Below are 57,671 nucleotides of genomic sequence, written 5' to 3'. Positions count from 1 at the left end.
TCGGCCCGCAAGCTGCCGTGCCTGCTGGATGTGGACGGCCCCAACGTGGCGAACTGGGCGTGGGGCGGCTACCTCGCCCCGATCGACGTCTCCGGCAGCGAAGTGCCCCTGTCCGACCAGCTGGCCAGCACGGTCGGCCGCTACAAGGACAAGGTCTACGCGTTCGGCTTCTATGACGTCTCCCTGGCCTTCTTCGCCCGCAAGTCGGTGCTGAACGAGTACGGCATCCGTATCCCCGCCATCGACAAGCCATGGACGAAGGACGAGTTCGACGCGGCCCTGGCCAAGCTGAAGAAGAGCGGGAAGTTCGAGTACCCGCTGGAGATGGGCACCGGCGGGAGCGGTGAGTGGTGGTCGTATGCCTACTCCCCGCAGTTGCAGAGCTTCGGCGGCGACCTGATCGACCGCGACGGCTACAGGACCGCCTCGGGCACGCTCGACGGCAAGGACTCCGTGGAGTGGGCCACCTGGTTCCGCTCGCTGGTGTCCAAGGGCTACATGGCCAAGAAGTCCGGGGCCGACCCCAACAAGGACTTCCTGGCCGGCAAGAGCGCCATCCAGTGGGACGGCAGCTGGAACGCGGCCAAGAACGCCGGCAAGCTCGGCGACGACCTGGCGATCATCCCGCCGGTCGACTTCGGCAACGGACCCCGGATCGGTGGCGCCTCCTGGCAGTGGGCGATGAGCTCCAGCTGCTCCAACAAGGACGGCGCCCAGGCGTGGCTGAAGTTCTCCCGCCAGACGAAGTACTTCGTCGACTACGCCAGGGCCACCGGCACTCTCCCGGCCACCGAGGCCGCCGCGAAGCAGGTCGACGGCTACCAGCCGGGCGGGAGGTTCGACGACCTCGTCGAGTTCGCCCGGAAGTTCGCGGTGGTACGCCCGGTCACCCCGGCCTACCCGTACATCTCCACCGAGTTCGAGAAGGCGGCCCAGGACATCCTGGCCGGGGCCGACCCCGAGAACGCGCTCGGCCAAGCCGCGAAGGACATCGACAACAACCTCAAGACGAACAACCACTACGCCGACTGACCCACCCCGGTCCGGTTCGGGCCCCGACCGCGCTCTCCCCGCGCGCCCGAACCGGACCGGTTTCCCTGGAGCTACCGTGACCACCATGATCGCAGCCCTCGGTCGGCTGCGTCCGGTTCGGCGAACCCGAACGACCCACACCCGTCGCCGTGAGAGCCTCACCGCCCTCGGCATGGCCACACCGGCCGTGGTGCTGCTGATCGTCTTCCTCGTCGTACCGGTCGTCCTCGCCTTCGCCCTGGCGTTCACCGACGCCAGGCTCGTCTCGCCCACCCCGGCCCGCTTCGTGGGCCTGCGCAACTTCACCCTGCTCTTCCAGGATCCGGTCTTCTACAAGTCCCTGCGCAACACGGCGTACTTCGCCGCCGTCGTCGTCCCGCTCCAGGCCGGCCTCGCCCTGGCGCTGGCGCTGCTGGTCAACGCGAAGGTACGCGGCGTCAACTTCTTCCGCACCGTCTACTTCCTGCCCGTCGTCACCTCGATGGTCGTCGTGTCCCTGCTGTGGACCTTCCTCTACCGGAAGGACGGCCTCGTCAACCACGTGATCTCGACGCTCACCCTGGGACACGTCCACGGCCCGGACTGGCTGGGCGACCCCGTCACCGCCATGCCCGCGATCATCCTGATGTCGGTGTGGCAGGGCGTGGGTTTCCACATGGTCATCTGGCTGGCCGGCCTGCAGACCATTCCCGCCGAGCTGTACGAGGCCGCCGATCTGGACGGGGCCACCCGCTGGCACCGCTTCCGCCACGTCACCTGGCCCGGACTGCGTGCCACCCGCACGTTCGTGCTCGTCACCATCACCATCGCGGCGTTCAGCCTCTTCACCCAGATCAGGGTGATGACGCAAGGAGGCCCGCTCGACTCCACCACGACCGTCGTCCACCAGGCGGTGCACACCGGCTACGACCAGCAGCAGACCGCGTACGCGGCCGCCATCTCGCTGGTCTTCTTCGTGCTCGTCCTGACCGTGTCCCTCGTCCAGCGTTTCCTGACCCGGGAGAAGGACTGACATGACCTCCTTCCTCAAGCACCTCGCCGGTCACGCCGGCCGGGTCGTCCTGGCCCTGGTCTTCGCGCTCCCGCTCGTCTTCATGCTGGTCTCGTCGTTCAAGCCGGACGACCAGATCTTCGGCGACCTGGGCTCCCTGCGCGCCTTCCTCCCGGTCGGCGCCCTGTCCCTGGACAACTACACGGGAGTGTTCGAGCGTGTCCCGGCGGCACAGTTCCTGCTGAACTCGGTGCTCATCTCGTCGATCACCGTGGTCCTCGGCGTCATCGTCAACAGCATGGCCGCGTTCGCGCTGTCCCGGATGCGCTGGCCGGGCCGCAAGGCCGTTCTGACCGCGGTCATCGCCACCCTCATCGTGCCGTTCGAGACCTTCGCCCTGCCGCTGGTGTGGTGGGTCAACCAACTTCCGCTGCTCCGCGTCAACGGCTTCCACCTGGAGTGGACCACCGGCTGGATGGACACCTACCAGGTGCAGATCGTGCCGTTCGTGGCCAACGCTTTCTCGATCTTCTTCTTCCACCAGTACTTCCAGAGCGTCCCCAAGGAGATCGACGAGGCCGCGATCGTGGACGGCGCCGGCTGGTTCACCATCTACCGGCGGATCATCATGCCGCTGTCCGGACCGGCCGTCGCCACCGTCGCCATCCTCACCTTCCTGCCCGCCTGGAACTCCTACCTGTGGCCGCTCATGGTCGTGCAGAGCGAGGAACTGCGGCCGGTGATGGTGGGCATCTCCTACTTCTTCCAGCTCAATGTGGGCTGGGGCCAGATCATGGCCTACTCCGCCATGATCACTGTGCCGATCCTGGCTCTGTTCGTGGCCTTCCAGCGGTCGTTCGTCAACAGCATCGCCTCCACCGGCGTCAAGGGCTGACTGCGCTCCTTCGACCTCCCCCATGGAAAGGACCCCCGCGTGTCCGTCATGCCCGCAGACCCCCACCTGCCCGTCGCGCACCTGCGCCCGCCCAGCAACTGGATCAACGACCCCAACGGGCTGGCCTTCCACGACGGCCACTACCACGTGTGCTTCCAGTACAACCCGTACGGACCGGAGCACGCGACCATGCACTGGGGCCACTTCCGCAGCTCCGACCTGCTGACCTGGGAGGAACTCCCGGTCGCGCTGACCCCCACACCGGGCAGCGAGGACGCCGACGGCTGTTTCTCCGGCAACGCCGTCTCCGACGGCGACCGCATGGTCGCCTTCTACTCCGCCTTCCGTACCGACCGCTGGGCACAGCCGGTCACCACCGCCGAGTCCTGGGACGACGGCGTCACCTGGACGCCGCGCGGCAGCCTGCTGATACCCGATCTGCCCGAGGGCGCGACCATGTACCGCGATCCCTACGTATGGCGCGAGGGCGGCGGCTGGCGGATGCTGGTCGGCTCCGCCCTGGCGGACGGCCGGGCGGCGGCCCTGCTGTACGAGTCCTCCGACCTTGAACACTGGCACTACCGGGGGCCGTTCCTGGACCAGGCCCCGCAGCCGCTGGCGCCGGGCGCCGACACGGGGCTGGGCTGGGAGTGTCCCCAGTACCTGCACGCGCCGGACGGCCGCGGCGCACTGATCGTCAGCGCCTGGGACCCGGAGCTCGGACCGCGTCGGACCGTGGCCTACCCCGGCCGCGAGCAGGACGGCCGCTTCGTCGCCGGCGCCCCCGTCCTGCTCGACCACGGTCCCGACTTCTACGCCCCGGCACTGCTGCCCGCCCCCGACGGCCGGTGGCTGCTGTGGGGCTGGTCATGGGAGGCCCGGGACCCGCAGTGGGTGCGCGAGGCCGGCTGGGCCGGGCTGCTGACACTGCCGCGCGAGGTGACACTCGGCGAGGACGGCTCCGTACGACAGCGACCGGCCACGGAACTTCTCTCGCTGCGCGACGGACGCGCGGTGACGGCTTCCGGCGAGACCGCCAAAACCGCCGTCCTGGGGACGGTGGGCGCGAGCTTCGATCTGACCGCCCGTCTGGAACTCCGCGCTCCGGGGACGGCAGGGGGACTGCGGGTGGTGACCTCTGCCGACGGCACCGAGTACCTCGACATCAGGATCGACTCCGCCGCCGGCGAGCTCGTCGTCGACCGGGGGCACGCCTCGCTCGACCCGCGCGCACACGGCGGCACGTACCGCGTCCCCTGCCCCGAGGCGAAGACGGCGTTCGGTGCCCCGATCGAACTGCGTCTGGTGGTGGACCGTTCCGTCGCCGAGCTGTACCTGCCGTCGGGCCGGACGCTGACCCTGCGCTTCTACCCCACCGGCGGCGGCCCCTGGCGGATCGAAGCCCGCGCCGCGGGAGACGGCCCCATCGGCTACACGGTCGGGGCCTGGAACCTGCGGCCGTACACCATGCGATGTGCGGCAGACGCGAGCGCCGGGTCCGTGATCACGTAGATCGCCTCGCCCGCCCCTGCACGCTGTCGCCGGTCGCGGGGGGCGCCCGCCACGAAGCTGGGGGCCGTCATGGCGCCGCGTCCCCGCTGCCGCTTTCGGCGGTCGGCCGCCGCGGCAGCTCAGCCGTGTTGACGGCAGGCCGGCCGACTGGGGTGGCTGTCCGGCAGCGGTGCGCGCTTCGACGAGCACCGCCGCGGACGCCGGCGCCGGCATCGCCCAGGCCCTCTGGTCGGAGGCGGCACCCGCCGGTGGTGCCTTGCTGCTGAACTGCGCCGGCATTCCGGCTCACCGCCGGGACCCACCAGCTCCCGGTCGTCGGCCACGGCGTCAGCCGCTGGGGAGGTGTCGTGGGTCGGCGCCGGTTGTTCCCGGGACCGCCGATGACCGTGGCCGCGGCGCGCCGCGGCGGGGCCGACGTGGTCATGTCGGGGTCGGGGCCGTCGTGTTCACGGTCGTGTGGTCGGGCCGTTCGGCGCGCTGCCCCTGCTGTTTCCGCCATCCGTACCGGGTGATGCCGCGCGGCTTGTGGACGGACAGGGCCGTGGTGGTGAGCAGGACGACGACGGCGGCGGCGGCGTCGAGGACGAGCTGGACTCTCATACCGCCGAGGCCGGTGCCGGACAGGTCGGTCCGCAGTGCCGCGTCCGCCAGCCGGTCGGCCACCCGCATGTGCAGGACGAGGAGAAAGGTGGCCACGACGGTCAGCGCGAGCTTGGCCAGCACCCAGTAGTGGCGCAGCAGTCCCCACGTGGTGCCCAGCGACTGCACCAGCCCGGTCAGCAGGGAGGCGAAGGCCAGGGGGACGATCACGTACCAGCCGGTCATCTCCATGGCGAGGTACGCGCCCCGCACCCGCTGGACGTCCTCGCCGGTCAGGCCGGCGACGGCGAGGGCCAGGAAGACGGCGACCGAGCCGAGCCAGCCCACCGAGGTCGCGACGTGCGCGGTGAGCGCGACCTTGCGCAGGCCGGTCGGCATGGCCATCAGTGGCCGCCGTGCATGCCGGGTCCCATGCTGCCGGTGAGGTGCAGAACGAGGAACAGGACGACGACGGCGAGGGCGACGGCGCCGGACACCTTCACCCAGCGCGGGGTGGCGGGGGCCGACCCGTGGCCGGGGGCGGATTCGGACGACGAGTCGGTCATGCGGGTTCCCTCGGTCGGGCGGGTGCGGTCCCCGGGCTCTTCTTCCACGCGGGCAACTGTTATCGAGACACTGTGTCTACGTCAAGCCGGGATGTATCGACGTCGTCGTCGCGTACCCTGGGCGGGTGCCGAAGCTGTGGAACCAGACCATCGAGGAGCACAAGCGCGCCGTCCGCGACGCGGTGCTGGAGACCGCGGCGACGCTCGTGGCCGAGCAGGGGCTGCGGGGCGTGACGATGTCGCGGATCGCCGAGGAGAGCGGCATCGGCCGGGCCACGCTGTACAAGTACTTCCCGGACGTCGAGTCCATCCTCATGGCGTGGCACGGGCGGCAGATCGCCGGCCACCTGGACGAACTGGCCGAGCTGCGCGACCGTGCCGGCACCCCCGGCGAGCGGCTGGAGGCCGTGCTGGAGCGCTACGCGTTCATGCAGCAGCAGCGGCACGGACAGGGAGGGGAGCTGTCCGCCGTTCTGCACCGGGGTGACCATGTGGCGCACGCCGAGCGGCATCTGCGCCACTTCGTCCAGGGGCTGCTGGCCGAAGGTGTCCAGGCGGGCGACGTGCGGGACGACGTCTCGCCGGACGAGCTGACGGGCTACTGCCTGCACGCTCTTGCCGGAGCCGGCGGCCTGTCGTCCAAGGCCGCGGTGCGGCGGCTCGTCGCGGTGACGCTGGCCGGCCTGCGGCCCCAGGACTGACAGCCCGCACCAACGCCCAGCAGAGGTGAGGCCTTCCGTGGTGTGGGACGCCCCCGCCGTTCCCGGCGGCGTCCCGCCCGCGCCCCTGCCGGACGCCGGCCGGTCGACCGGCGCAGTTCGCCTCCCGGACAATACCCGTGGGGGGTATCGCGCGCAACGCGGCGCAACGCGAGAGGGTCCCGCCGTTCGGCAGGACCCTCCTGATCGACGAGGTTGCCCACGCGTCTACTTGAAGGACCTCAGTCGCAGGCTGTTCGTCACGACGAACACCGATGAGAACGCCATCGCCGCGCCCGCGATCATCGGGTTGAGCAGACCGGCCGCGGCCAGCGGCAGGGCGGCGACGTTGTAGCCGAAGGCCCAGAAGAGGTTGCCCTTGATGGTGGCCAGCGTCCTGCGGGAGAGGCGGATCGCGTCGGCCGCCACCCGCAGGTCGCCGCGGACGAGGGTCAGGTCACCGGCCTCGATGGCCGCGTCCGTGCCGGTGCCCATGGCCAGGCCCAGGTCGGCGACGGCCAGGGCGGCCGCGTCGTTGACGCCGTCGCCGACCATCGCGACCGAACGGCCCTCGCCCTGCAACCGCTTGACGACATCCACCTTGTCCTGGGGGAGGACCTCCGCGATGACCTCGTCGATGCCGACCGCCCGGGCCACGGATTCGGCGACGAGCCGGTTGTCGCCGGTCAGCAGGACGGGCGTGAGGCCCAGCCGGCGCAGCTCGGCCACCGCCTCGGCGCTGGTGTCCTTGATCGCGTCGGCCACGGTCAGGACGCCGCGGGCCTCGCCGTCCCAGGCGACGGCCACCGCCGTACGGCCCTCGGCCTCCGCCGCGGCCTTGGCCTCGGCCAGCTCGCGGGGAAGCTCGATGACCCACTCCTCCAGGAGCTTCTCCCTGCCGACGAGGACGGCGTGCCCGTCGACGACACCCTGGACACCGAGGCCGGCGAGGTTCTCGAAGTTCTCCGGCACCGGCAGGCTCCCCGCCTTCCCCCGCTCTCGGCTTCGCTTGATCGCCCCGGCGGCGATCGCCTGGGCGATCGGGTGCTCGGAGGCGTGCTCCAACGAGCCCGCCAGCCGCAGCAGTTCGGTCTCGTCGACGCCCTCGGCGACGTACACGTCCTGGAGGGTCATCCGGCCGGTGGTGACGGTGCCGGTCTTGTCCAGGACGACGGTGTCGACGCGGCGGGTGGACTCCAGCACCTCCGGGCCCTTGATGAGGATGCCGAGCTGGGCGCCGCGGCCGGTGCCGACCATCAGCGCGGTCGGGGTGGCGAGCCCCAGCGCGCACGGGCAGGCGATGATCAGTACGGCGACGGCGGCGGTGAACGCGGCGGTGGCGTCGCCCGTGGCGCCGAGCCAGCCGCCGAGGGTGGCGACCGCGATGAGGAGGACGGCCGGGACGAACACGGCGGAGATCCGGTCGGCGAGGCGCTGCACGGCCGCCTTGCCGTTCTGCGCGTCCTCGACCAGCTTCGCCATCCGGGCGAGCTGGGTGTCGGCGCCGACCCGGGTGGCCTCGACGACCAGCCGGCCGCCGGCGTTCACCGTGGCACCGGTGACGGCGTCACCGGCGCCCACGTCGACCGGCACCGACTCGCCGGTGAGCATGGAGGCGTCGACCGCGCTCGCGCCCTCGACGACGGTGCCGTCGGTGGCGATCTTCTCGCCGGGCCGTACGACGAACCGGTCACCGACCGCCAACTGCCCCACGGGGATGCGTACTTCCTTGCCGCCACGCAGTACGGAGACGTCCTTCGCGCCCAGTTCCAGCAGCGCCCGCAGCGCCGCACCCGCCTTGCGCTTGGACTTCGCCTCCAGGTACCGCCCGGCGAGGATGAACGCGGTCACACCGGCCGCGGCTTCCAGATAGATGGCGGAGGAGCCGTCCGCGCGGGAGATGGTGAAGTCGAAGCCGTGCCGCATGCCCGGCATTCCGGCGTGCCCGAAGAACAGCGCCCACAAGGACCAGCCGAGAGCGGCCAGCGTGCCGATGGACACCAGCGTGTCCATGGTCGCGGCACCGTGCCGGGCGTTGGTGAACGCCGCCTTGTGGAAGGGGAAGGCGCCCCACACGACGACCGGGGCCGCCAGGGTCAGCGACAGCCACTGCCAGTTGTCGAACTGGAAGGCCGGCACCATCGCCATCAGCACGACGGGCACGGACAGCGCCAGCGACACGAACAGCCGCTGCCGCAGCGAGAGCAACTCGCTGTCCGCTGCCGCCGGCGCCTCGGGTGCGGCCCGCTCCTCACTGGCCGGTGGCGGCGGCTCCTCGGCGGTGTAGCCGGTCTTCTCCACGGTGGCGATGAGGTCGGCGACCTCGATGCCGGCCGGGTACGAGACCTTCGCCTTCTCGGTCGCGTAGTTGACGGTCGCCGTGACGCCGTCCATCCGGTTGAGCTTCTTCTCGATGCGGGCGGCGCAGGAGGCGCACGTCATGCCGCCGATGGAGAGCTCGATCTCGGAGGCGGACGTGGGTGTCGTACTGCCTGGTGACTTCTCGGGAGCCGTGCTGGTCATGCGTGTCTCCTGGGAGAGGCCGGGACGCACGGCGTCCGTATCAGCGGAGCGGTGCGTCCCGGCGGGGGAGGGAATGCGCGGTGCCTGAGCCGGGGCGGATGTCCCGGCGGGGCCCTCAGGCCCGGCCGACGAGCTCGTAGCCGGCCTCGTCGACGGCGGACCGGACGGCCTCCTCGTCGAGCGGGGCGGCGGAGGTGACGGTCACCTCACCGGTCTCGGCGACGGCCTTGACCGCGGTGACACCCGCCAGGGCGGATATCTCCTGGGAGACCGCCCCCTCGCAGTGGCCGCAGGTCATGCCCGAAACCTTGTAGACGGTCGTGACGCCGAGGCTCTGGACGTCGGTCGCGGCTCCCGAGCCGCAGGAGCCGTCGGAGGAGCAGCAGGAGCCGGAGTTCGTCTGGGTGGTCATGGGTGCTCCCTCAAGGTGTGGATGCGCGGGTCTGCGTCGGAGGGCGTGCTTCCACGGTCCCTCTCGACGATGGGAACACTATACCCCCCAGGGGTATGCCACGCCTGTGATGCCGCCCACACGCGGGCGAGGATCGCCGGTCCGGTTCCTCCGGCGCGCCTGCGTGGTCGGCCGGGACGGCGGCTCGTGGTCGCCGCGCTCGCGGAGGGCCCGCCCCTGCGCGGTCGCCGCAGTAAACAGGCCATGTGCGTGGCTCGTTGACCCGACCTTGCGGGAGAGTCGGTGGACCGGCACCGGCGAGCCGTTAGTATCACGGCATGATCACGGCTTGGTCGCCCCGGCACATGGCGCGGGCCCGCGTTTCTGCGGGACTGCCACGCGTGCTGGCCCTTGCCGTACTGCTGTTCGGCGTCCTCTTCGCCCACGGGGTGCACGTGGAGGGCATCAAGGGGCACCTGTCGACCAGCGCCGTAGTCGCCCCGGCGGACCCGGCACAGGACGGGCGCCACGTCACGCAGGGGCGAACCGCGCTCCCCGTCGTGACGTCGGACGGCCGGCATGACGGCCACGGTTCGTCGCACCCGGCCCAGCACTGCGCCTCGGGGCAGCCGCAGCAGGGGACGACGGTGATGTCCCCCTGCTTCGCGCCGTCGGTTCGCGAACCGGCCACCCCCGTCGCCTCCGCTCTCACAGCCGGTCGCACGGGCGTCGAACTCCGTACGGCGTCGGCGGTGGCGCTGAGAGCGTCCGTGGTCCAGCAGGTGTAGCAACCGCGGGGTTTCCCATCCGGCCCTTCCGCCACCGCTCCCGTCCCGGCCGGACGGGAGGCGGGAGCCGCTCGGCCGGTGTCCCGCGCGGCGGGACCAGGACCGCGTGTCCGACGTGACGCGCATCCCGGTCCGGCTCGTCGATGCCGCCTTCCCCCACCCATGCCCGCCGCTTCCCTCCGCCACGACCGGAGGAGCGGCGGCCGCACGGAGGTTCTGTGCCGCCCCCTTTCCGTACGACGTCGCACCTTCCGGGCATCCTGTCCGGCTCCCCGTGGCCGCGCCGGCTCGGCACCCTGATCCAGGGTGCCCTGCTGCTGGTGATCATCCTGTGTGCCGTCGCACACGCGGAGACCGAGGAGACCCACCGGCCGACACCCGCTGCCGTCACGGCGACGCCGGGCGGCGTGGAGCCGCACGGGCCGCATGCGCCGCACGGCGGCGACACGTGCGCGTCGGACATGGTCGTCCGTACGGCGGCCCAGGCGCCGGAGCTGCCACGCGCCGATGCGCAGGCCCCTGCGGTCGTCGCCGCCGGAGCCGTGGCCCTGGGACCCCCGCTCGCGCTGCGCCGGCCCCACAGACGGCGACGACCGCGCACCGGCCGGGCAGCGCTCGTCCGCACGTCCCGGTGGCGCATCTAGACCTCTCGCCCGCAGCCGGCATCGCAGGCTGCCGCGCCCCGCCGGTACCGACCCGGATCGACGATCCGTGCCGGTCATACGTGGCGCGCCTGATGAACCCCACCGTGATTCATCGAGCGAGAGCGAAACCATGCACTCACTGACGAAGTCCCTCACCACCGGCCGGTCCGCACTGTCGGGCCTGGTCGGGAACACACCACTGCTGCGGGTGTCCGAGCCGCTGGCCCCGGCCGGGCGCGGCCTCTGGGCCAAGCTCGAGGGCTTCAACCCCGGCGGCATCAAGGACCGTCCGGGGCTCCACATGGTCGAGCGGGCCCGGGCCCGCGGCGATCTGCGGCCCGGCGGACGGATCATCGAGTCCACCAGCGGGACCCTGGGCCTCGGGCTCGCCCTGGCCGGCATGGTCCACGGCCACCCGGTCACCCTGGTCACCGACCCGGGACTGGAGTTGTCCATGACCCGGCTGCTGACCGCGTACGGCGCCCAGGTCAACGTCGTCTCCGAGCCCCACCCCACGGGCGGCTGGCAGCAGGCCCGCCGCGAGCGCGTCCAGCGGCTGATGGAGCAGCACCCCGGCTCCTGGTGCCCCGACCAGTACAACAACCCGGACAACGTCGCCGCCTACACCCCACTGGCCCTCGAACTCGCCGCCGAGATGGGCCACATCGACGTGCTGGTGTGCAGCGTCGGCACCGGCGGCCACTCGGCGGGCGTCTCGCGCGTCCTGCGGCAGCTGTACCCCGGGCTGACGGTCGTGGGCGTGGACACGATCGGCTCGACGATCTTCGGCCAGCCCGCCCGGACCCGGCTGATGCGCGGCCTCGGCTCCAGCATCTACCCCCGCAACGTCGCCTACGAGAACTTCTCCGAGGTGCACTGGGTGGCCCCGGCCGAGGCGGTGTGGACCTGTCGTCAACTCGCCGCGTCCCACTACGCCACCGGCGGGTGGAGCGTGGGGGCGGTCGCCCTGGTGGCCGGCTGGTTCGCCCGCACGATGCCGGCGGACACACGGATCGTGGCGATCTTCCCCGACGGCCCGCAGCGCTACCTGGGCACGGTCTACGACGACGACTACTGCGCCGCGCACGGCCTGCTGGACTCGCCTCCGGCCACCGAACCGGAGGTGATCGGCCGTCTGGACGAGAAGGAGGTCACGCGCTGGACCCGGTGCACCACCGTGGTCGACCCCCTGACCCTCCGGGACGCGCCGTCGGACGCCGCCGAGGACATCGCGAGCGTCGCGTCCGACTCGCCGGAGGAGGAGCGGTGAGGGGGCTGCTCACACAGGTCCGTTCGTACGAGCGCAGCGTCCAGTTGCTGATGGTGAACCAGTTCACCATCAACCTCGGGTTCTACATGCTGATGCCGTACCTGGCGGCCCACCTCTCGGGCACCCTCGGGCTGGCCGGCTGGGTCGTCGGACTCGTCCTCGGCGTACGCAACTTCAGTCAGCAGGGCATGTTCCTGGTGGGCGGGACGCTGGCCGACCGCCTCGGGTACAAGCCGATGATCGTGGCCGGGTGTGTGCTGCGCACGGTCGGCTTCGCGACGCTCGGCCTCGTGGACTCACTGGCCGCGCTGATCGCCGCCTCGGCGGCGACGGGACTGGCCGGGGCGCTGTTCAACCCGGCGGTACGGGCCTACCTCGCGGCGGACGCGGGGGAGCGCAGGGTCGAGGCGTTCGCGCTGTTCAACGTCTTCTACCAGGCCGGCATCCTGCTCGGCCCGCTGGTGGGAATGGTGCTGACCGGGGTGGACTTCCGTATCACCTGCCTGGTGGCGGCCGGGATCTTCGCGCTGCTGTCCGTCGTGCAGGTCCGCGCGCTGCCCGCCCGGCGCAAGGACACCGGGCAGGAGCGGGACGGAGACCGTGAGAGCGTGCTCGCCCAGTGGCGGGGCATCCTCGCCAACCGGCCGTTCCTGCTCTTCTCCGCGGCCATGATCGGCTCGTACGTCCTGACCTTCCAGGTCTACCTGTCCCTGCCGCTGGAAGTGCGACGGCTGGGTGGCGAAGGGGAGTTCGGGACCGCTGCCGTGGCGGTGCTGTTCGCGGTGTCCGGCCTGAGCACCATGGTGGGACAGACCCGGGTGACCGCCTGGTGCCGGGCACGCTACGAGCCCGGTCAGGCACTCGTCCGAGGGCTGGCGGCGATGGGCCTGGCCTTCGTGCCCTTGCTGTCGGCCACGGCGGTGCCCGTACCCCGGGCCGGTGTGGGGCTGTGGCTGCTCGCGGCGGTACCGCCGACGCTCGCCGCACTGCTCCTGGCCGTGGGGACGATGATCGCCTACCCCTTCGAGATGGACACCATCGTCCGCCTGTCCGGTGACCGGCTCGTGGCGACCCACTACGGGCTCTACAACACCATCTGCGGGATCGGCATCACGCTCGGCAACCTCCTCACCGGCGCCGCACTCGACGCGGCCCGCGCCGCGGGGATGCCGGCCCTGCCGTGGATCTCCCTGACCGTGCTCGGCCTCGCCTGCGCGGCCGCGCTGTACGGCCTGCACGTCACCGGCCGTCTGAAGGGGCCCGTCCCCGAGGCGCGGCCCGCCACGGTCTGACGCACCGGCCCACGGGCAGGGGCGGGCACCTGTTGGGTGTCCGCCCCTGCTGGGCCGCGGTCTCTCCGTGGAGTGGGAGGTGCTGCCGGGACCCTCCGTCTCCCAGCCGGAGCGTGCCGTTGCGACTCCTGTGCCGGTGGCGAGGCGGCGACCTGCTGGGCCTGGCGCGAGCCGGTGACCTGTGTGCGTGCGACCGGTCTCCGCCGGGGCGGCAGGCGCTGCGCCTGCCGCCCCGTGGACCGTTTCGCGCGTCGGACGCTAGGCGGGCGGCTCCGGGGCGCCGAGGATCCGCAGGACCGTTGTCCGCAGGGCGGCCTCGGCCTCGGTGCTCGTCATGCGGCCGGAGCCGGCCTCGTCGCCGGCGGCGTGCCCGAGGGCGACGATCACGGCGACCAGCCAGCTCGGAGACAGCCCGGAGGTGAACTCGCCTGCGCTCGCGCCGCGTTCGAGGAGACGGGCCAGCCGGTCGGTGACGGGTTCGTGGCGCGCCCGGTCGCTTCCGGCCGGCGTGACGGCCGGCGCCGCCTGGAGCAGCGGCGCGTTGTCCTCGAAGGACCGCCAGGAGGCGTCGAGAAACCGCAGCAGCGCGGCCGTGGCGGGTCCTTCGTCCAGCGCCGCGGCGTCCATGGCGGCGACGGCGTCCTCGGTGATGCGGTCGACCGTGGCCGCGAGGAGTTCGTCGCGCGAGGAGAAATGGGCGTAGACGGTCTGCCGGGTCACTCCCGCCGCCGTGGCGATGGCCTCCATGCCTGCGTCCGGGCGCCGGCGCAGCAATCGGACCGCCGCGTCGAGGATGGCGGCCCTGCTGCGCTCGGCGTCCGCACGGCGCCGACGACGCGGCTCTCCGGAGAAAGTCATCTCTTACAGCCTTGTCTGGGTTGTCGTCCGACTCATATCTTACAGGTATGTAAGAGATCGTGGCCGGGCCGCGGACGCGCCGCTGTGCCCACGGGCCGGCACCGACCGGATCGGAGCGTCATGACGCCACTGGCCGACACCGCCCCCGAGCGGTTCATCGCGGACTTCTTCACCTCCCTCACCGAATCCACGGTCCGGGGCGACCCGCCGGAATCGGTGATGGCCCGCCACTACACACCGGACGTCGTTCAGGTCAGCGACGGGATCCGCCTCGACCACGACCGACTCCTCGCCCATCTGCGGCCGGTGCGCAAGAACGTGGTCGGCTGGCGGTTCGAGGTGCACGAGGCGGTCGCGGACGGCGGCCGGATCGCCGCCCGGCTCACGATCCACGCGCGGACGCGCAAGGGTGGCGCGACCGCCACAGAGGTGCACCTCTTCGGGGAGTTCACCGAGGACGGACGTATGCGCCGGTCGCGCCAGCTCACCCGGACGCTGCCCGCCGGAGCGGCCGACCTGGGGGAGCGGGCGTGACGCGGACCCGCGCACCCGGACTCCGCTCCCTCGTGAACCCGTCCACCACGACGGCAGGAGCCGGTCGCGTCCGACTGCTCGTCCAGGGCCTTTCCCTGCTGTCCACGGGCCTGCTCGCCCGGCGCCTTCGGCTACGGCGCCGCCAATCTCGTCCCCACGTTCAACGCCCTCCCGATCGGTCGGCGACTCGACTTCCACACCGAACTGATGAAGATGAACGGGATCACCGTGCAGGGCGCGATGGCGGTCTCGGCCCTCAGTTCCCTCGCCCTCGCCGCCCTGACGCGCGGTCGGCCCCGTGTCCTCGCGGGTGCCGCGGGACTCCTGACCTTCATGTCCTTCCTGGTCACCCGGTTCGGGAACGTCCCGATCAACGGACGGATCAAGCGGTGGGTCGTCACCGCGCCCCCGGCCGACCATGCGGAGATCCTGCGCCGCTGGGAGCTGTTCAACCACGCCCGTACCTTCACCGCCCTCGTCGCCTTCGCCCTCCTGGTCCTGCTGGCCCTGCGGCGAGCCGCGCCGCGTCCACGGGATCCGGGCGCGCGCGGATGGGCGTCGAAGCCGGGGTCACGCCGGCTGCGGGCCGTAGTGGCTCAGGAACATGTCGACGCCACTGGTGATGAGCCGGTCGGTGAGGTCGTCGTCGATGTGGGTGCCGTAGGAGCCGAAGACCATGTGGGGGAAGACCAGCAGCGCGTAGAGCTGGATGATCGCCGTCTCCAGGTCGGGGATGACCAGCCGGTCCTGCTCCGCGAGTGTGCGCAGCGCGTCCGCCACGGCGGGGTGGTGGCCCTCGGGCCCGTGGTGCTGCCAGGCCCGGCCCAGCTCGGGGAACCGGTGGACCTCGGCGGCCACGAGGTTGCGCAGGGCGGCGACGTCGTCGTCGGCGCGCACCGAGTGCACCCAGCGCCGGGCCGCGTCGAGGAGGGCCGCTCGCAGGTCCTCGGCCTCCGCCAGCCTCTCGAGGGCCGCGGACGCGTCCCCGGCGAGCGGTGCGTCCAGGGCGCCGGTGATGACCGCGGTGAAGAGGGCTTCCTTGCTGCCGAAGTGGTTGTAGACGGTCACCTTGGAGACGCCGGCCTCGGCGGCGATGGCGTCCATGCCGACGCCGAAACCCTCGCGCAGGAACAGCTCGCGGGCCGCCCGCACGATGGCCTGCCGTTTGAGCTCGGCCCGGGGGCCGCTCGGGGGCTGCTTGACGCTTTCCGTGCTCACGGGCAGAGCGTAGCACTCACCTGAACTGAACAGTTGAGTTCAGGTGAACTGCACAGTACAGTTCAAGGGTGCTGTCCGGGGCGGCCACGTCCGTGCGGGCCGTCGGCACCCCGCTCGGCGTCGTCATCGCCTTCGCGTGGCCCACCGCCCCCGTACTCGCTCTCCGCAAGGACGCGTCATGACCCATTCGACAGCCGGTGCACCGCATGCTCCGGAACACGCGCACGCGACTCCCGACCCACGTCGCTGGGCCGCCCTGGCGCTGATCTGCCTGGCCCAGTTCATGCTGATCCTCGACGTCACCGTGGTGAACGTGGCGCTGCCCGACATGGCCGCCGACCTCGACCTCGGCCGCGCGACGCTGACCTGGGTCGTCACCGCGTACACCCTCTGCTTCGGCGGCCTGATGCTCCTCGGCGGTCGCCTCGCCGACGCCCTCGGCGCCCGGCGCACCCTGCTCGCGGGACTCGCCCTCTTCACCGCCGCCTCGCTGGTCACCGGTCTCGCCGGCGACGCCACGGTCCTCCTCGGCGGCCGGATCGCCCAGGGCGTCGGCGCCGCCCTGCTCTCCCCCTCCGCGCTCTCCATCGTCACCACCACCTTCCACGGGCCGGAGCGCAACAAGGCCCTCGGCGTGTGGGCGGCCGTCGGCGGGTCCGGCGCCGCGGCCGGGGTGCTGCTCGGCGGGGCGCTCACCGACGGGCCGGGCTGGCAGTGGGTCTTCTACGTCAACGTGCCCGTCGGTCTCGCCGTCCTCGCCGCCGTCCCCGCGCTCGTGACAGCCCGTGCCCCGCAGCCCGCCCGGCTCGACGTCCCCGGCGCGCTACTCGTCACCGCGGGCACCGGCGCGCTGATCTACGGACTGGTGGAGGCGGGCGACTCAGGGTGGGCGGATCCCGCCACCCTGCTGCCGCTGGCCGGTGCCGTGATGGCGTACGGACTGTTCGCCCTCGCCGAACGGGCGAGCCGGGCGCCGCTGATGGACCTGCGCATGTTCACCCGGCGTCCGGTCCTCGCGGGGGCGTTCCTGATGCTGATGGCCACGGCCCTGCTGATCGCCTTCTTCTTCCTCGGGTCCGTCTACCTCCAGCACCTGCGAGGCCTCGGCCCGCTGCGGACGGGTCTGGTCTTCCTGCCCGTGGCCGTCGTCACCGGCGTCGGCGCGCATCTGGGTTCCCGCCTCGTCGGCAGGATCGGCAGCCGCGCCACGGCAGTCCTGGGCATGGCGATCGCGGCAGCCGGGACGGTGCCGCTGACCGGGCTGTCGGACACCGGCAGCGTGTACGCCGTTCTGCTGCCGGGCCTCATGGTCGCCTCCCTCGGCCTCGGCGCGGTCTTCGTCACCGCCACCACCACGGCACTGGCCATGGTCGAACACCGGGAGGCGGGGCTGGCGTCCGGCGTCGTCAACACCTTCCACGAGGTGGGCGGTTCGATCGGCGTCGCGGTCGTCTCCACGGTCGCGGCCTCCGGTATCGAGCGCGGCGTGGCCGGCGGCTTCACCGACGCCTTCACGGTGTGCGCGGTGGCCGCCGCCGTCGGCGCCGCGGTGGCCCTCGGGCTCGTGCCGCGCGGCAAGCCGCAGCTGACCGGCGGACCGCACGTCCACTGAGCCGACGCTCACCGCCCCGGCCGTGCCATGGCCCCTCGCGCAGGGGCCGCCGGATCAGCGTCCGGGCGGCCCTTGGTTGTTCGGCGGATGGTCGTTCGGCGGCTGGTCGGCCGAGGGCCTGCGGCCGACCGCGACGACCAGCGGCACCGCGACACCGGCCACGGCTACGACGAGCCCCCACCGGACCGAACCAGCGGCTGCGCGGGCGGCGCCGGGACCGACAGCAGCGACTGACGGCCCCGCGAGCCCGGCGCGCGGACCGGCACCGGGCCGACGCGCTGCTCGCGCTGATCGTCACCTCGGTGGAGGACGGGGGACTGGTGACGGTCGGCCGAGTGGCTGAGCCGCACCTGGCGTCCCCGGGGTGTCCTCGTGGGTTCGAGCAGGAGGGTCGACCGCCCCGCTGCCGAGTCGGAGGCGGCTGTTCGGCCGGCGTCGAGGAGCCACGCCACGCGCCGCGCCGCCACGCCGTGCCACGCGCCGGGCGAGGCCGAGGCCCCGCCGGGTTCACTAGGCTTACATGGGACCAGCAGGTCAGCGTGCATTCGGGAACGCCGAGCCACCGCCGCGGACGCCGGCACGCCGGTCACCGGCCGCGTCGGGACCCGGGGCAGAACATCGCTGACCGAGCAGAAGGTGGTGTCCAACGGTGGAGGAGCGGATGACGGAGCTCAGCGAAGGCCACGACGATCCGTTCGCCCCGCACCTCGCCGCCCTGGCGGTGCTCGACGACCGGGGCACCGTGGTCGGATGGAACCGGCGGGCCCAGGAACTGCTCGGCCATCCGGACACGGCCGTGATCGGTCGTCCGGCATTCGAGGTCCTTGTCGATCCCCGCGATCTGCCGGCTGTCAGGGAGGCCGCGGCGAGCTGCCGGAGAACCGGCGGCTGGTTCGGGGTGCTCAAGGTGCGGCACCGTGACGGGCGGCTCGTGGAGATGGGGCTCAGGGCCCAGGCACTCTCACGCGGCGACCAGGTCCACGAGTGGATTCTCGCCGCGGCATTCGCGGCCGACGTCCTGGAGTGGCAGAGAAACCGCGCGCTTCTCGACGGGTTGTACCGCCGGTGCCCGATCGGCCTGGTCGTCCACGGCCCCGACCTGCGGGTTCTCCGGGTCAACCGGGCCATCGAACGCTTCAGCGGTGTCCCGGCAGCAGACTTCCGGGGGGTGCCCACCGGCCATATGCTCCTCCCCGACGACGCACGCAGAGCCGTGGACCGGGTGCGCCAGGTGATCGAGACCGGAAGACCGTTCATCTACTCCGAGCAGTTCGTCCGCATGGAGCAGGATCCGGCACGAGAGCGGGTCGCGTTGGTCTCCTCCTTCCGGATGGAGGATCCCGCAGGCCGCGTCCTGGGGGTGGCCGAGATGATCGAGGACATCACCGAACGCCATCGGGCGCAGCGTCGGCTCGCGCTTCTCGACCAGGCCGGCAGCCGTATCGGAACCACCCTTGACGTGGCGGAGACCGCCCGGGAACTCGCCGAGGTGACGGTGCCGCACCTCGCCGACCACGCGTCGGTGGACCTGCTGCGGACCGTGACGCGCGGTGAGGAAGTGGCGCGGGCCCTGGCAGGGCCGGTGGTACGCGTGGGGGCGTGCAGCGTCGGCGCCCGGCAAGTCGGTCCGTCCCACCCCCAGGGCGAGCCGGTGGAGTTCGCGCCGGACTCACCCCAGGCCAGATGCCTGGCCGAAGGGCGGCCCGTCCTGGAAGCGGTGCTCCCACCCGACTCGTTCTCCGCGGAAGGCCGCCAGGGGGCCCGCGCTCCGGACCTGGGCGTCCACTCGCTGATCGTGGTCCCGGTCGCCGCACGCGGGCTGGTGCTGGGAGTGATGACCCTGTGGCGCTCGCGCCGCCCCGATGCCTTCGAGGCGGACGATCTCACCCTCGCCCAGGAACTCGCCTCGCGCGCCGCCGTCGCCATCGACAACGCCCGGCGCTTCACCCAGCAGCAGCAGACCGCGTTCACCTTGCAGAGCAGCCTGCTGCTCCGGGCGGTTCCCGACCAGTCCGCCGTCGAGGTGGCCCTGCGGTACCTGCCGGCCAGCGCGGCCCCGGGCCTGGGCGGCGACTGGTTCGACGTCATTCCCCTGTCCGGGGGCCGGGTCGCCCTGGTCGTCGGCGACGTGGTCGGACGCGGCATCCACGCGGCCGCCACCATGGGCCGGCTGCGTACCGCCGTACACACGCTCGCCAGCCTCGACCTGGAACCGGACGAGGTCCTCTCCCGCCTGGACGACCTGGTCAACCTCCTGGCGGCCGAACAGGAAGCGGCCGGTGAACGGCCCGTGGGCGAGCAGGTCGTCGGTGCCACCTGCCTGTACGCCGTGTACGACCCGGTGTCCGGGTGGTGCTCCGTGGCCCGCGCCGGCCACCCGCCGCCGGTGGTGACCGCTCCGGACGGGCAGGCGGCCGCGCTGGACCTGCCCGCCGGCCCACCGCTCGGCCTGGGCGGCCTGCCGTTCGAGGCCCGGGACGTGGAACTGGCCGAGGGAAGCCTGCTGTGCCTGTACACCAACGGACTCATCGGCGAACGCCACATCGATGCCGACGTCGGCCTGACCAAGCTGTGCGCGGCGCTCACCCGCCCCGCCGACGCGCTGGAACGGACGTGCCAGGCGGTGGTCGACTCGCTCGTGCCGTCGCGGCCCAGCGACGACGTCGCTCTGCTGATCGCCCGCACGCGCATGCTGCCACCGGACGACGTCGCCTCCTGGCGTCTGCCGCCGGAGCCTGAGAGCGCCGCCCGGGCCCGGGCCCTGACCTCCGCCAAGCTGACCGAATGGGGGCTGGAGCACCTGGCGTTCACCACCGAGTTGATCGTCAGCGAACTGATCACCAACGTCTACCGCTACGCCAGTGGCCCAGCGACCCTGCGGCTGATCCGTGAACGGTGTCTGGTGTGCGAGGTCAGCGACACCAGCCACACCTCGCCCCACCTGCGCCGCGCCCGGACCACCGACGAGGGTGGGCGCGGCCTGTTCCTGGTGGCCCAGATGGCTGAACGCTGGGGCACCCGATACACCCGCGACGGCAAGACCGTGTGGACCGAACAACCACTGGCCGGCCTGTTCACCTGACCCTCTCAGGCCGTGCCGGGGACCGCCATCTCTCCCAGCAGCGACCAGTCCTGCTGCGGCACGCTCATGTTGACGACGCGCGGCGTCTCGACCAGATGGGGCGGCAGCGTCTGCTGCGCGGCCTTGAAGTGCGCGGACTGCACATGCGCGGCCCCGGCCTCGTCGTCGCGGAAGGCCTCGACCAGGACGTACTCCGTTTTCCCCGCTTTGCGGCCGGGCCACGCAGGCGCGCCGCGTGGGGAGGACCTCCCGCCGCAATGCCGGGTGCCCTCCCACCACGTCCCGACGCCCATCGAGGTTGCTCGAACGCGACGCCATCCCGCGGCGGCCGATGGACCCCAGTTCCAACGTCCGGCACACCGCGCAGGACCTCGGTGTCTCCCGCGCCACGACGTACCGCCGTCTGCGCCGTACGGCAGCGTCCCGTCGAGCCTGACCCGACGCGGACTGCGGCGGACCGAGGCCCCTCGCGCAGCCCGCCCGTGCGGCCGTGCTCATTCGGCTGCGGCGAGCAGCCGTGCCTCGCTCTCCTCGTACAGCCGCCGGTTCTCGAGGCTCTCGGCGGCGCGGCGCCGGTGGTCCAGACGGCTGCCCAGCCAGCCCGCCAGGTAGCCGAACGGGACGGAGACCAGTCCGGTGGACTGCATCGGGAACAGGTCGAAGTCGGCGTCCGGGAAGACGGCGGACGGCGTGCCCGAAACGGCCTGGGAGAAGACCATCACCACCAGCGCGCAGGCCGTGCCGCCGTAGAGGGTGGCGAGCAGGCCGGTGCGCGTGAATCCTCGCCAGAACAGGGAGTAGGTGAGCGCGGGTGCCACCGCCGATGCCCCGATGCAGAGGGCCAATGTGGTCAGCACACCGACGTTCCAGCCCTGGACCAGGGTGGCGAGCCCGATGGCGAGGGTGCCCACGGCCACGCTCGTCCACATCGCCACCGTCATCTCCGTACGCGGCTCCGCCCGGCCCCGCCGCGCCGCGTGGGCGAACAGGTCATGGGCGAGCGACGAGGCCGCGGCCAGGGTCATTCCCGCGACCGACGACAACAGGGTGATGAACACCATGCCCGCCACCGCCGAGTAGAGAAGCGTCGTGCCCGCGGAGCCGGGCGCCCCGCCGAGCACCTGCGACAGCATGAGCACCGACGTCCTGCCGTGCGGGTCGGCCGCGGTGATGTACCGCGATCCCACCAGGGCCGCCGCGCCCGTACCCATGATGATCACGAGCAGGCAGAACGTGGTGACCGTGCCGACCGCCCACGACATGGAGCGACGCACGGCCGGCGCGTCCTTCGCGGAGTACAGACGCATCGTGATGTGGGGCAGGCAGGCCACGCCGAGGACCACGGTGATCTGGAACCCGATGAAGTCCAGCCGCTCAGCGGCCGAGGTGCCCAGCTGAAGGCCCTGCTGGAGGAAGGCGGGGCCCGCGCCGCTGCCGTGCTGGGCGGCCCTGAGCAGGTTGCCGGGGCTCCAGTCGAAGCGGTTCAGTACCAGGGCGGCGACGACGGAGCTGGTGGCGAGCAAGATGATGATCTTGATCATCTGCACGAGGGCGGTGCCTCTCATACCGCCGAGCGCCGCGTAAATGATCATCAGGCTGCCGACGATGATGACGCACGCCGTCCTGGCCCCCGCCACGTGCGGGAGGTCCAGGATGAAGGTGAGCAGCGACCCGGCCCCGGAGAGCTGGACGATCAGGAAGGGCAGGGTCGCCGAGAGCGTCACCACACAGGCGGCGACACGCACGGCCCGTCCGGGCATGTTGCGCGCCAGGACGTCGCCCATGGTGAAACTGCCGGCGTTGCGCAGGGGTTCGGCCAGCAGGAACATCAGCAGCACCAGGGACAAGGCGGTGCTGACCGCGAGGACATAGCCGTCGTATCCGGTGAGCGCGATGATGCCGGTGGTGCTCAGCACCGTGGCCGCGGAGATGTAGTCGCCCGCGATGGCCAGGCCGTTCTTGAACGGGGTGAGCGAGAGGTAACCGGTGTAGAAGTTCGTCAGGTCGTCGCGGTCCGGTCCCGCCATCACGCACATGAGCAGCGTGAGGGTGACCAGGACGGTGAACATGAGGAGGACGGTGGCCTGCGTCCCGGAGTCGAAGTCGGTCATCTCGCCACCCCGGCGTTTCCGCCGGCGCCGGCCGCGCGCTCCCTGACGGCGCGGGCCAGCGGATCCACCGAGCGTTGTGCGCTGCGTCCGTACCAGAACACCGCGGCGAAGGTGACGACGAGTTGGAGGATCCCCAGGGCCATGCCCAGGCTCAGCTCTCCGGCGATCCGGGATCCCATCAGGCCCGGCGCGGAGCAGGACAGCACGACATACACCACGAAGGAGCCGAGCGCGGTGAGCGTGGAGGTCCGGCGGAGCAGGCGGTAGGCCGAGCGGAGGGCGGCGAGGTCGTCGCCGTGCCGACGAGTCGCGTGGGGGGCGTACGGCTCGTCCCAAGGGGCTTGGCCGTACGAGTAGTACCGAGTGGCGTCGTACCGAGGGGCGTCGTACCCGTACGGCTGGGGGTCGGGGGGCGGTGGGGGCCATCCCGGTGGCGCTGCCGGCGGATACCGGTTCTCGTCGGGGTATGTCATCGCCTGGCCTTCCACTACGGCTCGGATCCGCGGAGGTGAACGGGGAGATCGGTTCAGCGGCGCACCATACCGACTGGTTGGAATGACTGTAAGTCCGCTGTGGGTCACGTTTCGGGGTCGATACGGACGCCGCCCCTCGCCACGGATTGGTCCCGATGGCTCGGGCCCGACGCATCGGAGAGCACCCCGTGAAGATCCACATCACCAGCGTCTTCGTCGACGACCAGGACAAAGCCCTGCGCTTCTACACCGACGTCCTGGGCTTCGTGAAGAAGCACGACGTCCCGATGGGTACCGACCGGTGGCTGACCGTCGTCTCGCCGGAGGACCCCGACGGGACGGAACTGCTCCTCGAGCCCTCCGGCCATCCCGCGGTGCGGCCGTACAAGGCGGCGCTGGTCGAGGACGGCATCCCGGCCACCTCTTTCGCCGTGGACGACGTACGGGCGGAGTTCGACCGGCTGCGTGCACTCGGCGTGCACTTCACCCAGGAGCCGCTGGAGATGGGCCCGGTCACCACTGCGGTCTTCGACGACACCTGCGGCAACCTGATCCAGATCGTGCACAGCGGGTAAGGAGCCGGTCGGCGTCGGCCGCGAGCTGCTCATCGCCGAGGCGCACGGCCGGTGGGGGAGGTGAGCCGCCCGACAACGTCGGAGCGGGTCGGACGGTCCGTCAGCTCACCTCGTCTCACCTCACCACCACCCGGACGGGCACCGGCGCGACACCCTGGCAGCAGCGCCGCCACCGGGCCCGGGCGCCCTTCGCTCCCGGGGCGACGACGACCAGCGCCGGGCCGTGTCGTGCCCAGCGGGCCGCCGTCCTGTCGGGGCCTCGCCCGGGTGGAGCCGGGCCAGGTCTCGTCGCCGGTCTTCACCACGTCACTGACGACGGCGAGTTGTTCCGCCCGTTCCCGCTTCCGCTCCGCGGACCGGAGCATCTCGGGTCGCCTCGCCGCAGGCGCGGGGGCCGTGGGAGACGGTGGCCGAGGTCCGCGGGGCGGTCAGGCTCTCCGACGACGAGCGCCGGGGGCCCGGGGGGATTGCTGTGTCTCCGCCGCCGAACCGGGCCATGGGTGCCGACGCGGTTCCGGCCCGGTGGTGACCGGGCACGGAGCCCCTGGTCACGGCAGGACCTGGATCTTCCGGCCCTTGCCGGCCTGGAACTGTCGCAGCGCCTCGGCGTAGTCCGCCAGCGGCAGCCGGTCGCTGATGAAGACCTCCGGGTCGAGCACTCCACCGGCGAACAGCTCGGCGGCGCGCTCGTAGCTGTGCAGGACCGCCATCGAACCGGTGATGGTGATCTCCTCGTTGTAGATCCGGTACGGGTCGATCGTGGCCCGGGCCGCGTAGTCGGCGACGCCGAACTGGAGGTACGTACCCCCCTTGCCGACCCGGCCCAGTGCGTCCTGGATCGCGTGGGCGTTGCCCGTGGCGTCGATGACCACGTCCCAGCCGCGCGGGCGGTCGAGCGCGTCGGCGGTGGTCACCGCGTTGCTGCAGCCGAGCGTGCGGGCGGTGGTCAGCCGGTCCTCGTTGATGTCCACCATGTCGACCGTGGCCGCGCCGGTGCGCTTGGCGAGTTCCATCATCATCAGGCCCATGGTGCCCGAGCCGTAGATCAGCACATGGGTGGCGAGCGAGCTGCGCAGGATGTCGTAGCCGCGTACCGCGCAGGACAGCGGTTCGATGAGGGCGGCGTCCTCGGTGCGGACGTGCTCGGGGAGTTTGACGCAGTTGGCGGCGGGAGCGGCCGTGTACTCGGCGGCGCCGCCGGGGACGGTGACACCGATGGCGTTCCAGCGCTCGCACAGGTTGCCGCGTCCGATCCGGCAGTAGTGGCACTCGTGGCAGTGCAGAGAGGGGTCGACGGCGACCCGGTCTCCGACGGCCAGGTCGCGTACCCCGGAGCCCAGGGCGACGACCTCGCCGGCGAACTCGTGCCCCGGCACGATCGGCAGGGTGGGCGCGAACTCGCCCTGGAGGATGTGCAGATCGGTGCCGCACAGGCCGCAGGCCGAGACCTCGATCACCACCTGTCCGGGGCCCGGTGTGGGGTCGTCGACGGTCTCGACGCCGACCTGGCCGGGCGAGCTGATGACGGCGGCTTTCACTTGACTGCTCCAAGGGACAGGCCCTGGACCAGCTTGTCCTGGGCGGCGAATCCGGCGATGAGGACCGGCAGGGAGATGCAGACGGCGGCGGCGCACACCTTGGCCAGGAACAGGCCCTGGCTGGTGACGAAGCCGGTGAGGAACACGGGTGCGGTGCCGGCGACGACGCCGGTGAGCACGCGGGCGAAAAGCAGTTCGTTCCAGCTGAAGATGAAGCAGATCAGCGCGGTGGCGGCGATGCCGGGGGCGACGACCGGCGCGACGATCCGGGTGAGGATGGTGGGCAGCCCGGCGCCGTCGATGGAGGCCGCCTCGAGGATCTCGACGGGGACCTCGGCGAGGAAGGAACGCATCATCCACACCGCGATCGGCAGGTTCATCGAGGTGTAGAGGATGACCAGCAGTCCGATGTTGTCGAGCAGGCCGCTGTTCTTCGCGATCAGGTAGATCGGCAGCAGTCCGGCCACCGCGGGCAGCATCTTGGTGGACAGGAAGAAGAACATCACGTCGGTCCACTTGCGCACCGGCCTGATGGACAGCGCGTAGGCGGCCGGGATGGCCAGCACCAGCACCAGCAGCGTCGAAAGGACGCTCGCGGACAAGGAGTTGATCAGCGGCGGCCAGGGGGAGACCCCGGTACTCGCGCCGAAGAACTCCCGGTAGCCCTGGAAGGTCAGCGGGGCTCCCAGGCTCGGTGGGTTGGTGGCGGCGTCCGATTCGCCGTGCAGCGAGGTGAGCACCATCCAGGCCACCGGAAGGAAGAACACGACTCCGCAGAGCCAGGCCAGCAGGCCGAGTGCGCCGCGCTTGCGCCGGGTGGAAAGACCCCCGCCCGCGGCACGCTGGGGGATGTCGGCGGTCGCGGCCATCAGCGGGTCTCCTCTCGAAGCAGGGACGAGACGGCCCTGAGCGCGAAGGTGGCCACGAGGAGGGAGCACAGGACGACGATGACGCCCTCCGCGGAGGCCTGCCCGTAGTCGTGCGCCTGGTAGAAGGTCTCGTAGACCGTGTAGGGCAGGTTGGCGGTGCCCAGACCGCCGGCGGTGAGGGTGAAGACGGCGTCGAAGTTCTGCACCACGTAGATGCTGCCGAGCAGCGCGGCCAGCTCCAGATAGCGGCGCAGGTGCGGGAAGGTGAGGTAGCGGAAGACCTGCCAGGTGGTCGCGCCGTCCACGCGGGCCGCCTCGACGACGTCCATGGGGCGGCTCTGCAGGCCGGCCAGCAGGATCAGCATCATGAACGGCGTCCACTGCCAGATCAGCGACGCCTCCACGGACATCAGCGGCAGCGACGACAGCCAGTCGGGCTGCGGTGGGTTGTCGCTGCCGAACAGGCTCCACAGCCAGGTCAGCGTGCCGTTGATCAGCCCGTAGGTGGCGTTGTACAGGGCGTGCTTCCACAGCAGGGCGGAGGCGACGGGCACGACGAGGAACGGTGTGATCAGCATCGTGCGGACGATGCCGCGGCCTCGGAATTGGCGGTCGAGGAGCAGGGCCAGCCCCAGGCCGAGCAGCAGGCTGACCAGCACCACGGTGACGGTCAGGGTGACGGTCGTCAGCAGGGAGGAGCGCAACTGCGGGTCGGTGACCGCGTCCTGGTAGTTCTGCAGGCCCGCGAAGGTCCGGTGGTCCGGGTCGAGGGCGTTCCAGCGCATGAACGAGAGCACCAGGGTGCCGACGAACGGCAGCTGGGTGACCACGATCATGAAGATCAGGGCGGGGAGCAGCGGGGCCCGCCGGGCCCATGCCCCGCGAGAGCGCCGTGGGGGTGTCGCCTGTTCCGCTGTCCGCGGCGCCCGGCCAGGCCGGGTGAGCGAGTGAGTGGTGGTCATCGGTGTCTCCGCTGTGCTCCCGTCCCCCGGTCCCACGGGTGGGGGACCGGGACACCGGGAGCGTCGAGTGGATCGGGGAGGGATCACTTGTCCGCGTACTTGGCGGCGACCTTCTCGGCGAGCGCCTGGCCGGCCTTCAGCGCCTGCTCGACGCTGGTCTTGCCGGCGATGGCGGAGCTGATCTGCTGGGAGACCTGTGTGCCCAGGTCGGTGAACTCGGGGATGCCGACGAACTGGATGCCGGGCGCGGGCCGGGGCTGCACGCCCGGGTTCTCGGGGTCGGCGGCCTTCAGCGCGTTCGCGGTGGCGTCGGCGAAGGCCGAGGCGGCGGCGACGTACTTGGGATTGTCGTAGGTGGAGGTCCGCTTGCCCGCCGGGACCCGGGACCAGCCGAGCTTCTCTCCCACCAGTTCCTCGTACTGCTTGCTGGAGGCCCAGGAGATGAACTTCCAGGCGTCGTCCTGGTTCCTGCTCGCCTTCTGCAGGCCCCAGGCCCAGGTGTAGAGCCAGCCGGAGCTCTTGGTCTTCTCGACCGGTGCGGGTGCGTAGCCGATCTTTCCGGCCACCGGCGACTCGTCGGATTCGAGCGATCCGGCCGCGGAGGTGGCGTCGTACCACATGGCGACCTTGCCCTGCTCCATGTTGTTGAGGCACTCGGCGAACCCGGACTGCGGGGCGCCCGCCTCACCGTGGGCGCGCACGAGGTCGACGTAGAACTTGGTCGCCTTGGTGAACTCGGGGCTGTCGACCTGGGCCTTCCAGTCCTTGTCGAACCAGGTGCCGCCCATGGTGTTGACCACCGTGGTCAGCGGGGCCATCACCTCGCCCCATCCGGGCAGGCCGCGCAGGCAGATGCCCTTCATCCCGGGCTCGGCGCCGTCGGCCTTGGCCGCCAGGTCGGCCACCTGCTGCCAGGTGGGGCTGGCCGGCATGGTCAGCCCCTTCTCCCGGAAGACGTCCTTGCGGTACATCAGGAAGGACGACTCGCCGTAGAACGGCTCGGCGTAGATCTCGCCGGACGCCGTCAGGGACTCCCGCATGGCGGGCAGGATGTCGCCCTGGTCGAAGGCGGCGTCCTTCTCGGCGTACGACGTCAGCGGGGCGAGCCAGCCGTTCTTGGCGTAGATCGGCGTCTCGTAGTTGCTGATCGTCGCCACGTCGTACTGGCCGGCCTGGCTGGAGAAGTCCTGGGTGATCTTGTCGCGGACGTCGTTCTCGGGCAGCACCGTGAAGTTGACCTTGATGCCGGTCTCCTTGGTGAAGTGCGCCGCCGTGAGCTTCTGCAGGTCCGCCATCTGCGGGTTGTTCACCATGAGCACGTTGATGGAGTGCGAGCCGGAGCCGCCCCCCGAGCCGCCGGCGCCCGCACACGCCGTGAGCAGTGCGCCGCACACGGCCAGCGCGCCCAGCGGCACCGCGCGCCGCAGAACAGTCGGTCTTGAAGTCATGATCGTCCCTTTTCGTGAAATGTCGGGTGCGGGGCAGTGACGGGGGGAAGGGAATGGGGGATCGGGCAGACGGTGGGGTTCGGCTGTGCGGGCAGGGGGTGCCGTCGGCGCGGCTCCGGCGGAGCCGTCCCTTGCGGCAGGGGGCGGTCTGTGCGGGTCAGACCCGGTGGACGCGGGGTCCCATCAGTGAGTAGCGGTGCGCCTCGGCGCTGGACAGTCCGGTGTCGGTGACGATCGCCTCGAAGTCGCCCACCCCGGCGAAGCGGCAGAAGCTGCTCGCGCCGAACTTGCTGTGGTGCCCGAGGAACACACGTCGACGCGACACGGCCAGTGCCTTGGCCTTGACGTCGGCCACCACCGGATCGGGGGTGGTCAGGCCGAGCTCCCGGGAGATGCCGTTCGACCCGAGGAAAGCCAGGTCGATCACGAATCCCTCGAGCATGGCGCAGGCCCATGAGCCCACCGTGGCCAGGGTCCGGGCCCGGACGCGGCCTCCGAGGAGCAATACGGTGACCTGCGGAGAGTCCACGATCGCGGCCGCGGTGGACAGCGACGCGGTGATCACGGTCAGGGGCTGGTCGCCCGGGAGGAGTGCGGCGAGGAGTTGCGGGGTGTAGCCCTCGTCCACGAACACGGTCTCCGCCTCGCCGAGGAGTTTGACCGCCTCCGCGGCGATCCGGCGCTTGTCCTTGACGTGCAGGGTCTCCCGTTGGGCGAGGCCCGTTTCGAAGCCCGCGCCCTCGACGGGATAGGCGCCGCCGTACGTGCGGCGGAGCAGGCCCCTGCGTTCCAGCACGCCGAGATCGCGGCGGATGGTCTCCGGCGCGACCGCCAGGTCGACGGCCGTGGTGGTGACCTCGATCCGTCCGTGGTGACGAGCGAGCGCGAGAATCCGGCTCTGACGCTCTTCGGCGTTCATCGCACTCACCTCGCTTGCGTACCGGTCCGGACACGGCGTGCCCGGTCTTGCCGCACATTTATACCAATCAGCTTTTGGCGCAAACCGGCCCACAATGGGCTTGAAACTGCCCGGTGATGCCCGAAGGGATTACACGAAACCCCAGGTCACGGCCCCGCTGGGTAATCTGTTCCCTTTATCGATGCCCGTGCGGACCGCCTCCCGTGCCCGGTTCGGGCGGACGGTGAACTGTGACCCACCTCATCACCGCCCCGCCACCGGCCGGCACGACCGGGGCGGCGCGACGCGGCATGTCCGATCGGTCCGCGGCACGAGGTCTCCCGCGAGAGGGGGTGGCACGGCTGCCGGGCCGTTCCCGCCCCCCTCGCCGGCTCGGCGGGGTCCGGTCCCGTCCCCGCGCACACGGCTCCCACCCGCGCAGGCCCGGCCCCCGCCCGGCCGGGCACCGGCGCGGAGTCCGATGCGGTGGCACGGGTGGGGCGGCTCGCGACGCGCTGCGGCACCTGGCGTGCCTCACGAGTCCACGGCCGCCTGCTCCGCTCCGGCCTCCGCACCCTGCCTGCTGTCCGACCAGGCGGCCCACAACGCGGCGTAGCGGCCGCCCGCCGCCACCAGTTCCTCGTGGGTGCCGGTCTCCACGACCCGGCCGTCGTCGAGTACGACGATCCGGTCGGCGGTCGCGGCCTGCGGCAGGCGGTGGGCCACCATCAGGCCCGTTCGGCCCTCCAGCGCCCGGAGAGCGGCGGTCTCCAGGACCCGCGCTCCGGCGCTGCCCGCGTCGGCGGTGGCCTCGTCCAGGATCGCGATCGGAGGGTCGGCCAGGACCAGCCGGGCCAGCGCCAGATGCTGCGCCTGGGTCACCGTCAGCCGGTGTCCGCCCTCGCCGACGACCGTGGCCAGCCCCTCGGGCAGCGCCTCCGCCCACTCCAGGGCGCCCACCTTCGCCAGGGCCGCCCGCAGCTCCTCGTCGGTGGCGCCCGGGCGGGCCAGCCGCAGGTCCTCGGCCAGCGGGCCGGCGAAGACGTGCACCTCCTGGCTGATGAGGGTCACCGCACGGCGGATCCCCGCCGGGCCCAACTCCCCGGCGTCGACTCCGCCCAGCGTGATCGTGCCGCCGGACGGCTGGTGAACACCGGCGATCAGCTTGGCCAGCGTGGTCTTGCCCGCGCCGCTCGCGCCCACCAGGGCCACCCGTTCCCCGCTGCCCACCTCCAGGTCGACGTCGCACAGCACCGGGTGGCCGGACACATAGGCGTAGCCCAGCGAGGAGACCTTGACCGAGCCGTCCACCGGTACGGCCCGGCCGTCCGACTCGGGCTCGCCGGCGAGGTTCGACACGCCGACCAGGCGGGCGAGGCTGGCACCTGCGGACTGCACGTCGTCGAGGAGGAAGAGCGCGGCGTTGACCGGGTTGAAGAGGCTGTGGAAGTACAGTGCCGCCGCGGTCGCCGTGCCGATGCTCACCGACCCGTTGTCCACCAGCAGGAAACCGGTGACCAGCACCGCGGACAGCCCGATGAACTCGGCGAGGTTGAGCCGTGAGAAGAACCCGGTCACCACGTGGATGCCGCGCAGGGCGAGGTCGACGGCCGACCGCGACCGCTGCTCCAGGAGGTCCGCGTGGACGCGGTTCAGCCGGAAGGCGCGTACGGTGCGGACGCCGCCGACGCTGTCGAGGAGCTGGTGCTGGAGGGCGCCGGAGGCCACCCGGTGCTCCGCGTAGACGGGAGCGGCCCGGCGCAGGTACCAGCGCACGGCGAGGACCTGGATGGGCATGGCCAGCAGGGCGGCGAGCAGGAACCGCCAGTCCAGCACGGCGAGTCCGACGAAGGTCAGGACGATCGTGAGCGCGGAGCGGGCGAACTCCGGCAGTGCCTGGCGCACCGACTTCGTGATCACGGAGACGTCGCCGGTGACGCGGGAGACGAGGTCGCCGGATCCGGCTTCCTCGACACGTTCCAGCGGCAGCCCGAGGGCCCGCTCGACGAACCGCTCGCGCAGGGACGCGAGCACGGTTTCGCCGAGCCGGGCCACCAGCGCGCTGCCGACCGCGGTGGCGGCACCGCGGCCCAGCGCGACCCCGGTCAGCAGGACCGTGGGGAGCAGCAGGGCATGCGTGCCCTCCCGCTCCACCACCAGGTCGACGACGTGCCCGAGCAGGGGAGCGGTCAGCAGCCCGATGCCGGTGCCGGCGACCAGCACGCTCATGGCCGTCACCGCCAGGACACGGTGTCCGCGCAGCAGGGCGCGGAGTGCGGCCAGGGTCTCGGCGCCGGTGGCGGTCGGCAGGAGGGTGCGGTCCACAGGGGTGGCTTCGCTCATCGTGGTCTGGGTCCGTCCTTCGTCGGTCCGTTCTGTGGCGTCTGTGGCGTCTGTGGCCTCTGCGGCGTCCGTGGAGCCCACGTCGATGCCGTGCGCCGACGTCATGCCAGGACCGCGGCCCGGTAGGCCGCGTCGGCGGTGACGAGTTCGGCGTGGCTGCCGTCGGCCGTGACCGTGCCCTCGTCGAGCACCACGACCCGGTCGGTCACCGCGAGCAGCGCGGGGCTGGTGGTGACCAGGACCGTGGTGCGGCCGCGTCGGGCCTCCCGCAGCCGGGCGGCGATCCGGGACTCGGTCACCGTGTCCACGGCGGTGGTCGGGTCGTGCAGGACCAGGACGGGACGGTCGGCGGCCAGGGCCCGGGCGAGGGCGACGCGTTGGCGCTGGCCGCCGGACAGGGACCGGCCGCGTTCGGCGAGCACGGTGTCCACACCGTCGGGCAGCAGCCGGGCCACGTCGTCGGCCGCCGACGCCGTGAGGGCCGGTTCGATGCCGGCGGACGCCGTGTCGGCCGCGGCGCGCACGTTGTCCAGGAGGCTGGCCTCGAACAGGTTCGCGTCGTGCGGGGCGACCAGGACGACCCGGCGCAGGTCGTCGGGGTCCAGGGCGGTCAGGGGAACGCCGTCGAGTTCGATCGCTCCCTCGGCCGGGTCGGTCTCCCTGGCCAGGCAGCGCAGCAGGTCGTTGGCTGCCGCGGGGTCCCTGGCGACGACGCCGGTGAGGCTCCCGGCGGCGATGTCGAGGTCGATTCCGCGCAGCGCGCCGAGGGCGACACCGCGCAGCCGGAGCGCCCCGGCGACCGGGTCGGTGGGTGTCGCGCCGCCCGGCTCCACCGCGGCGGGTGCCGCCAGCACCTCGGCGATGCGACGGGCCGAGGCGCGGCCCTGGGCGAACTCGGCGTTGACGTAGGTGAGGAGCTGGAAGGGGCCGAGGAGGAACTGGGCGAGTCCCACCGCCGCCACCAGGTCGCCGACGCTGATGGTGCCGCGCATCGCCAGATAGGCACCGGCCAGGCCGATGGCCGCGATGAACAGGCCGGTCAGGGCGAGGACGGCACCTTCGTGGCCGGCCCGGCTCCGGGCGGACCGCAGCGCGGCGGCCAGCGAGTCCTGGCTGGTGTGCCGGTACCGCGACACGGCGGCCGACTCGGCGCCCATGCCCTTGAGCACGCGCAGTCCGGCGACGAGGTCGGCGGCGACGCCGGAGGCGTGGGCGGCGCGCTCCTGTTCGGTCTCGCTGCGCTGTTCCAGCGGGCGGCTGATGCGGTGGCCCAGCCAGAGCAGGGGCGGGATGCCGAGCAGGACGAGCAGGCCGAGCGGGACGGAGATGCGCAGCAGCGCCACCGCGCTGACCGCCAACGCGGCGAGGGCGGCGGCGCCGTACGGCAGCACGGTCACCGCCGAGCCCACGCGCTTGGCGTCGTTGGTGGCGATGCTGGTCAGCGCGCCGGGGAGCCGGTCGGCGTCCGCGCCGCCGCGTGGGTCGAGCACCCTGGTGCCGAGTTCGAGCCGGAGCCGGTGCGCGGCCTTCTCGCCCGCGCCCTCCGTGATCCGGGCTCCGGTCCGGTAGCAGGTGGACAGGACCAGGAAGAGGGCGGCGAGGAGGAGCAGCCAGCGCCACAGGGTGCCGGTCGAGCCGGTCGCCACCGCCTGGTCGATGATCACGCCGACGACCACGGGCACCATGGCCTCGCACGCCTGATGGGTCATACCCAGCAGGGACGCCGCGGCGAGGCGCCGCCGCTGGTCTCCGATCGCTCCGCGGAGGACGTGGCCCCCGGTCGGTCCTCCAACTGGCATACGGTGCCTCCGCAGATGGCCGGATGGTTAGGTAAGGCTACTCTAAATATGTTGATCCACCGCCGATGTCCGCGCGCCGGCTTCCAGGTCCTACCCACAACTCAACGGGGTTTGCGGATCGGTTCGTTGACCCTCCGCCCGGTGCACGGTTAGGCTCGCCTAAGTAACACTCTGTTGTTCGCGCGTCGCGCTGTTCCGCGGCCCGTGCGAGCTTCGCGAGCCGCCGCCAGGGGGAGTTGTCGTTGTCGGTCGAAACCCAGGCGGTGACGGAAGATCAGACCGCCGCTCCGGTCGTACCCGGAACCCGGCGGACCGTGGCCGCGTTGCGGGGAGCGGGCCTGTTGCTCGCCCTCGGTGCCCTGGTCCTGGTCGGTCTGGTCAGTGTGTGGGTGGGCACCAGAGGGATCCCGTTCAGCTCGACCTGGAGCCTGCTGTGGCACCCTGACGGTTCGGAAGCGTCGGTCATCATCCACGACTACCGCATCCCCCGCACCCTCCTCGGACTCCTCATCGGTGTGGCCCTCGGACTGTCCGGCGCGCTGATGCAGGCACTGACCCGCAACCCGCTCGCCGACCCCGGTCTGCTCGGCGTGAGCCAGGGCGCCGCCACCGGCGTCGTCGTGGCCATCGCCTACCTCGGGGTGGGAACGGTCGTGAGCCAGGTGTGGTTCGCGCTCGCCGGGGCGGCCGTCACATCGGTCGCGGTGTACCTACTGGGTTCCTCCGGCCGCAAGCTGGCCACGCCCGACCGGCTGGTCGTCGCCGGAGCGGCCGTGACGGCCGTCCTCTACGCCTTCTGCTCGGCGGTCCTGCTGATGAAGCCGCGCGCCTTCGACCAGTTCCGCTTCTGGACGGTGGGCGCCCTCACCGGCCGCTACCTCGACGTCGTGTACGTCGTCCTGCCCTTCGTCGCCGTGGGCCTGCTCGTCGCCCTGGCGCTCGCCCCCTCGCTCAACGCCCTGGCCCTGGGCGACCAGGTGGGGCGCGCCCTGGGCGTGAACGTCGGCCGGACCCGGGTGCTGGGCGCCGTCGCGGTGATGCTGCTGTGCGGCGCCGCGACAGCCGCCGTCGGCCCGATCAGCTTCGTGGGGCTCGCCGTACCGCACGTCGCCAGATTCGTCGTCGGCCCCGACCAGCGGTGGGTGATGGCGTACTCCATGCTGCTCGCGCCCGTGCTGCTGATCGGCGCGGACGTCCTGGGCCGGGTGATCGGAGCCCCGGGCGAGGTCCAGGTCGGGATCGTCACCGCGTTTCTCGGTGCGCCCCTGTTCATCGCGCTGTGCCGCCGTCGAAAGCTGGTCATGCTGTGAGTGACGTGAGGGAGGCGGGGCCCTCCTCCGCCGAGGTCCCGGGCGCCAAGGGCGCCGCGCCCCCGCGGGTCGTCAGCGGGTTCGTCGTCCGTACCGGGCGCGGCGGTCTCTCCCTGCGGATCCAGGGGCGGACCGTGGCCGTGACGGCCGTGCTGCTCGCCGTGCTCGTCGTCGTCATGGGGATCAGCCTGACGACCGGTGACTTCGCGCTCTCCGTCGGAGAGGTCCTGCGAGCGCTCACCGGCAACGGGTCGCCCGGCGCGGACTTCATCGTCAACACCCTGCGCATGCCACGCCTGGTCACCGCGGTGTGCGTCGGTGCGGCCCTCGCGGTCAGCGGCGGAATCCTGCAGAGCCTGACCGGCAACTCCCTCGGCAGTCCCGACGTGATCGGGTTCACCAACGGGTCGGCCGTCGGGGCGCTGGTGGTCATCATCGTGATGCACGGCAGCATGATCCAGATCGCGCTGGGCGCCCTGATCGGCGGCCTCGCCACCGCCGCCGCGGTGTCCCTGCTCATGATCGGGCGCGGGTTGCAGGGGTTCCGGCTCGTCGTCATCGGCATCGGTGTCAGCGCGATGCTGCTCGCCGTCAACTCGTACCTGATCACCCGGGCCACCTTCCAGGAGGCGATCGAGGCCCAGGCGTGGCTCATCGGCAGCCTGAACAACCGCGGTTGGACCCAGGCCAACGCCATCGGTCTCGCCGTCGCCGTGCTTCTCCCGCTCGCCCTCGTCCTGTCCCGCCGTCTGTCCATGGTGGAGATGGGCGACGTCACGGCCACCGCGCTCGGCGTCGAGGTGGCGCGCACCCGTACCGCCCTGCTCGTCATCAGCGTGGCCCTCGCCGCGTTCGCCACGGCGGTGACGGGCCCCATCTGGTTCATCGCCCTGGCCGCTCCCCAGGTCGCCCGAAGACTGACCGGCGCGTCCGGTCCGGGCCTGCTGCCCACCGCACTCATGGGTGCCGTCCTGCTGACCGCGAGCGATCTCGCCGTACAACGCCTGTTCGCTCCCACCCTCCTGCCGGTGGGCACGGCCACCGGCACCATCGGCGGGCTGTACCTGATCTGGCTGCTGGTCACCGAGTCCCGAAAGAGCCGCGCATGAGCAGGAAAGAGCCCCGTATGACAGGGACGAACACCCCGGCACCCCGGCTGCGGGCCGAGGACCTCACGCTGACGTACGACCAGCGGACGGTGGCCACCGGCCTCGACGTCGACATCCCCGACCGCTCCTTCACGGTGATCGTCGGACCGAACGCCTGCGGCAAGTCGACCCTGCTCAAGGCGTTGGCGCGGATGCTCAAACCCCGGACGGGACAGGTCTACCTCGACGGCGCCGCGATCGCCTCGTACCGCTCCCGCGAGGTCGCGCGCCGGCTCGGGCTGCTGCCGCAGTCGTCGACCGCGCCGGGCGGAATCACGGTGGGCGACCTGGTGGCCCGCGGCCGCTACCCGCACCAGCGACTGCTGAAGCAGTGGTCCGCCGAGGACGAGGCCGCCGTGGCCGAGGCGATGCGGCAGACCGGCGTGCTGGAACTCGCCGACCGGCCCGTCGACGACCTCTCCGGCGGCCAGCGCCAGCGCGTCTGGCTCGCCATGGTGCTCGCGCAGCAGACCCCCATCCTGCTCCTCGACGAACCCACCACCTACCTCGACATCGCGCACCAGGTCGAGGTGCTGGACCTGTGTGCCGCCCTGCACGCCCGCAGGGGACACACCGTCGTCGCGGTGCTGCACGACCTGAACCAGGCCTGCCGGTACGCCACTCACCTGATCGTGATGCGGCCGGGCGGCGAGATCGCGGCCGAGGGGGACCCGGCGGCCGTCATGACCGCCGACCTGGTCGAGGAGGTCTTCGGACTCTCCTGCCGGATCATCGACGACCCGGAGACCGGTACGCCGTTGATGGTGCCCGCCGCTCCCAGGCGGCCCGCTCCCGAGGACGCGGCCGAGCCGCCCGCCGCCGTGCTGGCCGACACCCGAGGGGGACACCACTGATGCTGAGCGCCAGGCTGACCAACGCACGCTTCCTCACCATGGATCCGGAGCACCCGGTCGCCCACGACCTCGGCATCTGGGAGGGCCGGATCGTGGGCCTGGACGAGGCCGTGACCTCCCTGCCCGCACGCGAGGTGATCGACCTCCAGGGCGCCACCGTGCTGCCCGGGTTCATCGACGCCCACGTGCACCTGGCCTGGACCGGGTTCAAACAGAACACACCGAGCATCGCGGGCCGTACCCGGATCGACGACGTGCTGGCGGTCGTGGAGGAGGCCGTCAGCCGGCAGGGCTCGCAGGGGGCCTGGGTGAGCATCGCCGGATACGACCAGCGGGCCCTCGGCCGCCATCTGACCGCGGCCGAGCTGGACAAGGTCAGCCACGGGCGCAAGGTGTTCATCCTGCACGACTCCGGGCACGGCTGCGTCGTCAACAGTGCCGTGCTCGACCTGCTCCCCTCCGACATCCCGCACGAGAACGGCTTCCTCGCGGAGGGAGCCATGGGCGCCGCCCGCGCGCTGCGCCTGCCGTACTCCCAGGAGGAGTTGGCGGAGGCAATCGGGCGCGCCGCCCGGACCTGTCTGGCCGAAGGTGTCACCGCCTGCGCCGAGGCGGGCATCGGCGGCACCCTCTTCGGTCACACCCCGGTCGAGCTGGGCGCCTATCAACTCGCCCGCGAGAAGGGCCTGTTGCCGCTGCACGTGCAGCTCATGGTGTCGGCGGACCGGCTCCGTCCGGTCGGCGCGCACGAGGCCGACGGCATCCCCCGGGCCCTCGACCTCGGTCTGCGTACCGGGTTCGGTGACGACTGGCTCTCCGTGGGCGCGCTGAAGATCTACACCGACGGCGGCATGATGGCCCGTACCGCGGCCCTGAGCAGTCCGTACGAAGGGCTGGACCACGCCGGCCAGTTGCAGGAGGACCCGGAGGCACTCGCCGACACGATCGTGGACGGCCACCTCGCCGGATGGCAGCTCGCGGTCCACGCCATCGGGGACCGCGCGGCCGACGTCGCCCTGGACGCCCTGGAGCGGGCGCAGGACCTCCGGCCGCGCCCCGCGGCCCGGCACCGTGTCGAACACGCGGGCCTGATCCGCCCCGACCAGTTGCCGCGGTTCGCGCGGCTCGGTGTGAGCGCGGTCGTCCAGCCCAGCTTCCTGCGCTACTTCGGCGACGACTACGCGGCCGTCATGGGCGAGGAGCGGGCCCCGTGGCTGTACCGGGGCAGGGCGTTCCTGGACCACGGCATCCCGCTCGTCGGCAGCTCGGACCGCCCCGTCACGGAGGGATCCCCGCTGCGGGCCATCCAGTTCATGGTCGAGCGCGCTTCCGGGTCCGGCCAGGTGATCGGCCCCGACGAGGCCATCACCGTCGACGAGGCCCTGCACGCCTACACCGTCGCCGGCGCCTTCGCCTGCCACTGGGAGGACAGCCGGGGCAGCCTCACCCCGGGCAAGCGGGCCGATCTGGTCGTGCTCGGCGACGACCCACGGCACGTGGACGCCTCGCGCATCGGCGACATCGAGGTGGTGGCGACGTACGTCGACGGCCGGGAGACCGGGAAGCGAGCGGCGTGAGGGGGAGGACGGACGCCGTCCGCAACTCCCGTACTGGATCTACCGTTTAGGTAAGGCTAACCTTATTCTCGGGCTCCGCTGGGGTGACACGGCGACGAGCCGCCCTCCGCGTCAGCGGGAACCGAGGAAGGAACGCCTTGATCAAGGACCCACCGCGTGCCGCCCCGCCGTTGACGCGCGTGATCCCCACGGTGACTGCGTCCCTGCGTCCGGCGCGCCGAGAGGACGCCGCTCGACTCGCCGACCTCTCCAGGCCGTTCGTGGGTTCCGGGGCGTTGCGCGAGCGGCCCGTCTCCCTCTACGCCGCCCACGCCTCGGACTTCCTCGTCCTGGAGGGCACCGACGGGTCCCTCGAGGGATGTGTGGGCCTGCGCGTCCACCCCGCCGCCGCGGAGGACGGTCGAGGACCGGCAGGGGTCGTGTACAACTTCTGTGTCTCCTCGCACCGGCAGGGGCGCGGAGCGGGGTCCCGGCTCCTCCAGGCCGTCCTGGCGCACGCCCGCAACGAGTCGCTGGTGGCGCTGTTCACGGCGACGACCGGCGGGGGCGGTCTCTTCCTCCGGCACGGGTTCGCACCCGCGAGCACGGCCCTGGCGCCTCCCCTCTGGGTGGAGTCCCTCGACCCGCGGCGCGACGCCCGCATCCTCGCCCGGGTTCCGTAACCGCTCGGCCGCCGGACCGGTGCCGGCGCCGGCAGGGGTGCACAGCCCGCGGCCGACGCGCCGCCGGCCGTCACGCGACGCCTTTCCCGTCGTCCGGGCCGTCGTCCGGGACCACCGTGGTGCCGGGGGCGTTCCCGCCGAGGACACCCCGCAGCAGCGCGTGCGGGACCCGGCCGTCGAGTACGTGCGCCTTGCGTATGCCGCCCCGCACGGCTCGCAGGCACCCCTCCATCTTCGGCAGCATCCCGCTCGTCAGGTGTGGCAGGAGCGCGTCGAGTTCGGCGGCCGTCAGTCGCTCGATGACCCGGGTGCTGTGCGGCCAGTCGGCGTACAGTCCCGCGACGTCGGTGAGCACCACCAGCCGCGCGGCGTCGAGGGCCACGGCCAGCGCCGACGCCGCCAGATCGGCGTTGACGTTGTAGACCTCCCCGTCCTCACCGCGCGCCACGGGGGAGACGACGGGGATGTGCCCCTGCCGCAGGAGCAGACGGACCGCGTCCGGGTTCACGTCGACGATGTCGCCGACGAGACCGATGTCCACCGGGCGGCCGTCCACCCAGGCCGACCGCCGTACGGCGGTCATGGTGTGCGCGTCCTCGCCCGTCATGCCGAGGGCGTACGGCCCATGGGCGTTGATGCGGCCGACCAGTTCCCGCTGCACCCGGCCGGTCAGTACCATGCGCACCACCTCCATGGTCTCCGGCGTGGTCACCCGCAGCCCCGCCTCGAACCGGGACTCGAGGCCGAGGCGGTCGAGCATCGCGCTGATCTGCGGCCCGCCGCCGTGCACGACGACCGGGCGCAGGCCCGCGTGCCACAGTTCCACGACGTCCTGGGCGAAGGCCTGCTGGAGGCCGCTGTCCACCATGGCGTTGCCGCCGTACTTCACGACGACCGTGCTGCCCCGGAGGTCTTCCGGTCGGTGCGGGTCCTCGACGGACGGCTCCGCGACCGCGTCGGTCGGCGGGGGAAGGGGAGAGCGGTCCGGCAGGGGAGAGGCGTCGACAGTCGGCGAACCCATGAACGTTTTCCTCCTTGGAGGCATGCTGTGGGGACTGCGGGTCACAGGGATTTCTCGGCCAAGGCAGCGGCCGAGGCGGAACGGGCCCGCGCTCCCGCGTCTCCTGGCGGTGGAGCCTGTGGCGGACGACGAGTTCGACGGTCAGGGCCACGGACAGGGTCGCCACGGCCAGGCGCGATGAGGACGAAGACCTGGACGGCGCCGGCGAGTACCGGGAGGCGCCGGCCAGGAGCATGCCGACGAAGGCGCCCGGCAGCGTGACCGGACCGACGGTGCGGGGCTGGTCGAGGGCGGGCAGCAGGGCGTCGGACGCGGCGCCGCGGGCGACTTCGAGGCGGGCGTCGCGTTCGAGGAGGCCGGGTGCCGGACCGGCCTCGACCTCGCCGTGCCGCTGGGCGGCGGGAGACGGGGCGATTCGGGTCGCGGGGACGGTGCGCAGTCGACGGCGGTGGCGCGCGTCGAGGACGATCGTCGTCGTGCGGTCCCGGGAGATCCGCACGACGGCGCTGCCGGGTCGGCCCCGGGACCGTACCGGGACCGACCCGCCAGGGGCGGCGCCGCCTCGCGGTGCCCGACGCTCCGGTGCCGCACGGCGGTACGCGGTCGGAGTGGGCGACCGTGAGGTGGAAAAACATCAGCGACACCGAGCGGGCCCGCACACTCCTCGGCGCCCCGTACGGCGCGTCCGGGGTCCGGGGCGGAGCGTCGACGGAGCACCGCCGTCGCGCGGAGACGGGAAGGCCCGCACGACGGCGGTGCCGGCCGGCCCTCGGGACCGCGGTGGGACCGGCGTGTCAGGGGCGGTTGGTCAGATAGCCGCCCATGGAGGTGAAGTACTCGGTCGCGGGCAGCTCCCGGCCGTCGTCGGTCCGTACGCGTGTGATGGCCAGGCCGTGGTTGCGGCCCGTGCGGGCGTCGGCTCCGGCGACGATGACCACCCCGTCGCCCTCCCGGTAGAAGATGCGGCCGGGCGTACCGCCGTAGCGGCCCTGGGACACGAACGCGGAGAGGATCTCCAGCCGCGCCCCCCTGTGGAAGGTGAAGGCGCTGGGGTACGGCTCGGACTGGGCGCGGATGAGGCGCTCCAGGTCCTCCGCCGGCCAGCTCCAGTCGATGCGGCTGTCCTCGATGGACCGCTTGTGGAAGAAGCTCGCCCGGGTCCGGTCCTGCCGGGTGAAGTCGGTGCGGCCGGAGGCGATGAGGTCGAGCGCGCCGATGGTGACCGGGGCGATGAGGTCGACGGTCTTGTGGAACAGGTCGGTGGCGGTGTCGGTGGGTCCGACCGCCACGGCCTCCTGGCGCACGATGTCGCCGGCGTCGAGCTCGTCGTTCATCATGTGCGCGGTGACGCCCACTTCGGGCTCGCCGTTGATCAGGGCCCAGATCAGCGGGGAGAAGCCGGCGTACTTCGGCAGCAGCGAGTCGTGCACGTTCAGCGTGCCGTGGCGCGGGAGATCGAAGATGCGCGGAGGGATCCACGTCCGCCAGTTGTTGGCCACGATGATGTCCGGGTCGGCCTCCTTCAGCCGCTCGAACAGCTCCTCGTCGTCAGGGCGGTTGCGGATCAGCACGGGCACGCCGTGCTCCTCGGCGAGGTCGGCGACCGAGTCGCTCCAGATCTTCTCGTAGGCGTGCTCGCTCTTGGGGTGCGTCACGACCAGCACCACGTCGTGTTCGGAGTCCAGGAGGGCTTGGAGGGTGCGGTGCCCCCAGGTCTGATAGCCGAACATGACGACCCGCATGGGGTTCCTCCTCGGGGCAGGGAGACTGGTCGGCGACAGTAAAGCAAGCCTTACCTAAGTGCGCAACGGCGCCTACTGGGGCGCACGTTGAGATTAATGCGCCCCCTGGGTGTCCGTTTTGCCCTATCGACAGTTTCACAGCATCAGCTTAGCCTTACCTAAGTTTTGGGCAGCTGTTCCCTTGGTGTGCCCACTTCCCGTACGTCCCCATGCTTGACAGACGGCTGTCCCACAGGACAGCCGCCCCGCACGATGGGAGTGACATGGCACAGGCTCTTCCCGGCGACGCACCACCGGTTCACGACCTCATAGGCGTCGGCTTCGGGCCGTCCAACGTGGCCATGGCGCTCGCGCTCAGCGAGCACAACGCAGGTGTCGGCAGACAGGAAGCGGTCACCGCTCACTTCTTCGAGCAGCAGCCGCGCTTCGGCTGGCACCGCGGCATGCTGATCGACGACGCGACCATGCAAGTGTCCTTCCTCAAGGACCTGGTGACGCTTCGTAACCCGGCCAGCGAGTTCAGCTTCCTCTGCTACCTGAAGAGCAAGGGACGGCTGATCGACTTCATCAACCACAAGAACCTCTTCCCGCTGCGGGTGGAGTTCCACGACTACTTCGAGTGGGCCGCGGCCAAGGTCGACGACATGGTCTCCTACGGCCACGAGGTCGTCGGCGTCACGCCCGTCGTCCGCGACGGAGCCGTCGAGTACCTGGACGTGACGGTCCGCTCGGGCGAGGGACTCGTGGTCCACCGCGCCCGCAACCTCGTCATCGGCACCGGTCTGCGGCCCCTCATGCCCGACGGCGTCGAGCGCACCGACCGCGTCTGGCACAACTCCGAACTCCTGCGCAAAGTCGAGGAATTGGAGGGCACCGCGCCCTCCCGGTTCATCGTCGTGGGCGCCGGGCAGAGCGCCGCCGAGAACGTCGCCTACCTGCACCGCCGCTTCCCCCGGGCCGAGATCTGCGCCGTCTTCTCCCGGTACGGCTACAGCCCCGCCGACGACAGCAGCTTCGCCAACCGGATCTTCGACCCCACGGCGGTCGACGAGTTCTTCACCGCGCCGGAGAACGTGAAACGCAGGCTGATGGACTACCACGGCAACACCAACTACTCCGTGGTGGACATCGACCTGATCGACGACCTCTACCGGCAGATGTACCAGGAGAAGGTCCTCGGCACCGAGCGCCTGCGCTTCCTCAACGTCTCCCGACTCACCGGCGTCAAGGAGACACCGGACAAGGTGTGCGCCACCGTCGCGTCCCTCGTCACGGGCGAGGAGAACTTCCTGGACGCCGATGTCGTGGTCTTCGCCACCGGCTACAGCCCCGCCGACCCCCTCGGCCTCCTCGGAGAGGTCGCGGACCGCTGCCACCGCGACGAGGAGGGACGCGTCCGCGTCGAGCGCGACTACCGCGTCACGACCGACCCCGACCTGCGCTGCGGCATCTACCTCCAGGGCGGCACGGAACACACGCACGGCATCACGTCGTCCCTGCTGTCCAACACCGCGATCAGGGTCGGCGAGATCCTGGAGTCGATCCTCGACCGGGGCCTCGCATTCGCCGACGGCGAGCCGCGATCGGTCACCGACGGGATCGGGACCGCCCGCTAGGCCCCACAGGTCCAGCCCCCCACACCTCTATGTGCCTGCCCGTGGCACCCGTGCGACCGGCAGGCACCGCAGCACTGTGACACCCCGTGAAAGGAAACACACGTGTCCACTGGTACACGACCCGTGCTGGCGCGGTTCGCCAGATACGTCCCCAGGGCGGCCGTGGCCGCCGTCGCCGCGCTGACCCTGACCGCCTGTGGGGGCGGGACCGACAACACCGCGTCGGAGTCCGGGACGTCCGCGTCGGCCGGCGCGGGCGCCGAGTCCGCGGCGTTCCCGGTCACGGTCGAGCACAAGTACGGCAGCACGACCATCGAGAAGGAACCGAAGCGGGTCGTCACGCTCGGCCTGTCGGACCAGGACGCCGTGCTGGCCCTCGGCATCAAGCCGGTCGGGGCCGTGGACTGGTTCAAGGAGCAGCCGTACGGCAAGTGGCCGTGGACCAAGGACAAGTGGGGCTCCGACGCACCCGAGATCGTCGGTGAGCGCGACGAGTACAACATGGAGAAGATCGCGGCGCTGAAGCCGGACCTGGTCATCGCCGAGTACTCGGGCATGAAGAAGGAGCAGTACGACACGCTCTCCAAGTTCACCAAGGTCGTCGCCCAGCCCAAGGACTACGCCGACTACGCGGCGCCCTGGCAGGTGATGACCCGCCAGATCGGCAAGGCGCTCGGCAAGGAGACCGAGACCGAGAAGCTGATCACGGACATCGACGCGCAGTTCAAGGCGGCCCGTGAGGCGCACCCGGAATGGGCCGCGCTGACCCTGGCCGTGGCCGACAGCTTCGAGGCCGGCAAGTACTCGGCGTTCACCAAGACCGACCCCAAGGCGATCTTCTTCAGCGAACTCGGCTTCAAGCTGAAGCCCGAGATCGACACGCTGGCCAAGCCGGGCTGGAACGTCGCCGAACTCAGCGCCGAGAAGCTGAACGTGCTCGACGTCGACCGCCTCGTCTGGGTCACCTCCAGCACCGAGGCCAACGACCGGATCAAGGCCGAGCCGCTGTACAAGAAGCTGAAGGTCCACACGGAGAAGCGCGACCTGTTCGTGCCCTACCAGGACCCGGACATCGGCGCGGCGTTCTCCTTCAACACGGTCCTGTCGATTCCCTACGCGATCGAAGAGATCGAGCCGCTGCTGACGGCCATCAAGTGACAGCGGCCATCGAGTGACAGCGGCCATCGAGTGACAACGGTCCTCCAGCGGGGTGACCGCGCACCGCTGACGACCGTCCGGCGACGGGCGGTGGGTCGGCGGTGCGCGTCGCCGGCCCGTCCGCCCGTGCGGCGGACGGGGCGGCGAGGTGCCTCCGCAGCCTCACTGTCGTACGACTCCCCACTGACGCACCACAGGGAAGGGCCCTCCGAAGATGTGTGACGCCGAGTCGGACCTGACCCCCGCTGCCGGTACAGCCGTCACCGGCGGCCAATCCGGCATCTGGCTTGCCCAGCAGATCGAGCCGGACAGCACGGCCTACAACATCTCCTTCGTCCTGGAACTGCGTGGCGAGGTGGACCACGCGCGCCTGTCCGCCGCCGTACGGCAGGCCGTCGGGGAGGCCGAGGCCCTGCACGTGCGTGTCACGGCCGAGGGCAACGTCCCGCGGCAGACCGTCGAGCGCCTTCCCGTCGACGTCCGCGTCGTCGATCTCCGAGGGGAACCGGAGCCCGAGCGGGCGGCCGACGCCTGGCAGGCGGCCGAACGCGACCGGCCCGTCGACCTCACGACCGGCCCGCTGTTCGCCCAGGCCGTGCTGCGGCTCGCGGACGACCGTGTGCGGTGGTACCAGCGCTACCACCACATCGTCGTCGACGGCATGGGCGTCGCGCTCCTCACCCGCCGGGCCGGCGAGATCTACACCGCCGGTGAACAGGCGTCCGCCGCCGCGGACTGGGCGCTGTCCGGCCTGGTCGCCGCCGACGAGGCGTACCGCGGCTCCGAGCGGCGGGGAGTGGACCGCGCCTACTGGCTGGACCGCATGGCCGGGCGTCCGGAACCCGTACGCCTCGTCGAGCGCGGCCCCGCGCTGATGACGCGGCGCCTGAGGCGCAGTGCGGAACTGTCCCCGCGGGACACCGCGCGACTGGGTGCCGCCGCCCGGAAGGCGGGCGTCAGGGTCTCCCGGCTGCTGCTCGCCGCCGTCGCCGCCTACCTGCACCGGGTCAGCGGCGAGCGGGACCTCGTCCTCGGCCTGCCGGTCGCCGCCCGTCCGGACGCCGTGTCGGCGGCCGTGCCCGGCATGGTGTCCAACGTCGTTCCGCTGCGGGTGTCGGTCCGCCCCGGCACGACCGGGGCCGACCTGGTGGCCGACGTGGCACGCGCGGTCACCGAGGCGGTCGAGCACGGGCGGTACCGCGCCGAGGACCTGGCCAGGGACCTCGGCCTGGCCGACGGTGTGGCGGAGCTGGTCGGCCCGACGGTCAACATCCTGCCCCGCACCGGGGACCTGCGCTTCGGGGACCTCGCCACGGAACTCCACCCGGCATGGCTCGGCCCGGTCAGCGACCTGGCCTTCAGCTTCGCCGACTCCGAGGCGGGCCGGGGCGTCCGCCTCCACCTCGACGTGGACGCGGACGTCTGCGACGAACAGACGCTGAGCGACCACGAGCACCGCTTCCTCCGACTGCTGCACTCCCTCGCCGAGGACCTCGACCGCCCCGTCGGCCGCATCGAACTCACCTCCGGCGCCGAACGCGCCGAGCTGCTCGACACGTTCGGGGTGTCACCGCGCGAGGTGCCCGAACTGTCCTGGCCCGCCGCGTTCGAGCGGCAGGCGGGCCGCTCGCCCGACGCCGTCGCGCTGGCGTACGAGGACCGGGAGCTGACGTACGCCCAACTCGACACGTCCGCGAACCGGCTCGCCCGCCTGCTGGTTGCCCGGGGGGTGGGCGCCGAGGACGTGGTCGCCGTGGCCCTGCCCCGCTCGCCCGAACTCGTCGTCGCCCTGCTCGCGGTGATGAAGACCGGGGCCGCGTATCTGCCCCTGGACGCCGACCACCCCCAGGACCGGATCGCCTACATGCTGTCCGACTCCGGGGCGCGGACCGTCGTCACCGTGGGCGAACTCGCCGGCGACCTCCCCGAGGCGCCCGGCGTCACCCGGGTGCTGCTCGACGACCCCGCCACGGTGGACGAGTGCGCCCTGCTCGACGGAGCGGACCTCGGCCTGCCGATCGCCCTGGACCAGGCCGCGTACGTCATCTACACCTCCGGCTCCACCGGCCGCCCCAAGGGCGTCGTCGTCACCCACGACGGCGTCGGCAGCCTGATCGCGACGGCCACCGACCGGATCGGCGTCGACGCCACCAGCCGCGTCGTGCAGTTCGCGTCCGTCGGCTTCGACGTGACGGTGTGGGACCTCGTCATGTCGCTGTGCGTCGGCGGCCGGATCATCGTCGTCCCCACCGAGCGCCGGGTCGCCGGACCCGCCCTGACCGAGTACATCGCGCACCACCGCGCCACCCACATGATCCTGCCGCCGTCGCTCGTCTCGGCCCTGCCGCAGGACTGCGAACTCCCCGACGGCGCCGTCCTCGTGGTCGGCACCGAGGCGGTGCCGGGTGAACTCATCGCCCGCTGGGCGGGGCGGCTGAGGGTCGTCGTCGCCTACGGCCTCACCGAGGCGACCGTCAACTCCACGCTGTGGCTCGCGGATCCCGGCCGGCCCGGGCCCGCGCCGATCGGCCGGCCCGACCCCAACACCCGGGCCTATGTGCTCGACGCGGCCCTGCGCCCCGTACCCGTGGGCACGGAGGGCGAGCTGTACGTGGCCGGGCGCGGCCTGGCCCGCGGTTACCTGGGCCGGGCCGGGCTGACCGCCGAGCGGTTCGTCGCCGACCCGTTCGGCGCGCCGGGCGACCGGATGTACCGCACCGGCGACCGGGTCCGCTGGGCCGCGGACGGCAACCTGGAGTTCCTGGGCCGCGCGGACGGACAGATCAAGATCCGCGGCCACCGCATCGAGCCCGGCGAGGTCGAGAGCGCCTTCATGGCCTGCCCCGGCATCGCCCAGGCCGCCGTCCTCGTCCGCGACGACCACCGGGGCGTCAAGCGCCTGGTCGCCTACCTCGTCCCGGAACCCGGCGGCGCGGACACCGACGCCGTGGTGGCCGCGGCACGGGCTCACGTGGCGGAGGCGCTGCCCGACTTCATGGTGCCGTCCGCCGCCGTCGTCCTCGACGGACCCCTTCCGCTGACACCCAACGGAAAGCTGGACAGCCGCGCCCTGCCCGAGCCCCGGTGGACGGCGATGAGCGGATCCGACACCCCGGGCACCCCCGCCGAGACCGTGCTCGCCGCCCTGTTCGCGGAGGTCCTCGGACTGCCGTCGGCCGGTGTCCACGACAGCTTCTTCGAACTGGGCGGCGACAGCATCGTCGCGATCCAGCTCGTCAACCGCGCCCGCGCGGCCGGACTGGCGATCACCCCGCGTGACGTGTTCCGGCAGCGCACCGTGGCGGCGCTCGCCCGCACCGCCCACCAGGCCGCGCCCAGTACGGCCCCGGCGGCACCGGTGCGCCTCGACGAGGATGCCCTGCCGGTCTCCCCGCTCCAGGAAGGCTTCTACTTCCACGCGCGGTTCGACGGGCAGGCCGCCGACCTGTACCTGGTCCAGGAACTCCTCGACCTCGCGGGCCCGGTCGACCCCGACCGGCTGCGCCGGACACTGCAACTGCTGCTGGACAGGCACCCGTTGCTGCGCGCCTCGTTCCGTCAACTGCCCGGCGGTGAGGTCGTCCAGCGGCTCGCGGAGCGCGTGACCCTGCCCTGGCGGACGGCCGACACCGCCGAGACCGGACTGGACGACCTGCTCGCGGCGGACCGGGCCGAGCGGTTCGACCTCGCCCGCCCGCCCCTGATGCGGGCCACCCTGATCCGGGACGGGCGGCGCCACCGGCTCCTGCTCACCCTGCACCACGTCATCGCCGACGGCTGGTCGGTCTCCGTCCTGCTCCGCGAACTCCTCGCCGCCCACCGGGACGAGGAACTGCCGGAACCGATCGCCCCGCAGCCGTACCTGGCCTGGCTGGCCGCCAGAGACCGCGACGCCGCGCGCGACGCGTGGCGCGACGCCCTGTCCGGCCTGGAGGGGCCGACCCGGCTGCCCGAAACCCTCCTCGTGGCGGGCGACGAGAAGACGGGCGCCCGCCCGGAGCACGTCGACACCCTGCTGCCCGAGCGGCTCACCGCCGACCTGACCGCCCGCGCCCGCACCCACGGCCTCACCCTGAGCACCGTCGTCCACGGCCTGTGGGGTCTGCTGATCGGCGGGCTGACCGGCAGCGAGGACGTCGTGTTCGGCACCACGGTGTCCGGACGCACGACCGAGGTCGACGGACTGGACACCGCCGTGGGCCTGTTCATCAACACGATCCCGGCCCGCGTACGGCTGCGGCCCGACGAGTCGCTCATCGAGCTGCTGCGGCGCGTCCAGGACGAACACGCGGCACTCCTCGACCACCAGCACCTCGGTCTCGCCGACATCCAGCGGGCCGCCGGGGGCGGCGAACTCTTCGACACCCTCGTCGTGTTCGAGAACCAGCCGGGCACCGACCTGACGGCCGGCCGGGACCCCGGGTCACTGCGCATCACCGGCACCCAGGTGTTCGACGCGGTGCACTACCCGCTCGCGCTCGTCGTCGAACCGGAGGACGGCCGGCTGCGGCTGCGGTTCAAGCACGACGCGGCGCGGCTCGGCCGGCTCACGGTGGCCGTACTGGCGAACCGGTTCGCGGCGCTGCTGGAGACGCTGGTGTCCGCCCCCGGCCGCCCGGTCGCCCGGACCGGCCTGCTGTCCCACCGGGAACAGCGACGTCTCGCCGGACTCAACGCCACCGCCCACCCGGTCCCCGACGCCACCCTCGCCTCGCTCTTCGCCGCGCAGGCGGCACGGACCCCGCAGGCCACCGCGGTCGTCCACGAGGACACCACACTGACCTACGCGGAACTCGACCGCCGGGCCGAGGCGCTGGCCCGCCGGCTCCGGGCGCGCGGCGCGGGCCCGGAGCGGTTCGTCGCGGTCGCCGTACCGCGCTCGGCGGAGCTGATGGTCGCCCTGCTGGGCGTCCTCAAGGCGGGCGCCGCCTATCTGCCCGTCGACCTCGACTACCCGGCCGACCGGGTCGCGTTCATGCTCGGCGACTCGGGAGCGCGGACCGTCGTGACCACCGCCGAGGCGGCCGGTCGCCTGCCCGACGTGCCGGGCCTCGATCACCTGCTCGCCGAGCACGACGAGGACGTCCCGGACACGCCGGGGGAACCGGCCGGTCCCGACCACCCCGCCTACCTGATCTACACCTCCGGCTCCACCGGCCGCCCCAAGGGCGTCGTGGTCACGCACCGAGCGATCGTCAACCGCCTCGCCTGGATGCAGGGGGAGTACGGGCTCGCCGCCGACGACCGGGTCCTGCAGAAGACACCGTCGAGCTTCGACGTGTCGGTGTGGGAGTTCTTCTGGCCCCTGGTGGAGGGCGCGGCCGTCGTCCTGGCCCGCCCCGACGGCCACCGCGACCCCGCCTACCTGGCCGAGCTGATCCACACGCGGCGGATCACCACGGCGCACTTCGTGCCGTCGATGCTGGCTGCCTTCATCCAGGTCATGGAGACCCCGGTGACCGCACCGGACTGGGCGGCGAGCCTGCGCCGGGTCTTCTGCAGCGGCGAGGCCCTCAGCGGCGCCGACGCCCGGCGCTGGCGGGACCTGACGTCCCGCTCCGGGCGCGGGCCGGTGCCCCTGCACAACCTCTACGGGCCCACCGAGGCGGCCGTGGACGTGACGTACTTCCCGTACGCGGGCGGCGACGAACTCGCCGTACCCATCGGCCGGCCCGTGTGGAACACCCGGCTGTACGTGCTCGACACCTTCCTGCGCCCCGTCCCCGACGGCGTCCCCGGCGAGCTCTACCTCGCCGGCGTCCAGCTGGCGCGCGCCTACCACGACCGGCCGGGCCTGACCGCCGGGCGGTTCGTCGCCGACCCGTTCGGCGCGCCGGGCGACCGCATGTACCGCACCGGCGACCTGGTCCGGCGCCGCGCCGACGGGGCCGTCGAGTACCTCGGGCGCACCGACCGCCAGGTCAAGATCCGCGGCAACCGCGTCGAGCTGGGCGAGATCGAGGCGGCCCTGTCGGGCCTGCCCGGGGTTGCCCGCGCGGCCGTGATCGTCCGCGACGGCGCCCTCGCCGGTTACGCCGTCCCCGCGCCCGGCGGCCGGGACCTCACCGCCGAGGCCCTGCGCGCGGCGCTCGCCGACACGCTGCCCGCGGCCATGGTGCCGTCCGCCGTCGTGCTCCTCGACGAGCTGCCGCTGACCCCGAGCGGCAAGCTCGACCAGAACGCCCTGCCCTCGCCCTCCGCCGCCCCGAGGGGCGCGGGACGCGCACCGCGCGACGAGCGGGAGCGCGCGCTGTGCGAGATCTTCACCGCCGTCCTCGGTGTGCCGGGGACCGGCACGGACGACGACTTCTTCGTCCTCGGCGGCGACAGCCTCACCTCGATCGCCGTCGCCACCCAGGCCCGGGAGAGGGGACTGACGATCAGCCCGCGTGACGTGTTCGAAGGCCGTACGCCGGCCGCGCTCGCCGAGCGCGCGGCTTCCGCCGAACAGACCCGGAGCGACCCGAAACCTGCCGCCGTGACCGTCCCGGCCCCCGACGCCGGGCAGGCCGCGGCCGCCCTCGGCGCCGTGCTGGCCCAGCAGGAGCAGTCCGGTGCGGCGGTCGACCCCGCCCTGCGGGCGCTGCTCCAGCAGCTGACCGCCGCGTCCGGCACCCCGCAGCAGGCGCCCCCCGCCCCGCTCGGCGGACTGGAACTCACACCGGAGGAGACCGGGCGCGTCGAGGCCGCCGCCGGGCTGCCGGTCGCGGACATCTGGCCGCTCTCCCCGCTCCAGGAGGGCATGTACTTCCACGCCACCTACGACACCGGCGACGCACTCGACGTCTACCTGTCCCAGGAGACCCTGGACTTCGAGCGGCGGATCGACGCCGACCGGCTGCGGGCCGCCTGCCGGACGCTGCTGGCCCGCAACACCAGCCTGCGCGCCGGATTCCTCAGCGACGGCCTGCCCCGTCCCGTGCAGTTCATCGTGGACGGCGTCGAGATCCCGCTCGTGGAGGAGGACCTGTCCGGGCTGCCCGCGGACGAGCAGCGCGCCCGGACCGACGCACTCCTCGCCGCCGACCGCCGACGGCGCTTCGACCTGTCCGCGCCGCCGCTCGCCCGCCTGCTGCTGATCCGGCTCGGCGACGGCCGGGACCGGCTCGTCGTCACCCACCACCTCATCGTGTGGGACGGCTGGTCCGCGTGGCTGTTCCTGGAGGAGCTGTTCACGCTGTACGAGCGGGCCGGCGACGCCACCGGCCTCCCCGAGCCCGGCTCCTACCGCGACTACCTGGCCTGGCTGGACCAGCAGGACACCGAAGCGGCGGTCGGGGCGTGGCGCCGGGCGCTCTCCGGCTTCGACGAGCCGACCCTGGTCGCCCCGGCCGGGCGCGACACCGGACCCGTGATCCCGGCCGACTTCGACACGGTGCTGACCCAGGAGACCAGCGACCGGCTGCGCACCGCCGTGCGGCGGCACGGGCTGACGCTGAACACCGTGCTCAACGCCACCTGGGGTCTGGTGCTCTCGGCCATGACCGGCCGGAGCGACGTCGTCTTCGGCACGGCGGTGGCCGGACGCCCCGCGGACGTGCCCGGCGTGGCCGGCATCATCGGCATGTTCCTCAACACCGTCCCGGCCCGAGTCGCCCTCACCCCGGACGAACCCCTGCTCGACCTGCTGCGCCGGACGCAGTCCGAGCGCGTCGCCGTGATGCCGTACGAGTACGTCGGCCTCGGCGCGCTCCAGCAGGAGACCGGTCACCGCCGCCTGTTCGACACCCTCTTCGTGCTGCGCTCGGCCGACGGCGAGGAGCGTGCCGCGGAGCTGAGGCAGCGGCACGGCATCACCGACGTGTCGAACGTGGACGGCACCCACTTCCCGCTCACCCTGATCGTCACGCCGGAGACCCGGCTGCGGGTCACCCTGGCGGCGAGGCCCGACCTGTTCGACGCCGAGGGCGCGACGACGATCCTCGCCCGGTTCACGGCGGTCCTGGAGCGGCTCACCGAGGTCCTGGCCGGCCCGGCCGCCGCCACGGCCCGGACCGTCGGCGTCGACCTGCTCCTGCCGGGCGAGCAGGCCGCCCTGGCCGCCGCCCGGGAGACCACCCGCGACCCGGTGCCGGACGACACCATCGCCGACCTGCTCGCCGCCCAGGTCGCCCGAACCCCGGACGCGGTCGCGCTGGTCTTCGGTGAACGCGCCCTCACCTACGCCGAGTTGGACGCGCACGTCAACCGGCTGGCCCGGCTGCTGCTCGCGCGGGGCGCGGGCCCGGAGAAGGTGGTCGCCCTCGCGCTGCCCCGGTCCATCGACATGGTCGCCGCGCTGTTCGCCGTCCTGCGCACCGGAGCCGCGTACCTGCCGCTGGACCTGGACCACCCGGCCGACCGGCTGCGCCTGATGGTCGAGGACACCGGCCCGCTGTGCCTGGTGTCCACCACCGCCGTCGCCCCCACGCTGCACGGCGACACGGGCCCCGCCGCGCCCGAACTCCTCCTGGACGACGAGGCCGTGACCGCCGAACTCGCCGCCCTCCCGGACGGCGAGATCACGGACGCCGAGCGCCCCGCGTTCGCGCACGGCGTGCCCGGCCGCCTGGAGCACCCGGCGTACGTCATCTACACCTCCGGGTCGACCGGCCGCCCCAAGGGCGTCGTCACCCCGTACCGGGGCCTGACGAACATGCAGCTCAACCACCAGAAGGAGATCTTCGACCCGGCCATCGCCTCGGCCGGCGGGCGGCGGCTGCGCATCGCGCACACCGTCTCCTTCGCCTTCGACATGTCCTGGGAGGAGCTGCTCTGGCTCGTCGAGGGCCATGAGGTGCACGTGTGCGACGAGGACCTGCGGCGCGACGCCGAGGCCCTGGTGGCCTACTGCGACCGGCACCGCGTCGACGTCGTCAACGTGACCCCGACCTACGCCCAACTGCTCATCGAGGAAGGCCTGCTGGACCGGGACGAGGCGGCCGGGAAGCACCGGCCCGCCCTGGTCCTGCTCGGCGGCGAAGCGGTGTCCGACGCGGTGTGGAGCAGGCTGCGCGACACGGAGGGCGTCTACGGCTACAACCTGTACGGGCCCACCGAGTACACGATCAACACCCTCGGCGGCTCCACCACCGACAGCGCCACTCCCACCGTCGGCCTGCCCATCCGCAACACCCGCGCCCACGTGCTCGACACGATGCTGCGGCCCGTCCCGCCCGGCTGCCCGGGCGAGCTGTACATCGCCGGCACCGGCCTGGCCCGCGGCTATCACGACCGGCCCGGCCTGACCGCCGAGCGGTTCGTCGCCGACCCGTTCGGCGAGCCCGGCGAGCGCATGTACCGCACCGGTGACCTCGTCCGGCAACGCCCCGACGGCCTGCTGGACTTCCTCGGCCGCACCGACGACCAGGTGAAGATCCGCGGCTACCGCGTCGAACTCGGCGAGATCTCCACGGCCCTGACCGCGCATCCGCGGGTCGCGCACGCGGCGGTCGTCGTGGCCGGGACCGCCGGGACCAAGCGCCTGGTGGGCTACGTCGTACCCGAGGACGGCACCGAGGCGGGGGAGGACCTGCTCCAGCGGCTGCGCGACCACCTGAAGGCCGCCCTGCCGGACTACATGGTCCCCGCCGCACTGGTCCCCGTCACGACGCTGCCGCTGACCGTCAACGGCAAGCTCGACGTCAAGGCGCTGCCCGCCCCGGACTTCGGCGGCACGGGCACCAGTCGCCCGCCGCGCACGGCGCGGGAGGAGACGCTCTGCGCGCTCTTCGCCGAGGTGCTCGCACTGCCCGAGGGCAGCGTCGGCATCGACAGCGACTTCTTCGACCTCGGCGGCCACTCCCTGCTGGCCACCCGTCTGATCAGCCGCGCCCGCACCGCGCTCGACGCCGAACTGGCGATCCGCGACCTGTTCGAGGCGCCCACCGTCGCCGAACTGGTCGAGCGCGCGGCCCCCTCGGACACCGCCTCCCGCCCGGCACTGACGGCCGGAGAACGGCCCGGCGAACTGCCGCTGTCCCACGCCCAGCAGCGCCTGTGGGTCATCCAGCAGATCGAGTGCACGTCGGCCGCGTACAACTTCCCGTTGGTGATACGGCTGCGCGGCCCCCTCGACGCGGACGCGTGGCGTGCGGCGCTGACCGATGTGACGGCCCGTCACGAGGCGCTGCGCACGGTCTTCGCCGAGCGCGACGGCCAGGTGTTCCAACGCGTCCTGCCCGCCGAAGAGGCCCGCCCGCCGGTGGAGCACCTGACCGCCACCGAGGACGAGGTGCCCGGCATCGTGGACCGGGCGGTCAACCGCCCGTTCGACCTGGCCGCAGAACTGCCCCTGCGGGCCACGGTCGTTCAGGTGACGCCCGAGGACCACGTCGTCGTCCTGCTGCTCCACCACATCACCACCGACGAGTGGTCGGACCGCCCCTTCCTGCGCGACCTGGCCACCGCCTACCGCGCCCGCACCCGCGGTGCGGCCCCCGCCTGGGAGCCGCTGCCCGTCCAGTACGCCGACTACGCCCTGTGGCAGCGGCGGCTGCTCGGCGACCCCGCCGACCCGGTCGGCCTGGCCGCCCGGCAACTGGAGTACTGGCGTACGGCACTGGCCGGCGCACCCGAGGAGCTGGAGCTGCCCACGGACCGGCCGCGCCCGGCCCGCCCGGCGTTCTCCGGCGCCGAACTGGACATCGCGTTCGACGCAGAGGTCCACGAGGGGCTGAAGCGGCTCGCCCGCGAGACCGGCGCCAGCATGTTCATGGTCGTGCACGCGGCCGTCGCCACCCTGCTGCACCGCATCGGCGCCGGGACGGACATCCCCCTCGGCGCGCCCATCGCGGGCCGCGGCGACGAGGCGCTGGACGACCTGGTCGGCTTCTTCGTCAACACGCTCGTGCTGCGCACCGACCTCAGCGGCGACCCCACCTTCACCGAACTGCTGGCCCGGGTCCGCGAGACCGACCTGGCCGCGTTCTCCCACGCGGACGTGCCGTTCGAGGCGGTCGTGGAGAAGATCAACCCGACCCGGTCGCTCTCCCGCAACCCGCTGTTCCAGGTGATGGTCGGCTACCACGCCCGCACGGGCGACGGACTGCAACTGCCCGGCCTGCGGGCCGAGTACGTGCCGGCCCGGATCACCTCCGCCAAGTTCGACCTGGTGTTCAGCTTCACCGAGCACCTGGCCGCCGACGGCGACGCCGGGTCCCTCGTGTGCCGCCTGGAGTTCGCCACCGAGCTGTTCGACCGGGAGACGGCCGAGCAGCTCGGCGACCGGCTCCGCAGGCTCGTCGCCGACCTCGTCGCCGCGCCCGGACGGCCCGTCTCGCAGGCGGAGATCCTCGAAGCCGACGAGCGCAGGCTGGTCCTGGAGGGCTTCAACGCCACCGCGCGGGACGTGGACGAGGCATCCCTGCCCGCCCTGTTCGCCCAGCGGCTCGCCGAACGGCCCGACGCGGTCGCCGTGGTGGAGCGTTCCCGCTCGGTGACGTACGCCCAGCTCGACGCCCGCTCCGACCGCATCGCCCGCCTGCTCGCCGAGCGGGGCGTCGGGACCGAGAGCGTGGTCGGCGTGGCCGTGCCCCGCTCGGTCGACATGGTCGCCACCGTGCTCGCCGCGCTGAAGCTCGGCGCCGCGTTCCTGCCGCTCGACCTGGCCCATCCGGCCGACCGCCTCGCATACATGATCGAGGACTCGGACGCCGCGCTGGTCGTCGGCACCGAGCCCGTGGCCGGGAAGATCCCCGACGTGGCGGGCGTACCCCTCGTCCTGCTGGACGCGCCCGAGACGGCGGCCCAACTCGACCGGCTGTCCGGCACGGTGGACCGCCTCCCGGTCGCGCTGGACCAGGCCGCGTACGTGATCTACACCTCCGGCTCGACCGGCCGCCCCAAGGGCGTCGTCGTCCCGCACGAGGGCATCGCCAGCCTGGTCGCCACCGCCGTCGACCGGATGGGTCTGCGAGGCGACAGCAGCGTCCTCCAGTTCGCCTCGATCGGCTTCGACGTGTTCGTCTTCGAACTGTCGATGGCGCTGTGCCACGGCGGCCGGCTCGTCCTCGTCGCCGACGAGGCACGTGTCGCCGGTCCGGCGCTCACCGACTTCCTCGCCGACCACCGGATCACCCACATGATCCTGCCCCCGTCCCTCGTCTCCGCCCTGCCGCCCGGCTGCGAACTGCCCGAGGGCTCGACGGTCCTGGTCGGCACCGAGACCGTGCCCCCGGACCTGTTCGAACGCTTCGGCGCCACAGCCCACCTGATCTGCGCGTACGGGCTCACCGAGGCGACCGTCAACTCCACGCTGTGGCCCGCCCGGGAGCACGGCGGGCGGCCCGTCGGCCGGGTGCCCATCGGGCGGCCCGACCCCAACACCCGCTGCTACGTCCTGGACGACAGGCTGCGCCCGGTACCGCCGGGGGTGGCGGGGGAGCTGTACGTCTCCGGACGCGGCCTGGCGCGCGGCTACCTCGGCAAGGCCGCGCTGACCGCCGAGCGGTTCGTCGCGGACCCGTACGGCCCGCCCGGCAGCCGGATGTACCGCACCGGCGACCGCGCCCGCTGGCGGGCGGACGGCAACCTCGACTTCCTCGGCCGCGTCGACACCCAGGTCAAGGTGCGCGGCTTCCGGATCGAGCTGGGCGAGACGGAGGCGGCGCTCGCCGGGCACCCGTCGGTCGCCCAGGCCGCCGTGGTACCGGACCGCGACGGCGACATCGTCCGCCTCGTCGGCTACGCCGTCCCCGAGGCCGGGGACGAGGTCGACCCCCAGGAGCTGCGCGCCCATGTCGCCGCTCTGCTGCCCGAGTACATGGTCCCGGCCCTCGTCATCCCGCTGGACGGACCGCTGCCGCTGACCCCCAACGGCAAGCTCGACCGCAAGGCGCTGCCGGCCCCGGACTGGTCGGCGATGACCGGCGACGCCCGCCCGGCCACCGAGACGCAGGCCCGGCTCGCCGCACTGTTCTGCGAGATCCTCAAGCTGGACAGTGTCGGCGTACACGACAACTTCTTCGCGCTCGGCGGCCACTCCATGGCCGCGATGCGCCTTCTCGGCCGCATCCGCGCCGAGTTCGGAGCCGAACTGAGCATCCGGGACGTCTTCGACGCGCTCACCGTCGTCGGCATCGCGGCCAAGCTCGACGGGGCGT

At 72.3% G+C, this 57,671-nt stretch carries 39 protein-coding genes and 2 pseudogenes (2 of these 41 only partly in view); 22 read left to right on the top strand and 19 right to left on the bottom strand.

Translation table 11 applies throughout. The features are described from left to right. From ACF1A1_RS32640 to ACF1A1_RS32625, 4 genes are all read left to right on the top strand, one after another. Positions 1 to 1,032: the 3' portion of an ABC transporter substrate-binding protein gene (locus tag ACF1A1_RS32640; RefSeq protein ID WP_392004681.1), read on the top strand. It extends 270 nt beyond the left edge of the window; the window shows 1,032 of its 1,302 coding nt (coding positions 271–1,302); its start codon lies beyond the left edge, outside the window; the stop codon is at positions 1,030 to 1,032. A gap of 85 nt (positions 1,033 to 1,117) precedes the next feature. Beyond that, on the top strand, positions 1,118 to 2,044 hold the full coding sequence (locus ACF1A1_RS32635; RefSeq protein ID WP_392004679.1) for a carbohydrate ABC transporter permease: 927 nt from the start codon (positions 1,118 to 1,120) through the stop codon (positions 2,042 to 2,044). A 1-nt stretch (position 2,045) separates the two neighbouring features. After that, a complete protein-coding gene (locus tag ACF1A1_RS32630; protein WP_392004678.1) occupies positions 2,046 to 2,918 on the top strand; it encodes a carbohydrate ABC transporter permease in 873 nt (290 codons plus the stop codon). Between the two features lie 48 nt (positions 2,919 to 2,966). After that, a complete protein-coding gene (locus tag ACF1A1_RS32625; RefSeq protein ID WP_392004740.1) occupies positions 2,967 to 4,430 on the top strand; it encodes a glycoside hydrolase family 32 protein in 1,464 nt (487 codons plus the stop codon). A 420-nt stretch (positions 4,431 to 4,850) separates the two neighbouring features. Here ACF1A1_RS32625 and ACF1A1_RS32620 read toward each other — a convergent pair whose 3' ends face one another. Further along, positions 4,851 to 5,414 (bottom strand): hypothetical protein, encoded by a 564-nt coding sequence (locus ACF1A1_RS32620; protein ID WP_392004676.1) that lies wholly within the window; start codon positions 5,412 to 5,414, stop codon positions 4,851 to 4,853. Beyond that, positions 5,414 to 5,575 carry a hypothetical protein gene (locus ACF1A1_RS32615; RefSeq protein WP_392004674.1) on the bottom strand — a complete coding sequence of 54 codons (162 nt, stop codon included), beginning with the start codon at positions 5,573 to 5,575 and terminating at the stop codon, positions 5,414 to 5,416. The genes ACF1A1_RS32620 and ACF1A1_RS32615 overlap by 1 nt, the downstream gene beginning before the upstream one ends. Positions 5,576 to 5,700: 125 nt before the next feature. Between ACF1A1_RS32615 and ACF1A1_RS32610 the strand changes: the two genes are divergently transcribed. Further along, positions 5,701 to 6,276 carry a TetR/AcrR family transcriptional regulator gene (locus ACF1A1_RS32610; protein WP_392004672.1) on the top strand — a complete coding sequence of 192 codons (576 nt, stop codon included), beginning with the start codon at positions 5,701 to 5,703 and terminating at the stop codon, positions 6,274 to 6,276. A 225-nt stretch (positions 6,277 to 6,501) separates the two neighbouring features. Here ACF1A1_RS32610 and ACF1A1_RS32605 read toward each other — a convergent pair whose 3' ends face one another. Both ACF1A1_RS32605 and ACF1A1_RS32600 read right to left on the bottom strand, forming a co-directional pair. Further along, on the bottom strand, positions 6,502 to 8,796 hold the full coding sequence (locus ACF1A1_RS32605) for a heavy metal translocating P-type ATPase (protein WP_392004670.1): 2,295 nt from the start codon (positions 8,794 to 8,796) through the stop codon (positions 6,502 to 6,504). A gap of 115 nt (positions 8,797 to 8,911) precedes the next feature. Beyond that, complete coding sequence (locus ACF1A1_RS32600) at positions 8,912 to 9,208, bottom strand: heavy-metal-associated domain-containing protein (RefSeq protein ID WP_392004668.1); 297 nt, start codon at positions 9,206 to 9,208, stop codon at positions 8,912 to 8,914. Between the two features lie 317 nt (positions 9,209 to 9,525). On the opposite strand from ACF1A1_RS32600, the gene ACF1A1_RS32595 reads away from it, so the two are divergent. The 4 genes from ACF1A1_RS32595 (at position 9,526) to ACF1A1_RS32580 (ending at position 13,181) form a co-directional block, all read left to right on the top strand. Beyond that, positions 9,526 to 9,975, top strand: a complete 450-nt coding sequence (locus tag ACF1A1_RS32595; protein WP_392004666.1) for a hypothetical protein — start codon at positions 9,526 to 9,528, stop codon at positions 9,973 to 9,975. 218 nt (positions 9,976 to 10,193) lie between these two features. After that, entirely contained in the window at positions 10,194 to 10,619 is a 426-nt protein-coding gene (locus ACF1A1_RS32590) for a hypothetical protein (RefSeq protein ID WP_392004664.1), read from the top strand. Between the two features lie 130 nt (positions 10,620 to 10,749). Beyond that, entirely contained in the window at positions 10,750 to 11,889 is a 1,140-nt protein-coding gene (locus ACF1A1_RS32585) for a PLP-dependent cysteine synthase family protein (RefSeq protein WP_392004662.1), read from the top strand. Continuing rightward, the gene (locus ACF1A1_RS32580) at positions 11,886 to 13,181 is read left to right on the top strand and encodes an MFS transporter (RefSeq protein WP_392004660.1); all 1,296 of its coding nucleotides are present in this window, start codon (positions 11,886 to 11,888) and stop codon (positions 13,179 to 13,181) included. The genes ACF1A1_RS32585 and ACF1A1_RS32580 overlap by 4 nt, the downstream gene beginning before the upstream one ends. Before the next feature lie 258 nt (positions 13,182 to 13,439). Here ACF1A1_RS32580 and ACF1A1_RS32575 read toward each other — a convergent pair whose 3' ends face one another. Then, positions 13,440 to 14,039, bottom strand: coding sequence for a TetR/AcrR family transcriptional regulator (locus ACF1A1_RS32575; protein WP_392004658.1), 600 nt, complete (start codon positions 14,037 to 14,039; stop codon positions 13,440 to 13,442). A gap of 120 nt (positions 14,040 to 14,159) precedes the next feature. Between ACF1A1_RS32575 and ACF1A1_RS32570 the strand changes: the two genes are divergently transcribed. Then, complete coding sequence (locus tag ACF1A1_RS32570) at positions 14,160 to 14,573, top strand: nuclear transport factor 2 family protein (protein WP_392004656.1); 414 nt, start codon at positions 14,160 to 14,162, stop codon at positions 14,571 to 14,573. Positions 14,574 to 14,780: 207 nt separating this feature from the next. After that, positions 14,781 to 15,005, top strand: a pseudogene (locus ACF1A1_RS32565) (anthrone oxygenase family protein); the annotation flags it as partial. A gap of 138 nt (positions 15,006 to 15,143) precedes the next feature. On the opposite strand, the gene ACF1A1_RS32560 reads toward ACF1A1_RS32565, so the two are convergent. Further along, positions 15,144 to 15,791 carry a TetR/AcrR family transcriptional regulator gene (locus ACF1A1_RS32560; RefSeq protein WP_392004654.1) on the bottom strand — a complete coding sequence of 216 codons (648 nt, stop codon included), beginning with the start codon at positions 15,789 to 15,791 and terminating at the stop codon, positions 15,144 to 15,146. Between the two features lie 178 nt (positions 15,792 to 15,969). Here ACF1A1_RS32560 and ACF1A1_RS32555 point away from each other — a divergent pair, with 178 nt between their 5' ends. Continuing rightward, on the top strand, positions 15,970 to 17,403 hold the full coding sequence (locus ACF1A1_RS32555) for an MFS transporter (RefSeq protein WP_392004652.1): 1,434 nt from the start codon (positions 15,970 to 15,972) through the stop codon (positions 17,401 to 17,403). A 661-nt stretch (positions 17,404 to 18,064) separates the two neighbouring features. Next, positions 18,065 to 20,485 (top strand): SpoIIE family protein phosphatase, encoded by a 2,421-nt coding sequence (locus ACF1A1_RS32550; protein ID WP_392004650.1) that lies wholly within the window; start codon positions 18,065 to 18,067, stop codon positions 20,483 to 20,485. A gap of 5 nt (positions 20,486 to 20,490) precedes the next feature. On the opposite strand, the gene ACF1A1_RS32545 is transcribed toward ACF1A1_RS32550, so the two are convergent. The 3 genes from ACF1A1_RS32545 to ACF1A1_RS32535 form a co-directional block, all read right to left on the bottom strand. Next, positions 20,491 to 20,778 (bottom strand): putative quinol monooxygenase, encoded by a 288-nt coding sequence (locus ACF1A1_RS32545; protein ID WP_392004648.1) that lies wholly within the window; start codon positions 20,776 to 20,778, stop codon positions 20,491 to 20,493. 201 nt (positions 20,779 to 20,979) lie between these two features. Next, entirely contained in the window at positions 20,980 to 22,596 is a 1,617-nt protein-coding gene (locus tag ACF1A1_RS32540) for a cation acetate symporter (protein WP_392004646.1), read from the bottom strand. Then, positions 22,593 to 23,069 carry a DUF485 domain-containing protein gene (locus tag ACF1A1_RS32535; protein WP_392004644.1) on the bottom strand — a complete coding sequence of 159 codons (477 nt, stop codon included), beginning with the start codon at positions 23,067 to 23,069 and terminating at the stop codon, positions 22,593 to 22,595. Before ACF1A1_RS32535 ends, ACF1A1_RS32540 begins: the two co-directional genes overlap by 4 nt. Positions 23,070 to 23,257: 188 nt before the next feature. Between ACF1A1_RS32535 and ACF1A1_RS32530 the strand changes: the two genes are divergently transcribed. Then, positions 23,258 to 23,644, top strand: coding sequence for a VOC family protein (locus tag ACF1A1_RS32530; RefSeq protein WP_392004642.1), 387 nt, complete (start codon positions 23,258 to 23,260; stop codon positions 23,642 to 23,644). Positions 23,645 to 24,192: 548 nt separating this feature from the next. Here ACF1A1_RS32530 and ACF1A1_RS32525 read toward each other — a convergent pair. The 7 genes from ACF1A1_RS32525 to ACF1A1_RS32495 form a co-directional block, all read right to left on the bottom strand. After that, entirely contained in the window at positions 24,193 to 25,182 is a 990-nt protein-coding gene (locus ACF1A1_RS32525) for a zinc-dependent alcohol dehydrogenase family protein (protein WP_392004640.1), read from the bottom strand. Continuing rightward, positions 25,179 to 26,051, bottom strand: a complete 873-nt coding sequence (locus ACF1A1_RS32520) for a carbohydrate ABC transporter permease (RefSeq protein ID WP_392004638.1) — start codon at positions 26,049 to 26,051, stop codon at positions 25,179 to 25,181. Before ACF1A1_RS32520 ends, ACF1A1_RS32525 begins: the two co-directional genes overlap by 4 nt. After that, on the bottom strand, positions 26,051 to 27,013 hold the full coding sequence (locus ACF1A1_RS32515) for a carbohydrate ABC transporter permease (RefSeq protein WP_392004636.1): 963 nt from the start codon (positions 27,011 to 27,013) through the stop codon (positions 26,051 to 26,053). Before ACF1A1_RS32515 ends, ACF1A1_RS32520 begins: the two co-directional genes overlap by 1 nt. Before the next feature lie 83 nt (positions 27,014 to 27,096). Then, the gene (locus tag ACF1A1_RS32510; protein ID WP_392004634.1) at positions 27,097 to 28,461 is read right to left on the bottom strand and encodes an ABC transporter substrate-binding protein; all 1,365 of its coding nucleotides are present in this window, start codon (positions 28,459 to 28,461) and stop codon (positions 27,097 to 27,099) included. Between the two features lie 157 nt (positions 28,462 to 28,618). Further along, positions 28,619 to 29,380, bottom strand: coding sequence for a DeoR/GlpR family DNA-binding transcription regulator (locus tag ACF1A1_RS32505; RefSeq protein ID WP_392004632.1), 762 nt, complete (start codon positions 29,378 to 29,380; stop codon positions 28,619 to 28,621). A gap of 513 nt (positions 29,381 to 29,893) precedes the next feature. Further along, positions 29,894 to 31,702 (bottom strand): ABC transporter ATP-binding protein, encoded by a 1,809-nt coding sequence (locus tag ACF1A1_RS32500; RefSeq protein ID WP_392004630.1) that lies wholly within the window; start codon positions 31,700 to 31,702, stop codon positions 29,894 to 29,896. Between the two features lie 101 nt (positions 31,703 to 31,803). Continuing rightward, positions 31,804 to 33,501, bottom strand: coding sequence for an ABC transporter ATP-binding protein (locus ACF1A1_RS32495; RefSeq protein ID WP_392004628.1), 1,698 nt, complete (start codon positions 33,499 to 33,501; stop codon positions 31,804 to 31,806). Positions 33,502 to 33,743: 242 nt separating this feature from the next. Between ACF1A1_RS32495 and ACF1A1_RS32490 the strand changes: the two genes are divergently transcribed. The 5 genes from ACF1A1_RS32490 to ACF1A1_RS32470 all read left to right on the top strand — a co-directional run bounded on the left by ACF1A1_RS32490 (position 33,744) and on the right by ACF1A1_RS32470 (position 39,052). Next, positions 33,744 to 34,811: a FecCD family ABC transporter permease gene (locus ACF1A1_RS32490; protein WP_392004626.1), complete on the top strand. Its 1,068-nt coding sequence runs from the start codon at positions 33,744 to 33,746 to the stop codon at positions 34,809 to 34,811. Beyond that, positions 34,808 to 35,920, top strand: coding sequence for a FecCD family ABC transporter permease (locus tag ACF1A1_RS32485; protein WP_392004624.1), 1,113 nt, complete (start codon positions 34,808 to 34,810; stop codon positions 35,918 to 35,920). Before ACF1A1_RS32490 ends, ACF1A1_RS32485 begins: the two co-directional genes overlap by 4 nt. A 17-nt stretch (positions 35,921 to 35,937) precedes the next feature. Further along, entirely contained in the window at positions 35,938 to 36,813 is an 876-nt protein-coding gene (locus tag ACF1A1_RS32480) for an ABC transporter ATP-binding protein (protein WP_392004622.1), read from the top strand. Then, positions 36,813 to 38,390, top strand: a complete 1,578-nt coding sequence (locus tag ACF1A1_RS32475; RefSeq protein WP_392004620.1) for an amidohydrolase — start codon at positions 36,813 to 36,815, stop codon at positions 38,388 to 38,390. Before ACF1A1_RS32480 ends, ACF1A1_RS32475 begins: the two co-directional genes overlap by 1 nt. 137 nt (positions 38,391 to 38,527) lie before the next feature. Further along, positions 38,528 to 39,052 carry a GNAT family N-acetyltransferase gene (locus tag ACF1A1_RS32470; protein WP_392004618.1) on the top strand — a complete coding sequence of 175 codons (525 nt, stop codon included), beginning with the start codon at positions 38,528 to 38,530 and terminating at the stop codon, positions 39,050 to 39,052. Positions 39,053 to 39,122: 70 nt separating this feature from the next. On the opposite strand, the gene argB is transcribed toward ACF1A1_RS32470, so the two are convergent. From argB to ACF1A1_RS32455, 3 genes and pseudogenes are all read right to left on the bottom strand, one after another. Then, the gene (gene argB, locus ACF1A1_RS32465; protein WP_392004616.1) at positions 39,123 to 40,073 is read right to left on the bottom strand and encodes an acetylglutamate kinase; all 951 of its coding nucleotides are present in this window, start codon (positions 40,071 to 40,073) and stop codon (positions 39,123 to 39,125) included. Between the two features lie 97 nt (positions 40,074 to 40,170). Next, a pseudogene (locus tag ACF1A1_RS32460) lies at positions 40,171 to 40,506 on the bottom strand (ABC transporter permease); the annotation flags it as partial. A gap of 361 nt (positions 40,507 to 40,867) precedes the next feature. Then, positions 40,868 to 41,815 carry a methionyl-tRNA formyltransferase gene (locus tag ACF1A1_RS32455; RefSeq protein WP_392004614.1) on the bottom strand — a complete coding sequence of 316 codons (948 nt, stop codon included), beginning with the start codon at positions 41,813 to 41,815 and terminating at the stop codon, positions 40,868 to 40,870. Positions 41,816 to 42,078: 263 nt separating this feature from the next. Between ACF1A1_RS32455 and ACF1A1_RS32450 the strand changes: the two genes are divergently transcribed. The 3 genes from ACF1A1_RS32450 to ACF1A1_RS32440 form a co-directional block, all read left to right on the top strand. Beyond that, positions 42,079 to 43,431: a lysine N(6)-hydroxylase/L-ornithine N(5)-oxygenase family protein gene (locus ACF1A1_RS32450; RefSeq protein WP_392004612.1), complete on the top strand. Its 1,353-nt coding sequence runs from the start codon at positions 42,079 to 42,081 to the stop codon at positions 43,429 to 43,431. A gap of 102 nt (positions 43,432 to 43,533) precedes the next feature. Further along, positions 43,534 to 44,589, top strand: coding sequence for an iron-siderophore ABC transporter substrate-binding protein (locus ACF1A1_RS32445; protein WP_392004610.1), 1,056 nt, complete (start codon positions 43,534 to 43,536; stop codon positions 44,587 to 44,589). A gap of 214 nt (positions 44,590 to 44,803) precedes the next feature. Continuing rightward, on the top strand, positions 44,804 to 57,671 hold the 5' portion of the coding sequence (locus ACF1A1_RS32440; RefSeq protein ID WP_392004608.1) for an amino acid adenylation domain-containing protein. It continues 1,391 nt past the right edge of the window; 12,868 of the gene's 14,259 nt are visible here — the first part of the coding sequence; it begins with the start codon at positions 44,804 to 44,806; its stop codon lies beyond the right edge, outside the window.

This window comes from Streptomyces sp. NPDC014995, assembly GCF_043080745.1.
In the GTDB taxonomy this organism is placed as follows: domain Bacteria; phylum Actinomycetota; class Actinomycetes; order Streptomycetales; family Streptomycetaceae; genus Streptomyces.
Note: the sequence above shows the minus strand (reverse complement) of the source record. Positions and strands in the feature narration are given on the sequence as shown.

Coding starts and splice junctions, on each gene's coding strand:
- ACF1A1_RS32635 (WP_392004679.1), top strand. CDS start 1,118: ATGATCGCAGCCCTCGGTCGGCTGCGTCCGGTTCGGCGAACCCGAACG.
- ACF1A1_RS32630 (WP_392004678.1), top strand. CDS start 2,046: ATGACCTCCTTCCTCAAGCACCTCGCCGGTCACGCCGGCCGGGTCGTC.
- ACF1A1_RS32625 (WP_392004740.1), top strand. CDS start 2,967: ATGCCCGCAGACCCCCACCTGCCCGTCGCGCACCTGCGCCCGCCCAGC.
- ACF1A1_RS32620 (WP_392004676.1), bottom strand. CDS start 5,414: ATGGCCATGCCGACCGGCCTGCGCAAGGTCGCGCTCACCGCGCACGTC.
- ACF1A1_RS32615 (WP_392004674.1), bottom strand. CDS start 5,575: ATGACCGACTCGTCGTCCGAATCCGCCCCCGGCCACGGGTCGGCCCCC.
- ACF1A1_RS32605 (WP_392004670.1), bottom strand. CDS start 8,796: ATGACCAGCACGGCTCCCGAGAAGTCACCAGGCAGTACGACACCCACG.
- ACF1A1_RS32600 (WP_392004668.1), bottom strand. CDS start 9,208: ATGACCACCCAGACGAACTCCGGCTCCTGCTGCTCCTCCGACGGCTCC.
- ACF1A1_RS32595 (WP_392004666.1), top strand. CDS start 9,526: ATGATCACGGCTTGGTCGCCCCGGCACATGGCGCGGGCCCGCGTTTCT.
- ACF1A1_RS32585 (WP_392004662.1), top strand. CDS start 10,750: ATGCACTCACTGACGAAGTCCCTCACCACCGGCCGGTCCGCACTGTCG.
- ACF1A1_RS32575 (WP_392004658.1), bottom strand. CDS start 14,039: ATGACTTTCTCCGGAGAGCCGCGTCGTCGGCGCCGTGCGGACGCCGAG.
- ACF1A1_RS32570 (WP_392004656.1), top strand. CDS start 14,160: ATGACGCCACTGGCCGACACCGCCCCCGAGCGGTTCATCGCGGACTTC.
- ACF1A1_RS32555 (WP_392004652.1), top strand. CDS start 15,970: ATGACCCATTCGACAGCCGGTGCACCGCATGCTCCGGAACACGCGCAC.
- ACF1A1_RS32550 (WP_392004650.1), top strand. CDS start 18,065: ATGACGGAGCTCAGCGAAGGCCACGACGATCCGTTCGCCCCGCACCTC.
- ACF1A1_RS32545 (WP_392004648.1), bottom strand. CDS start 20,778: ATGGGCGTCGGGACGTGGTGGGAGGGCACCCGGCATTGCGGCGGGAGG.
- ACF1A1_RS32540 (WP_392004646.1), bottom strand. CDS start 22,596: ATGACCGACTTCGACTCCGGGACGCAGGCCACCGTCCTCCTCATGTTC.
- ACF1A1_RS32535 (WP_392004644.1), bottom strand. CDS start 23,069: ATGACATACCCCGACGAGAACCGGTATCCGCCGGCAGCGCCACCGGGA.
- ACF1A1_RS32520 (WP_392004638.1), bottom strand. CDS start 26,051: ATGGCCGCGACCGCCGACATCCCCCAGCGTGCCGCGGGCGGGGGTCTT.
- ACF1A1_RS32515 (WP_392004636.1), bottom strand. CDS start 27,013: ATGACCACCACTCACTCGCTCACCCGGCCTGGCCGGGCGCCGCGGACA.
- ACF1A1_RS32510 (WP_392004634.1), bottom strand. CDS start 28,461: ATGACTTCAAGACCGACTGTTCTGCGGCGCGCGGTGCCGCTGGGCGCG.
- ACF1A1_RS32505 (WP_392004632.1), bottom strand. CDS start 29,380: ATGAACGCCGAAGAGCGTCAGAGCCGGATTCTCGCGCTCGCTCGTCAC.
- ACF1A1_RS32500 (WP_392004630.1), bottom strand. CDS start 31,702: ATGAGCGAAGCCACCCCTGTGGACCGCACCCTCCTGCCGACCGCCACC.
- ACF1A1_RS32495 (WP_392004628.1), bottom strand. CDS start 33,501: ATGCCAGTTGGAGGACCGACCGGGGGCCACGTCCTCCGCGGAGCGATC.
- ACF1A1_RS32480 (WP_392004622.1), top strand. CDS start 35,938: ATGACAGGGACGAACACCCCGGCACCCCGGCTGCGGGCCGAGGACCTC.
- ACF1A1_RS32475 (WP_392004620.1), top strand. CDS start 36,813: ATGCTGAGCGCCAGGCTGACCAACGCACGCTTCCTCACCATGGATCCG.
- argB (WP_392004616.1), bottom strand. CDS start 40,073: ATGGGTTCGCCGACTGTCGACGCCTCTCCCCTGCCGGACCGCTCTCCC.
- ACF1A1_RS32455 (WP_392004614.1), bottom strand. CDS start 41,815: ATGCGGGTCGTCATGTTCGGCTATCAGACCTGGGGGCACCGCACCCTC.
- ACF1A1_RS32450 (WP_392004612.1), top strand. CDS start 42,079: ATGGCACAGGCTCTTCCCGGCGACGCACCACCGGTTCACGACCTCATA.